Genomic DNA, 57,671 nt, shown 5'->3' with positions numbered 1-57,671 from the left:
GCGCTGACCGACGGCCAGCATGACGTCATGCTGTTCTCCGATTCCGGCAAGGCAGTGCGCTTCGACGAAAACGATGTGCGTCCGATGGGCCGCACCGCGCGCGGCGTGCGCGGCATGAACCTGGAAGAAGGGCAGCAAGTCATTGCACTGCTGGTCGCCGAAAACGAACAGCAATCGGTGTTGACCGCGACTGAAAACGGCTTCGGCAAACGTACCCCGATCACCGAGTACACGCGCCACGGCCGCGGCACCAAGGGCATGATCGCGATCCAGACCAGCGAACGCAACGGCAAGGTGGTGGCGGCAACGCTGGTGGAACCTAGCGATGAAATCATCCTGATCACCACCGGCGGCGTCCTGATACGCACCCGTGTCGCGGAAATCCGCGAAATGGGCCGCGCTACCCAGGGCGTGACGCTGATCGCGGTGGAAGACGGCACCAAGCTGAGCGGTTTGCAGCGCGTGGTGGAATCCGACGCCGAGGTCGATGCTGAAGCGGAAGCCGGCGCAGAGGCTGACGCCGGCAGCGCAGCGGCAGGCGATGCTTCCGAGGCAGCGCCGGAGTAATCAAGCAGGCAGCGCGGTCCAGCCAGCCTGGGCCGCGCATTGTTTCGGGCTTGACCGGCAACATCGCAACAACACAGCAACGCCATCTGTTAGGCCAAAGTTTTCTACGTAGTCTCTGCAATCCCGGTTCTTTATCTGACGACATTCATCATGCCTATCTATAATTTTTCTGCTGGTCCTGCCGTGTTGCCGAAAGAGGTGCTGCAGCAAGCTGCTGCTGAAATGCTGGACTGGCAGGGCAGCGGCATGTCGGTGATGGAGATGAGTCATCGCGGCAAGGAATTCATGTCTATCCTGGCCGCCGCGCAGCACGATTTCCGCGAACTGTTCGCGGTGCCGGACAATTACAAGCTGCTGTTCATGCAGGGCGGCGCGATTGCCGAGAACGCGATTGTTCCGCTCAACCTGCTGGGGCGCAAAGGCCAGCCGGCTACCAGCGATTACATCAATACCGGCTCCTGGTCGACCAAGTCGCTGAAAGAGGCGCGCCGCTACGGCAACGTCAACGTCGCCGCTTCTTCCGAGGATCGTCATTTCGCACAAATTCCTGAGCGCGATAGCTGGCAGCTGTCCAAAGATCCGGCCTACGTCCACATCTGCACCAATGAGACCATCGACGGCGTTGAATATCAATTCACGCCTGATATCGCGACGGAAACCAATAACGCGCCGCTGGTAGCCGACATGTCTTCGCACATCCTGTCGCGCGTGGTGGATGTTTCCAAGTACGGCGCGATCTACGGCGGCGCGCAAAAGAATATCGGCCCGGCCGGCCTGACCCTGGTGCTGGTGCGCGAGGATTTGCTCGGCCATGCCTTGCCCGCCTGTCCATCCGCCTTCAACTGGAAAATCGTCGCCGACAACGATTCGATGTACAACACGCCGCCAACCTATGCGATCTACATCGCCGGCCTGGTGTTCCAGTGGCTCAAGCGGCAGGGCGGCGTCGCCGCGATGGAGCAGCGCAATATCGCCAAGGCGGCACTGCTGTACGATTACCTGGATTCCACCGATTTCTACCGGACCAAGATCGCCAGCAGCTGCCGCTCGCGCATGAACGTGCCTTTCTTCCTGGCCGATGAAACGCTGAACGAATCCTTCCTGGGCGGCGCCAAAGAGCAGGGTTTGCTGCAGCTGAAGGGCCATAAATCGGTAGGCGGCATGCGTGCTTCGATCTATAACGCCATGCCTTTGGAAGGCGTGCAGGCGCTGGTGGCGTATCTGAAGGAATTTGAAAAGCGGCGCGGCTAGCGTGCCACATTGCGCGCGCTTTTTCGGCAAGCGGTTGCCGATGTGTGCCGGACCCGGTAGTAGAACCAGAGATAGAAACAAACATGAGCGAAGATAAACTCCTACCCTTGCGTCAGCAGATCGACGCGATTGACGCCGAAATCCTGGCCTTGCTGAACCGCCGCGCGAAAATCGCGCAAGAGGTCGGCCACGTCAAGGCTGAAACCAATGCCCCGGTGTTCCGTCCTGAACGCGAGGCGCAGGTCTTGCTCAAGGTCGCCGAACGCAATCCCGGACCGCTGCAAGGCGGCGACGTGCAGACCATTTTCCGCGAAGTGATGTCAGCTTGCCGCGCGCTGGAAAAGCGCGTGACGGTAGCTTATCTGGGACCGGCCGGCACCTTCAGCGAACAGGCGGTGTACCAGCAGTTCGGCCACGCGGTGGAAGGCCTGCCGTGCGTCTCGATTGACGAAGTGTTCCGCGCGACGGAAGCCGGTACCGCCGACTTCGGCGTGGCGCCGATCGAGAACTCCTCGGAAGGCGTGATCAACCGCACCCTCGACCTGCTGCTGCAAACCACGCTCAACATCAGCGGCGAAGTGTCGATTCCGGTGCATCACAGCCTGATGACCAAGGAAGGCACGATGGCCGGCATCGCCCGCATTTGCGCCCATTCGCAGGCGCTGGCGCAATGCAACGCCTGGCTCAACCAGCACTATCCGAATATCGAACGGCAGGCGGTGGCATCGAATGCCGAAGCGGCGCGCATGGCCAGCGAAAATGAAGCCGTGGCGGCGATCGCCGGCGAGATGGCTGCGCAAAAATACGACTTGCAGGTCGTCAGCGCGAATATCCAGGACGATCCGCACAACCGCACCCGTTTCGCCGTGGTGGGCCGCCTGCAGAACGGCGCCAGCGGCAAGGACCAGACTTCGCTGGTGCTGTCGGTGGCGAACAAGGCCGGCGCCGTCTACAAGCTGCTGGCGCCGCTCGCCAAGCATGGCGTTTCGATGACCCGTTTTGAGTCGCGGCCAGCGCGCATGGGCGCATGGGAATACTATTTCTATGTCGACGTCGAAGGCCACGCGGCAGACGAGAAGGTAGCCAAGGCACTGGACGAACTGCAGCAGAACGCGGCGTTCTACAAGCTGCTGGGATCGTATCCGCGCAGCTTTTAAGAGGCGTTTTGGCGCGCACTTGTTTAGCGCATTCATTCAATTATCTCGTTCATTATTTCGTCCTGAAAGCAGACAATGTCAATTCAATTTGGTCCAGAGTATGTACGCGCCATCGCCCCGTATCAGGGCGGCAAGCCGATTGCCGAAGTAGCGCGCGAATTCGGCCTGGACGAAGCCAAGATCATCAAGCTGGCCTCCAATGAAAACCCGCTGGGCATGCCGGAGTCGGCGCGCCTGGCCATGCAAAAGGCAGTAGCCGATATCGGCCGCTATCCGGATGCCAACGGCTTCGACCTGAAAGCCGCAATCACCGCCAAGTACGACGTGCCGGCAGAGTGGATCACGCTCGGCAACGGCAGCAACGACATCCTGGAGCTGGCGACCCATGCTTTCGTCCAGGCCGGACAAGCCGCCATGTACGCCGAATATTCTTTCGTCGTGTATGCACTGGCGACGCAGGCGGTCGGCGCCCGCGCCATCGTGGTCAAGGCCAAGGATTATGGCCATGACCTGGAGGCGATGGCCAATGCGATCACCGCCGACACCAAGCTGATCTTCATCGCCAATCCGAATAATCCGACCGGCAGCTTCATTCCGGCCGCCGAGCTGGAAGCATTCCTGGCGCGCGTGCCGCCGCAGATCGTGGTGGTGCTGGACGAAGCCTATAACGAATACCTGCCGCCGGAATTGCAATACGAGTCGATCGCCTGGGTGCGCAAATATCCGAACCTGCTGGTATCGCGCACCATGTCCAAGGCGTACGGCCTGGCCGGCCTGCGCATCGGCTTCGGCATCGCGCAACCGGTGATCACTGATTTGCTGAACCGCATCCGCCAGCCGTTCAATGTCAATTCGCTGGCCCAGGCTGCGGCCGTGGCGGCCTTGAACGATACCGAATTCTTGCAGCGTAGCGCGCAGTTGAACCGCGACGGCTACCGTCAGCTGACGCAAACCTTCGATGAGCTGGGCCTGGAATATGTGCCGTCGTTCGGCAACTTCGTGATGGTCAAGGTAGGCGCCGACGAAGGCGCCGGCGCGCGCGTCAACCTGGCGTTGCTGAAGCAGGGCATCATCGTGCGCCCGGTCGCCAACTACGGCTTGCCGCAATGGCTGCGCGTCACCATCGGCCTGCCGCAAGAGAACGCGGCATTCATAGCCGCATTGAAGAAACTGCTGGCCTGAACGGCAGGGTCCTGATCAATCTTTATTGAAGCAATGCTTGTGTTCAAGAAAATCGCAATTTTTGGCGTCGGACTGATCGGCGGATCGTTTGCCCTGGCTTTGAAAAAAGCCGGCGCGGCGGAGCGGATCGTCGGCGTCGGCCGCCATCTCACGACTTTGCAGCGTGCCAGGGAGCTGGGAATCATCGACCAGATCGCCAACGGCGTGGCTGATGCCGCCGCCGATGCGGACCTGATCCTGATCGCCGCGCCGGTGGCGCAGACTGGCGCCATCCTGGCCAGCATCGCGCCGCATCTGCAAGCCGGCACCGTCGTCACCGACGCCGGCAGCACCAAGTCTGACGTGGCGCTGGCGGCGCGTGCCGCGCTGGGCGGCAAGATCGGCCAGTTCGTGCCCGGCCATCCGATCGCAGGCCGCGAACAGAACGGCCCGGAAGCCGCGCTGGCGGAACTGTATGTGGGCAAGAAAGTGGTGCTGGCGCCGCTGCCGGAAAATTCGGCTGTGGACGTGGCCAGGGTGGCCGCTGCCTGGCAGCAGTGCGGCGCCTTGATCCATCAACTGTCGGCGCAGCAGCACGATGCCGTGTTTGCCGCGGTCAGCCATTTGCCGCATGTGCTGGCGTATGCGCTGGTGGACGACATTGCCAACAAGCCGCACGCGGCGTCGCTGTTTCAATACGCGGCCAGCGGTTTTCGCGATTTCACCCGCATCGCCGGCTCGTCGCCGGAAATGTGGCGCGATATTTCATTGGCCAACCAAAGCGCCTTGCTGGGCGAGCTGGATGCCTACATGATGCAGCTGGGCCGTATGCGCGCCTTGCTGGCAGCCGGCGACGGCCCGGCGCTGGAAGCGATCTACAGCAACGCGCAGCAGGCAAGGCACAACTGGATCAGCGCCATCGAGGCGGCCGAGCAACAGAACAAGGAAGGTGGCGATTAATGACTATGCAACGCAAACAAAGTTATCCCGAGTACCTGGATTTGCATCCTGTGGCAAAAGTCCAGGGTACGGTGCGGCTGCCGGGTTCCAAAAGCATTTCCAACCGCACTTTGCTGCTGGCGGCGTTGGCTAACGGTACTACCCAAATCCACGACTTGCTGGCTTCTGACGATACGCTGGTGATGCTGACCGCGCTCAAGAAACTGGGCGTCGCCTGGGAGCAGGCCGAGGGTACGCAAACCTATACCGTGCACGGCTGCGGCGGCGCCTTTCCGGTGCACCAGGCCGATCTGTTCATGGGCAATGCCGGCACCGCGATCCGTCCCCTGACGGCGGCGCTGGCAGCCATGGGCGGCGACTACACGGTGCACGGCGTGGCGCGCATGCATGAGCGGCCTATCGGCGACCTGGTCGATGCGTTGAACGCAGTCGGCACGCGGATTGCGTATACAGGCGTGGCCGGCTTCCCTCCCTTGCATATCCAGCGCGGCCAGCTGCATAGCCAGCGGATCCAGGTGCGCGGCAATGTGTCCAGCCAGTTCCTGACGGCACTGCTGATGGCGGCGCCGCTGATGGCGAAGCATGAGGCGGTGACGATAGAAGTGATCGGCGAACTGATTTCCAAGCCCTACATTGAAATCACCCTGAACCTGATGCAGCGTTTCGGCGTCACCGTGGCGCGCGACGGCTGGCAGGCGTTTACGGTGGCTGCCGGCGCACAGTATCAAAGCCCGAAAACCATCCACGTCGAAGGCGATGCCTCGACCGCTTCCTATTTCCTGGCGGCCGGTGCGATTGCAGGCGGCCCGTTGCGGGTCGAAGGCGTCGGCAAAGACAGCATCCAGGGCGACGTCCGTTTTGTCGAAGCGCTGGAGCAGATGGGCGCCAGCATCACGATGGGCGACAACTGGATCGAAGTCTCGTCCGGCGGCGCGCTGAAAGCCATCGATGCCGATTTCAACCATATCCCCGACGCCGCCATGACGATTGCGATCGCGGCGCTGTACGCAGAAGGCACCAGCACCTTGCGCAATATCGCCAGCTGGCGCGTCAAGGAAACCGACCGCCTGAGCGCCATGGCGACCGAGCTGCGCAAACTGGGCGCGACCATCGAAGAGGGCAGCGACTATTTGCGCGTGACGCCGCCGGCGCAGTTGCAGCCGGCCACGGTCGACACCTATGACGACCATCGCATGGCGATGTGTTTTTCGCTGGCTTCGCTGGACGGCGCGGCACGCCGCGGCACCACTGTGCGCATCAACGATCCGCAATGCGTCGCCAAGACTTTCCCGGATTATTTCACCGTGTTCGCGCAGATCGCCGAGCAGAAATTATTGTAAATGACAGGTCGCGCATGAATCTGACACTTGCCGATGTGCGCGACCTGTTTCGCCAGGTAACCTATGATCATGGCCAGGAATACGTGCGCCAGCGCCGCGTGCTTGCGCTGGAACAGGATGGCGACGTCCTCAACGCCACAGTCCAGGGCAGCGGCAGCAACGTCTATCAGCAGGAAATCACGCTGTCGATGTTCCGCGATGCGCCGGACATCGACAGCGTCTGTTCCTGTCCGGTTGGCTCCAACTGCAAGCACGTGGCGGCGGCCTTGATCGAATATCTGCAGCGTCCTTCCGCCGATCAGCTGGCGCTGGCGCCAGTACCGCCAGTACCGCCAGTACCGCCAGCGATGCCCGCCGTCGCCGCGCCCAAGCCGGCCGTCGCCAAAGCCAGTCCGCCGCCCGCTCTGGCGCGGACGATGGAAGCGTGGCTGACCCGGGTCCAGGGCGAAATCGCCGGCGCCGTTGCGGCGCCTCCGCAGCATGCCGGCTTGCGCCAGAAAGCCGCCACCCACCAGGTGGTTTTCGTGCTGTCCGCTGCCTACAACGGCAAGAAGGCGGTGCTGCACCTGTGCAAGGCGCAGCCGCGGCCCAACGGCCAGTTCCAGTCCGCGCAGCCGGTCACGGACGTGCCGCGCCTGCTGGCTGATCCGGCCGTGTTCCTGCGTCCCGAAGATCGCGATCTGATCGGCTTGTTCGTCGCCCAGAACGACGGCAATCATGCCCAGCATGCCGCCTGCGAGCTGAGCGGGAAACTCGGTGCGCAGCTGTTGCGCGCGCTGCTGCTGCAACAGCGTCTGCTGTGGGCCAATTCCCTGCCTGACCTGGCGAAGGGCACCGCCTATCCATTGCAGCTGGCCGCGCCGCGCCGCGCCAGCCTGACCTGGCATGAAGCGCCGGACGATGGCCGCGACGCTGCGCGCGATCTGTGGCAGCTGGGCTGGCAATTTGAAGCGGAAGCCGCGAACGGGGCAGCGTCTGTGCGCAAGAGCCTGGATTACATGTTACCTACCGAGCCGCCCTGGTATATCGACAATCTGTCCTGCGGCGAGCTGCTGCTGTCGCAGCGCAATACACGAATCTCCAGCAAGGCGCTCAACGATCTGGTGATCCAGGCGCCGATGCTCGACCCTGACGATAGCTTGGCGGTTGCCCAGCAATTGCTGACGCAGGGTTTGAACGATGTGATTCCCTTCCCGCCGCAGGTGATCCAAACCGTGCGCCGCGACATTGCACCGCAGCCCTTGCTGGTGCTGGGCAATCTCCCCAGCGTCAGTAATCCATCGATGCAGGATTTCGCCGAGCTGCATTTCCGCTACGACGGCGCAATCGTCTCGGCCCAGTTTGCCGCGGCCCTGAGCCGCAATACGCCGGCCGGGATCGAGCAGATCATGCGCGACCAGGCCGCCGAAAACGCCTTGCAGCAAACCTTGCTGGCGTTCGGCATGCGCGCGCTGGAAGGGACGCAACATCCGCTAGCCATGATGCCCGGCATGTTCATGCTGCCGGACCAGTCAGCCTGGCTGCGCTTTGCGAAAGAGGGATTGCAGCAGTTGATCGCGCAAGGTTGGCAGATCGAGAAGCGTGCCGAATATCGTTTCGATGTGGCCGAAGTGGAAGACTGGTATGCCGAGATCGCCGAAGCGGATGATACGGCGGGGGCGGGCAGCGCCGGCGCCTCCTTCGACCTGCAGATGGGCATCGTGGTCAACCGGCAGCGGGTATCGCTGCTGCCGCTGCTGGTGGATTTGATACGCCATGCACCGCAGGATTTCGATCCGCGCGCCATGGCGCTGCGCGACGACCAGGATGAACTGCTGGTGCGCCTGAGCGACGGCGTGCATGTCGCCATGCCCTGGGGCCGCATCAAGCCCATCCTCAATACCCTGGGCGAACTGTATTTCACTGAAAAATCGGAAGGTCCGGTGCGCTTGTCCGCACTCGATGCGGCGCGCCTGGCTGAGCTGGATGCCGGCAACCAGCTGCGCTGGGTGGGCGGCGAGCGGCTGCGCAGCATGGGGCAGAAGCTGCTGACTTTCGGCGGCATCAAGCAGGTGTCGGCGCCGCCCGGCCTGCAAGCCACCTTGCGCGATTACCAGCTGCAAGGATTGGCGTGGATGCAGTTCCTGCGCGAATACGACCTGGCCGGCATCCTGGCCGACGACATGGGCCTGGGCAAGACCGTCCAGACCCTGGCGCATATCCTGACCGAAAAGCAAAGCGGTCGCCTGACCGCGCCGGCGCTGGTGATTGCGCCGACCAGCCTGATGGACAACTGGCTGCAGGAGGCGGCGCGCTTTGCGCCCGATCTGCGCGTGCTGGTGTTGCAGGGCAAGCAGCGCCTGGAACAGTTCGAGCAGATCGCCGGATTCGACCTGGTGCTGACCACCTATGCCTTGCTGCCGCGCGATGAAGAGCGCTGGCGCGAGCATGCCTTCCATCTGCTGATCCTGGATGAAGCCCACTACATCAAGAACCCGCGTTCCAAGGTGGCGCAAAGCGCGGCTTTGCTGAATGCACGGCATCGGCTGTGCCTCAGCGGCACGCCGGTGGAAAACCATCTGGGCGAACTGTGGGCGCAGTTTCATTTCCTGCTGCCGGGTTTGCTGGGCGATGAAAAGACCTTCAACCGCGACTTCCGCCAGCCTATCGAAAAGCAGGGCGATGCTACGCGCAGGGCCTTGCTGAGCCGACGCATCAAGCCCTTCCTGTTGCGCCGGACCAAGGACAAGGTGGCCAAGGAGCTGCCGCCGAAAACCGAGATGCTGCGCAGCGTGACCTTGAGCGGAGCGCAACGCGATCTCTACGAAAATGTGCGCCTGGTGATGGACAAGAAGGTGCGCGAGGAAATCGCCAAGAAGGGCGTCGCCCGCAGCCATATCGTGATCCTGGAAGCGCTGCTGAAGTTGCGCCAGGCTTGCTGCGATCCGCGTTTGCTCAAGACCGACCAGCCCGAGGCCGAGGCAGCGCAGGCTGAAATGCCGTCCGCCAAGCTGCTAGAGCTGTTGGAAATGGTGGAGGAGCTGCGCCAGGAAGACCGGCGGATTCTGGTCTTTTCGCAATTTACCAGCATGCTGACGCTGATCGCCGCCGAATTGCGCCAGCGCGATATCGGCTATGCGCTGCTGACCGGCGCCACCCAGGACCGGGTCGAACCGGTGCGGCAGTTCCAGGAAGGAGAGGTGCCGGTGTTCCTGATCAGCCTGAAGGCCGGCGGCGTCGGCCTCAACCTGACTGCGGCCGACACCGTGATCCATTACGATCCGTGGTGGAATCCGGCTGCCGAAAGCCAGGCCACCGACCGCGCCTGGCGCATCGGCCAGGACAAGCCGGTATTCGTCTACAAGCTGATCGCCAAGGGCACGGTGGAAGAGAGCATCCAGTTGCTGCAGCAAAAGAAGGCCGACCTGGCGCAAGCCATGTTGTCGCCGCAAGGGGATGAAACACAGAATGTCGGCCTGACCCAGGACGATCTGCAGGCAATTTTTGCGCCGCTGGCTGAGTGAGATGTTTTCGAACCGGTCAGCAAATAACTAACTGTATCAATTCAACAATAACAACTGAGTGCTCCTATGCCTAATTCCCCTATCCCTGTCATCACCATCGATGGCCCCACGGCATCCGGCAAAGGCACGGTCGCGCAAAAGGTTGCGCAGCATCTGGGTTTCCACTATCTCGATTCCGGCGCGCTGTATCGCCTGACGGCCTTGTCGGTCTTGCGGCGCAATACTCCGCTGGATGACGAACATGCGCTGGCCAAGGCGGCCGAGCATCTGCATTGTCATTTCAACGGCGCCCACATTTTCCTGGCGAACGAGGATGTCACCAACGATATTCGGGCCGAGGCTGTGGGAAATATGGCCTCGAAAATTGCTGCGATACCAACGGTGCGCCAGGCTTTGTACGGTCTACAATTGAGTTTTCGGCAACATCCCGGGCTGGTGGCCGACGGCCGCGACATGGGCACCGTGATATTCCCCCATGCCGCCCTCAAGGTGTTTTTGACCGCGAGTGTTGAAGCGAGGGCCCAGCGACGCTATAAGCAATTGATTGGCAAGGGTTTTTCTGCTAATATGGAAGACCTCTCAAAGGATTTGACGGAGCGCGATGCGCGCGATAGCAACCGCAGCTCTGCACCGTTAAAGGCCGCGCCAGGGGCGTATCTGCTGGATACTTCTGCAATGACTGCCGATCAGGCGGTCGAACAGATACTCAGCTGGCATGCCGCTGCCAAGCCGATCTGAACGAGAAATGAGTTGTAACCCAGCGTTTCCAGCAGCAAGCAGTAACAAAATTTGTTGTTTTTTTGCAGTACCTTGGTGTCCGGTCTGACGCAAAGTCTGGCCGGACGTTGAAAAACCTAACCCAATATTGACCGCGTCTTAGCAAGTGCTGTCGTAACCGCCGCTGTAACCGGTTACCCAAGTATTTTGCAGAGATAGGGCGGCAATACTGTCAACTAGTCAAAACTATGTCCATCACTGTTCTGTCCCCCGCATCTGCCGGTGCCGATGAATTTGCCGCGCTGTTTGAAGAATCGCTGTCACGTCAAGACATGCGTTCTGGTGAAGTGATTTCTGCTGAAGTCGTGCGCCTTGACCATAACTTCGTTATCGTCAACGCTGGCCTCAAGTCAGAAGCCTTCATTCCAATTGAAGAATTTAAAAATGACAACGGCGAACTCGAAGTAGCTGTCGGCGATTTCATCTCCGTCGCCATCGAATCGCTGGAAAACGGTTTCGGCGACACCATCCTGTCGCGCGACAAGGCCAAGCGTCTGGCATCGTGGCTCTCGCTGGAAAAAGCGATGGAGTCCGGCGAGATCGTTACCGGTACTGTCAATGGCAAGGTCAAGGGCGGCCTGACTGTCCTGACCAACGGCATCCGTGCCTTCCTGCCGGGTTCGCTGGTCGACACCCGTCCGGTCAAGGACACTACGCCGTTCGAAGGCAAGACCATGGAGTTCAAGGTCATCAAGCTCGATCGCAAGCGCAACAACGTTGTGTTGTCGCGTCGTGCCGTTATCGAAGCGTCGATGGGCGAAGAGCGCCAGAAGCTGATGGAAACCCTGAAAGAAGGCACCATCGTTACCGGCGTCGTCAAGAACATCACCGACTATGGCGCATTCGTGGACCTGGGCGGCATCGACGGCCTGCTGCACATCACCGACCTGGCATGGCGTCGTGTGCGTCATCCTTCGGAAGTGCTGACAGTCGGTCAAGAGATCACTGCCAAGGTTCTGAAGTACGATCAAGAAAAGAATCGCGTTTCCCTGGGCGTCAAGCAACTGGGCGACGATCCTTGGACCGGTCTGTCCCGTCGTTACCCGCAAAGCACCCGTCTGTTCGGTAAAGTCACCAACCTCACCGACTACGGCGCATTCGTCGAAGTCGAGCAAGGTATCGAAGGCCTGGTCCACGTTTCCGAAATGGATTGGACCAACAAGAACGTGGCGCCAAACAAAGTCGTTCAATTGGGCGACGAAGTTGAAGTCATGGTTCTGGAAATCGACGAAGACCGCCGCCGTATCAGCCTGGGCATGAAGCAGTGCAAGGCTAATCCTTGGGATGACTTCGCTGTTACCCACAAGAAGGGCGACAAGGTCAAGGGCGCGATCAAATCGATCACCGACTTCGGCGTGTTCATCGGCCTGGCCGGCAACATCGACGGTCTGGTGCATCTGTCGGATCTGTCGTGGACTGAAACCGGCGAAGAAGCCGTTCGTCGCTTCAAGAAGGGCGACGAGCTGGAAGCCATCGTTCTGGCAATCGACGTTGAGCGTGAGCGCGTTTCCCTGGGCGTCAAGCAGCTGGAAGGCGATCCGTTCAACAACTTCGCTGCAATGAACGACAAGGGCGCGCTGGTTTCGGGCACCGTCAAGTCGGTCGAGCCTAAGGGCGCAGTGATCCAGTTGTCGGACGAAGTCGAAGGCTACCTGCGCGCTTCCGAAATCTCCCGCGATCGCGTGGAAGATGCCGGTACGCACCTGAAGGTCGGCGATACAGTCGAAACCATGGTCATCAACATCGACCGCAAGGCTCGCAGCATCCAGCTGTCGATCAAGGCGAAAGACAATGTTGAAACGCAAGAAGCAATGCAAAAGCTGTCCTCGGCTTCGGACTCCAATGCAGCTTCCGGCACGACCAGCCTGGGCGCTCTGTTGAAGGCCAAGCTCGATAACAGCAAGAACTAAGCAATAACTAAAGTAAGCGAGTCAAGCTAATGACAAAGTCGGAGCTGATTGCCCGCTTGGCCGAACGTTATCCGCAACTGGTAGCCAAGGATGCGGATTACGCGGTGAAAACCATACTCGATGCAATGGCGGATGCCTTGGCAACCGGTCAGCGCATCGAGATCCGCGGATTCGGCAGTTTTGCGCTGAATCGGCGGCCACCGCGGATCGGGCGCAATCCCAAGTCCGGCGACAAAGTGATGGTGCCCGAAAAACGGGTGCCGCATTTCAAGCCTGGCAAGGAGCTGCGCGAACGAGTCGATGCGATGGTCGGGCAACCGATCCGGGAAGACTGAGTTATAAGCTTTGTACAAGCAGCTTGTACGAGCAAAATCGAAACGGCATCTTCGGATGCCGTTTTTTTTCACATAGGGCCTGTCCCATCTGATTTGGGAGTGCGAACGCGCGGCAGGCGACGCCTGCAGCCGTTCCCGGAGGGTTCAAGCCAAAATGCGCGCTGGCCGCGTTGCATGGCTTGCAGGGGCGACCTGCCCCTGCTACGCCACGCGCCTTGCCACCACGCATTTTGGCTTGAACGCATCTCCCAAATCAGATGGGACAGGCCCTATAATTTCGCATCATTTAAAGTTATATTGTTTGTGTATTAGGTGAGAATTTGCAAAAATGACAATGGTAAAACCGGTCAGCTGCAAATCGGACTAACTCATCAGCCACCATTACCCAATCACACGGAAAGGCATCATGAAAATCATTTCCAGAATTCTTTCGATCCTGCTCTTTGTCGTATTTTTCGGATTCGCGCTGCAGAACAAAGATAGCGTCAATCTCCAGTTCTTCCCCGGCACCACCATGCAAGGACCGCTGGTGCTGTTCCTGCTGGGTTTCTTTGTGTTCGGCGCGATCCTGGGCGTACTGGCGATGGCGCCATCGGTATTTCGTCACCGCCGCAATGCCACAAAAAGCAAGAAAGCCCTGACCACCATGCAGAAAGAACAAGAAGCACAACGGCTGGCAGAGTCACAAGCACCACAACCGGACAGCATCAAGAATATATAATGCCGCTCAGGGTTCGTTAAGACATAAGTTGGGTATTTGAGCGGACGTAACTGGATGTGATGCAAGCGGCGGCAACGCAGCAGCGCGCCAGCTACCGCCAGCACAAATGTTCAACTTATGTCTTAACGAGGCCTTAGTATCAAATCGAATGAGCCGCTGCCGTCGTAGCGGCTCACTCAATTTGCCGGCATCTTCACACCTGGGTCCGCACAGAATCCAGGTCACGCATAAAGCACACCCGTATGGAATTTGAAATTTGGTGGTTACTCGGCATCCCGGTCTTTTTTGGACTAGGCTGGATTGCCGCACGGGTCGATATCAATCAGCTGATATCCGAATCGCGCAGTTTGCCCCGCGGTTATTTCAAGGGTTTGAATTTCCTGCTCAACGAGCAGCCTGACAAGGCCATCGACGCCTTCATCGAAATCGTCAAGCTCGATCCGGAAACCGCAGAGCTGCATTTTGCGCTTGGCAATCTGTTCCGCCGCCGCGGCGAAACCGAACGCGCGATCCGGGTCCACCAGAATCTGCTGGCGCGTCCCGACCTGGCGCAGGAGCATCGCTTGCACGCCCAGTATGAACTGGGACAGGATTACCTGAAAGCCGGCCTGCTGGACCGCGCTGAAGAAAGCTTCCATTTGCTGGCCGGCAGCCAATACGGCGCGCAAGCCGGCCGTGCGCTGCTGGAAATCTACCAGCGCGAAAAGGAATGGCTGCGCGCCATCGAGGCGGCCCAGACCTTGCAGCAGTCCGGCGCAGGCGGCCGGCAAAAGGAAATCGCGCAGTTTTATTGCGAGTTGGCGCAGGACGAACTGGTCGACGGCCATCCCGAGCAAGCCAAGTCCTTGCTGGACCAGGCCCTCAGCAACGACCGCAACAGCGTGCGCGCCACCATGCTGCTGGGCGATGTGCACCTGGCGCAAGACGACGTCGAGGGCGCCTTGCATGTCTGGCGCCGGGTTGAGCAGCAAAGCGTGCTGCATGTGGCGCTGGTAGCGCAGCGCCTGATGGATGGCTATCGCGCTGTCGGCCGGCCGCACGAAGGCGTCAGCCTGCTGCGTTCCTACCTGGCGGAGGCTTCCTCCATCGATTTGCTGGAAGTGGTGTTCAAGGCCGTGCTGGAACTGGATGGGGTGGACGCCACCAATCAGCTGGTGAGCGATGAACTGCGGCGTACACCGACCTTGCTGGGATTGGATAAGCTGCTGGAAGCGCGCTTGATGAAAATAACGCCGGAAATGCATACCGAGCTGTCGGTAGTCAAGAATCTGGTGCACGGTTATACCCAGAAGCTGGCGCGTTACCAATGCAGCCACTGCGGCTTCAAGGCGCGCCAGTTCTACTGGCAATGCCCGGGCTGCAGCCGCTGGGAAACCTACCCGCCGCGTCGTACGGAAGAATTGAACGTAATGAATTAATCCCGCTGGCCCGCCCTGGTTCCGGCGGACAGCGCATTCACGGAATAACATGAAAATTACTATTATCGGTACCGGTTATGTCGGCTTGGTCACAGGCGCTTGCCTGGCTGAGCTGGGCAACGATGTTTTCTGCCTCGACCTCGATCAGGCCAAGATCGCCATGCTGAATGGCGGCGGCATTCCTATCCACGAGCCTGGCCTGGCTGAAATCGTCAGCCGCAACCGCGCCGCCGGCCGCTTGCATTTCTCCACCGACGTCGCTGCCAGCGTGGCGCATGGCCAGGTGCAGTTCATCGCCGTCGGCACGCCGCCGGATGAAGACGGTTCGGCCGACTTGCAATATGTGCTGGCTGCGGCCCGCAACATCGGCAAGCACATGACCGGCTTCAAGGTGATCGTCGACAAATCGACCGTGCCGGTGGGCACTGCCGACCGCGTCAGCGCGGCGATCCAGGAAGAGCTGGACGCGCGCAAGCCAGCCGGCGATGGGGTCCAGTTTTCAGTGGTATCTAATCCGGAATTCCTGAAAGAAGGCGCCGCGGTGGAAGACTTCATGCGGCCTGACCGCATCGTCATCGGCTGCGACGAGAGCGCCGCCGGCCAGCAGGCGCAAGCGCTGATGAAGCAGCTGTACCTGCCGTTTAACCGCAACCACGAACGTACTTTCTGGATGGATGTGCGCTCCGCGGAATTCACCAAATACGCCGCCAACGCGATGCTGGCAACCCGCATCTCGTTCATGAACGAACTGGCCAACCTGGCCGACAAGGTGGGCGCCGATATCGAAGCGGTACGCCACGGTATCGGCTCCGACCCGCGCATCGGCTACAGCTTCCTGTACGCCGGCTGCGGCTACGGCGGCTCCTGCTTCCCCAAGGACGTGCAGGCGCTGGAGCGTACCGCCCGCACCTATGGCCAGGAATTGCATATCCTGCGCGCGGTGGAGCAGGTCAACAACAACCAGAAGCACGTGCTCGGACAAAAGATCGGCGAGCGCTTCGGCGCGGACTTGAGCGGCAAGCATTTCGCGCTGTGGGGCCTAGCGTTCAAGCCGAATACGGACGACATGCGCGAAGCCTCGTCGCGCGTGTTGCTGGGCGAACTCGTCGCGCGCGGCGCCACGGTGGCCGTGCACGATCCGGTGGCGATGACCGAGGCCAAGCGGGTATTGGCGCTGGATCTGGCGGCGACGCCGGGCGCCTTTGAGCGCATCCGTTTCTGCGGCAACCAGACCGATGCCTTGCAGGACGCCGACGCGCTGGTCATCGTGACGGAGTGGAAGACTTTCCGCAGCCCGGACTTCGATCAAGTAAAAACGCTGCTGAAGACCCCGATCGTGTTCGACGGCCGCAATCTGTACGAGCCCGAAGTGATGGGCGAGCAAGGCTTCGAATATTACGGCATCGGCCGTTCGGTATTGGCGCGCGGATAAGACCATGACTAAGCAAAGCTATAAGCTGCCGGCTTCTTTCGACCATGTGCAGATCCTGGTAGTCGGCGATGTCATGCTGGACCGTTACTGGTTCGGCGAGGTCAGCCGCATTTCGCCCGAGGCGCCAGTGCCCATCGTGCGGGTTGAAAAGCGCGAAGAGCGCCTGGGAGGCGCCGCCAACGTGGCCCGCAATATCGTTACGCTGGGCGGCAGCTCCGGCCTGCTGGGCGTGGTAGGGCAGGACGAAGCCGGCGACACCGTCGACAGCATGCTGCAGGAAATGGGCGTCGACAGTTTCCTGACCCGCGATCCGACCATCTCCACCATCATCAAGCTGCGCGTGATCGGCCGACAGCAGCAGCTGCTGCGCATCGATTTCGAAGAAGCGCCGACCGACGCCGTCTTGCGCGACAAGCTGACCCGCTTCAATACCTTGCTGCCGCAATATCCGGTGGTGGTGCTGTCCGACTACGCCAAAGGCAGCCTGGTCAACGTCGCTGAAATGATCGCTGCCGCCAAGCAGGCCGGCAAGTGCATCCTGGTCGATCCCAAGGGCGACGATTTTTCGCGCTATGTCGGCGCGACCGTGCTGACGCCGAACAAGTCGGAGATGAAGCACATCGTCGGCAACTGGAAAAACGAAGAAGAGTTGACCATGAAGGCGCAGAACCTGCGCGAGTCGCTGCAGCTCGAAGCCTTGCTGCTGACACGTTCGGAAGAAGGCATGAGTTTGTACTCGGCCCAGGAAATCCGCCATTTCCCGGCCATGGCGCGCGAGGTGTACGACGTCTCCGGCGCCGGCGATACCGTGATTGCGACGCTGGCGCTGATGCTGGGGGCAGGACTGCCGATCGCCGACGCCGTGGCGCTGGCAAATCGCGCGGGCGGCATCGTGGTCGGCAAGCTTGGCACCGCCACGGTCAGCCGTGAAGAGCTGTTAGGCTAACGCTCCATTAGGCAGTAAGCAATTCCTTGTTTGTGGTGTAAACGTCAATCTGTCGTTTGTGCGTGACTATAATTCATTGGACGTTTTCGCGTCTGTTGATTTTTCAGTCACCACCACAACCACGGGAGATAGACGAAATGCTGAAGAAATTATTGCTGATAGCTTGCATGCTGCTGACGGCGTCTGCCAGCTTTGCCCAGGTCGACGTCAATAAAGGCGACCTGGCCGCGCTGGACAGCATCAAAGGCATAGGCGCAAGCACTGCCAAGCGCATTGTCGACGAGCGCGCCAAGGGCGGCAATTTCAAGAGCTGGAGCGACTTTGAAAGCCGGGTGCAGGGAATAGGCGAGAAGAAGGCAGTCAAGCTGTCGGAGGCCGGCTTGCAGGTGAGCGGGAAGGCCAGGGGCGAAGCAGCGGCTCCGGCGAAAGCAGCTGCAAAGGCTACGGCCAAGCCCAAATAGGCTGGTTTGCCGAAAAAACAAAGGCCGGGTTTGGTTCGCCAGCCTGGCCTTGATTTTTGCCTGGGCAGCATGCCGTTTCCGGCTGGCGCTTTATCAGGCTTTCATACGCGTAGCAAAGTCTCATATTAAAATGGGTTCTTTGCACACCACGCCTGATCGCACACTATGCCTTATCTGACTATCGAAGACACCATCGGCAACACCCCCCTGGTCCAACTCAAACGTATTCCCGGCAGCGACGCCGAGCAGCGCAACAACGTGATCCTGGGCAAGTTGGAAGGCAATAATCCCGCCGGTTCCGTGAAAGACCGGCCGGCATTATCGATGATCAAACATGCCGAGGCGCGCGGCCAGATCAAGCCTGGCGACACCCTGATCGAAGCTACCAGCGGCAATACCGGCATCGCGCTGGCGATGGTGGCCGCCATGCGCGGCTACAAGATGGTATTGCTGATGCCGGAAAACCTGAGCGAAGAGCGGCGCCAAAGCATGGCGGCATACGGCGCCAAGATCATCTTGACGCCCAAGACCGGCGGCATGGAATATGCACGTGACCTGGCTGAAAAAATGCAGAAGGATGGCGAAGGACTGATCCTGGACCAGTTTGCCAATCCGGACAATCCGCTGGCGCATTACGAAACCACCGGTCCTGAAATCTGGCGTGATACCGAAGGACGGATCACCCATTTTGTCAGCGCGATGGGCACCACCGGCACCATCATGGGCGTCTCTACCTATTTGAAAGAACAGAATCCGGCTATCCGCATCATCGGCGCGCAGCCGGAAGAAGGTTCGCAAATTCCCGGCATCAGAAAATGGCCCGAAGCTTATCTGCCGAAAATATTCGACCATTCCCGGGTCGACCAGACGGAGTCGGTCAGTCAGGCGGCATCCGAGCATATGGCACGCAGGCTGGCGAGTGAAGAGGGGATTTTCTGCGGGATTTCGACAGGAGGGGCTTGCGAGGTGGCGTTACGGATTGCGCAGCAAGTAGAAAACGCGACGATTGTGTTCGTCGTCTGCGATCGCGGCGACCGCTATCTTTCCACAGGCGTTTTCCCCGCCTAAAGCTACTGCAATCAGCAGTCCGCTTTAGACAGGGACGGAGCCGACATGCCGATTACTTCAGCTTTTCGGCTTCGATCTTGCTCTTTGGCTTGAACTGCTTGTCGCTGATACGGAATTTTTCACGGCGGTCACCCATCAAGGCGCGCAATTCACGGATCGTCAGGTCGCTGACTTCGTGCATGCGAATCAGCAGCGAAGCGCCAACCGGCAAGCGGCGATGGCGGATTTTGCTGATGACCGGTGGCGCTACTTCGAGTGAGCGCGAAAGAGCCGCATCGTTCTTCAAATGCAACTTGTCGATGAGCGAATCCAGCAAGTGATTTGGATCGTACGTCACTTGTTCATCAAGCTTGTTGCTGATTGGTGCGTCTGGGGTAGTGTTAATAGTCATAATCAATTGATTCCGTTATCCTAGTTGATATATGGGAAGTGGTTGTGCAATAAGTACAAAACTATTACCAAGTGCACCTCCCAGTTTTATTGGCAAACTTATAAGCCGCCGTATTTTATACTGATTTTGAGCACATTTTTATCATAAAGAAACTCCCTATTTATTTCTTCATGGGACTACAGATACAGCTAAGTACATTGCACAGCATCTTGTACATTCGGTTGGTGACAAACAAGGTACGTCTGTTTAGTGACCAAATATACAAATAAGTTGCACAAGCTCAATTTAAAATTTTCTTGTTACGATGTCTATTACTATTTAGTAACTTTCCGTAAAAAATTCAAGGAAATACCATTTTTGCAACAATGATCAACCACCAAGGCATCGATTCAGGCGCGTTTTTGTCCCTCCCCTAATATTTTCCGCCAGCCTTCCAGTCCCAGCTGCTGCAGGGTTTGCACGTTCTTGTCGAATATTTCCGAAGCCTCCGGGAAGGCATCGACCGCACGCTCCACGCTGATTTCACGCAATAGATGCAAAGTCGGGTAGGGCGAGCGATTGGTATAGTTGCTGATGTCGTCGACGTCAGTGTCGGCAAACTGATATTCCGGATGAAAGCTGGCCACCTGGATTTCGCCGTCCAGGTCGAGCTCTTCGACCGCAGCGTCGGCAACATCGAGAAAATCGTTATAGTCCAGGAAGTTGCGCAGTACGTCGGGGTGAATCAGCAACGTGGTGTCGATCTTTGCCGGATCGGCCTCTTGCAGGAATGCGAGTTCTCTGATCAGGTCGGCCACCAGTTCTTCCGGCGTTTGCGCGCTGCTGACCACATAGCGGATCTGATCCTTGATATGCACAGCCTTGGCAAACGGGCAGAGATTGAGTCCGATCACAGCGCGCTCCAGCCACGTCTTGGTGTGAGCGATTACTTCGGTAGAGAATGCCGTCGTTTCTGTAGGAGGAGCAGTTTTCATTAAATATATAATAACATTTGCAAACAATTTATATCAAATAGGGATGGATGCCGCGGCATCAAGCCCCGCCACTGCCGCCGTGCCGGCGGTCATTTATATTTTCCGTGCCGCCAAATCGGGTTATTCTTCCGATCCCGTGAGTGCGACACGCCGGGTTTGATTCATCTTTATATAACAATAGGCGTTATGGCCCTTAAAGCAACTATTTTTAAAGCCGATCTGCAAATTGCCGATATGGATAGACATTACTACCAGGAACACGCCCTGACCTTGGCCCGTCACCCGTCGGAAACCGACGAGCGCATGATGGTGCGTCTGCTGGCGTTCGCCCGCCACGCATCGCCTGCCCTGACATTCGGTAAAGGCCTGTCGGATGCGGAAGAGCCGGATTTATGGGCCAAGGACCTGACCGGCGCCATCGATCTCTGGATCGAAGTCGGACAGCCGGACGAAAAGCGCATCCTCAAGGCCTGCGGACGTGCCGCGCAAGTGGTGGTGTACAGCTATAGCAGCACCAGCCATATCTGGTGGAACCAGATCGCCGCCAAGGTGGCGCGTGCGCGCAATCTGACCGTCATCAACATCGCCGCCGCCAGCAGCGAAGCCTTGACCGGTTTCGCCCAGCGCAATATGCAGCTGCAGTGCACCATCCAGGATGCGCAGATCTGGCTGAGCGCCAACGGCCAGACGGTCGAAGTCGAACTGACGGTCAGCAATCCCTGACGGCTTGCTGCCGTTTCTGTTATTGAGGAATGCGCGCCACCCTGACTGCGCGCCCCAGATCAACCACTGACATGGCGTAGAAGAAGCTGCGGTTGTACTGCGTAATGGCGTAGAAATTTTCGGTGCCGATCCAATATTCGGCCGGATTCTGGCCATTCTGCAGGTCGATCAGGCCGAAGCGCATATCGCCTGGCAGCACCACGCCCGGCACCACGCCGGCTGCCGTCAGCTCATCCAGCGAGTACTTGGCTTCCAGGCCTTGTCCGATAAATGCCTGCCAGCGGTTTTCAGCGCTGGTGTCGGTCGACAAGGTCACCGGGAAGACAATCGGCATGCCGGTTTTCCAGCCGTGCTCGGCCAGGTAATGGGCGACGCTGCCAATTGCATCGACCGGAGAGTTGCGCAGGTCGATCTTGCCCTTGCCATCGAAATCCACGCCGTACTGACGTATGCTGCTCGGCATGAACTGCGGCCAGCCGATGGCGCCGGCGTACGAACCCAGCAAGGTGAACGGATCGATGCCGGATTCCCTGGCGTACAGCAGAGTGTTTTCCAGCTCGCCGCGGAAGAAGCTCATGCGTGCTTCGCGCGTCGGCGTGTTGGGATAGTCGAACGCCAGCGTGGTGATGGCGTCCATTACCCGGAAGCTGCCGACATTGCGGCCATATACGGTTTCAACGCCGATGATGCCAACGATGATTTCCGCCGGTACGCCGTATTGCACCTCGGCCCGGTTCAGGGCGTCAGCATAGGTATTCCAGAAGTCAACGCCGGCCTGGATGCGCACCGGCTCCACAAAACGTGCGCGGTAGGCTGCCCAGTTTTTCGGCTTGCTGGCGGGCGCCGGCTTCATCAGCTGGATGGCGCTGTCGATGTAGCGCACCTTGTTGAACATGGTCACCAGTTCGGAGCGGTTGAAACCGTGCTTCTCGACCATCTGGTCGATGAATGCGGAAACCTCTTTCCAGTCGGCGAAATTGGCGAACTCGCCATCGTCGGCGTTATTCATGGTTTTACGCACGCTGACTTTGGCCGCGCTGGCTTTGCCGCCGCTGCTTTGCTGCGCCAGCAGATTCGGGCTGATGCTGATCGCCAGGACGAGAGCGCACAGCTGAGCGATGGGACGGAGACGGGCAGTTGATTTCATCGACATTGGGAGAGCAGTAATTTGAGTTGTGCCATTAAATGCGCCGGCGGTTTGTTGTGCGGTCCGCTGCCGGACTCGGCGCCATACTGCAGCGCTTCGTACAAAGCGATAAAGCGCTGTACCGCGATCTTGACCGGCGGCGCCAGTGGTGAATTGCTGGCGCACAGGCGCCGGCTGTATGTGCTCGGACCTTCATGCGCTTGCCGATCCAGACCGCGCCGCGCCATCTGCGCGCACAGCGAGGAGTATACCGCATCGAGCGGCTTCCTCTTGTTTCGAGCCAGCAGCAACGGCAGCGTGACGCTAGCGACTGCCACCGTACCGATGGTCAGCATCAGGATGCTGAGGGTGGGCCAGTCCAGCTCATCGAAACCGAGCCAGTGCATGAAGCCCATTTGCCGGGCCGGCGTGTAATTTAGCACCCATTGATTCCAGCCGTTGCCGAGCGCTTCCCAATTGGCGCGCAGCAGCGCGACGCTGCTGTTCAGCGCCGGCCACCAGTTTTCACGGCCGGGAGCGGCGCCCAGCAGATTGCCGAAGAACGAGCGCGGCATCAGATTGCCGAGCTGGGTTTCGATCCGGCTTGGCGCCACCGCGGCGGTCGGGTCGACCCGGACCCAGCCGCGCGGCGGCAGCCAGACTTCGGCCCAGGCGTGAGCGTCGGATTGGCGTACGGTCATCATGCCGTCGACCGGATTGATCTCGCCGCCCTGGTAACCGGTGACCACGCGCGCCGGAATACCGGCGGCGCGCATCAGCACTACGAAGGAACTGGCATAGTGTTCGCAAAAGCCGGCGCGGCTGGAAAACAGGAAATCGTCGACGCTGTCCTTGCCCAGCAGTGGCGGTTCCAGCGTGTAGCTGAAATTCTCGCGCCGGAAAAAGGCCAGTACGGCATTCACCAGCGCCGTGTCGTCGCTCCATTGCCGGCGCAGGTTGGTTGCGAATTCCCGGGTGCGGGGATTGAAGCCGGGCGGCAGCGCGCGTTCCAGCTGCAGGGCTCTGGCATCAGCCTGGTATGCCGGCAGCTGACTGAGATTCGAGACCACGTCGTAGCGCACGCGCTCACCGATGGCGCGCGCGGCGCGCAGCTGGTGATCCGCCGTTAGCAAGACCCCAATGCCTTCCAGCGACGGCACCCGCTGAGGCGTTTCCAGCGCAAACAGCCAGCGCTGGCCGTTTGGCTCCATCGTGATTTGCTGATGGACCTCTGCGTCTGGATTGCGTGGCGCGTTGAGCGAAATCTGCTGCCATTGTCCTGATGTTTCGATGCTGGCGCGACCGATTTGCCCCTGGGTCCAGGTGCGGCCGTCGAAGTCGTGCAAGACGGCGCCGCGCCAGTAGCGCTTGGCTGGGGCGGGTGGAGCATCCGTGAATTTGACGCGGAAGGCGATGTCGTCGGACATGGCCAGCTGGGAGATGTTTCCCGGCGCCATGCTGTCGGACAAGCCTGTGCGGCCGCCATGGGCGTCGCCAGGCAAGCCCCACAACGGTCCCTGGATCCGCGGAAACAGCAGGAACAGGATCAGCGTCAGCGGCAGCGCCATGGCGAGCATCAGGCCGCCCAGGCGCAGCCTTTGCCTCAGCGGCGGCACGCTGCCGGAGTATTGGAACGATAGCTGGGCGGTCAGCAGCAGCGTCAGCGTGGCCATCATCCACAGCAAGCACAATATCGACTGCGAATAGAAAAAATTAGTGAGCAATAAAAAGAAACTCAGCAGCAGCACCACGAACAAATCGCGCCGTGCGCGCATCTCCAGCAGCTTGAAGGTCAGCAGCAGCGCCAGCATGGCGACCCCGGCGTCGCGCCCGAACCATGTGCGGTAATCGAGATAGACCGCGCCCATGGTCAGCGCCGCCAGCGGCATCAGCAGCCAGAGCGGCGGCAGCCGTTGGCCGCGCAAGGTGATCCAGGCTCGCCACAACATGAGGCCGCCGCAGATCAGCGAAGTCCACCAGGGCAGATGCAGGAAGTGCGGCAGCAGCACCATGGCGCAGGCCCCCAATAGCAACAGGGTGTCGCTCTTGTCGCGCGGCAGTGTCTTGACGTAGGTGCTGGAAATGCGGAACAGCGGCTTGTTTTCAAGGTCGGTCCGGAGTTGCTGCAGCGTGGCGGTTTTGGGCGCAAACGTCATATCTGCCCCTCATACAAGGCCAGCGCCCGCAGGCAGGCACGCTGGTGCGCCGGACCCAGCGCGGCCGCGTAGACGCTGTCGCCGAGGCGGAAAGCATAGGGCAGCTGGCGCGCTTCCGCTTCCAGTATCCAGCGCGTCATGCGCGAGAGCTTGGTTTCCACCGGCATGCCATATGGCAGCGCTTCATAGTCGATTGACAGGTCGCTGACGGCGCCGCCTTCGAATTGCTTGGTGATGAGCTTGGCGTCGATGTCTGTATCCAGCCTGGCGATCTGGCGCCACGCCAGGTGCTTGGGCGAATCGCCGCTCTGGTAGCTGCGGATTCCCGCAAAATCCTGGTGGCCGGCGGCGCCGTTGCCGTCGCTTTTTTCGATGGGCGCAAGCGGCAGCGGCGGCATAGAGATCGATTCTTCCGGCTGCGGGTAGACCAGCGCCTTGCTGTCCGGTTGCCAGTAGCTCCAGGCGCGCAGCAAGCCAAGCGGGAAGCGTGTCTGCAAACGTATCCTGGGCGCCGGCTGCCAGCCGCGCCGGCTGGTCGTCACAGCCAGCGTCAGATGGCTGGCGCCATGCGCCGGCACATCCGCGGCCCTTTCGATGGCCGGCAAGCCGCGGCCGATGAAGCCGAGCCAGATAGCGTAGCGCGCATGCTTGCGGCGATTGACCAGGTGCAGTTCAAACAGGGCATCTTCGCCGGCAAATACCGCGGCTGCCTTGCCCGCGTTCAGATGCAGGTAGGCCAGGTTGCGGAAGGTCAGATGCATGTCGATGACCGCGCATGCGGCCAGCAGGAAGGTCAGGCCGAAGCCGAGGCTCAGGTTGTAATTGATGGAGCACAAAAACAGCAGCACCAGCATGAAGGCGAACGCCAGCCCGGGCCGGCTCGGGACAATGAACACGCGGCGCTGGGTGAGCAGCACTTCGCCCGGCTCGGCATCGCGCAGCTGAAATAGGGAGTGATCCAGCCAGTGGCGGATTTGCTTGCGCAGGGAGATCAGCATGGGAGAAGAAACGCCTAAACTGCGACCGACTTCATCAATTGCAACACCAGGTCGCGCGCGCCCAGCGCGCTGCCGGTGTGCGCTTTGAGCGGACGCAGGCGATGGGCGGCTACCGGCGCCAGGACTGCCTGCACGTCTTCCGGGATCACGTGGTTGCGGCCTTCAAGGGCGGCCCAGGCGCGCGCTGCCTGCAACAACGCGATGGCGGCGCGCGGGCTCATGCCCTCGGCAAACAAGCCGTTCTGGCGCGAGGCGTGCGCTAGAGCCTGGACATAATCGACCAGCGCGCTGGAAGTATGGATCAGCTTCAACGCTTGCCGGGCTTCGATCAGTTCTGCCGCCTGCATCACCGGCTTCAGCGATTTCAGCAAGGTGCGGCGGTCTTCGCCCATCAGCAGCGCGCGTTCCGCGGTGGCGTCCGGGTAGCCCAGCGACAGGCACATCAGGAAACGATCCAGCTGGGATTCGGGCAGCGCGAAGGTGCCGACCTGGTGCGCCGGGTTCTGGGTGGCGATGACGAAGAACGGTTCAGGCAGGTCGCGCGTCACGCCTTCCGCGGTGACCTGACGCTCTTCCATCGCCTCCAGCAGCGCCGATTGCGTCTTGGGTGTGGCGCGGTTGATCTCATCGGCCAGCAGGACCTGGGTGAACACCGGCCCGGGATGAAATACAAAGCCGCTTTTTTCACGGTCGAAAACGGAAATCCCGACTACGTCCGCCGGCAGCAGGTCGCTGGTGAACTGCAGGCGGTTGAAACGCAAGCCCAGCGAAATCGCCAGCGCATGCGCCAGGGTGGTCTTGCCGACCCCGGGTACATCCTCGATCAATAAATGGCCTCCTGCCAACAGGCATACCAGGGCCTGGCGGATCTGATGGTCCTTGCCGACCACTATCTGGCTGACTTGCTGTGCTACTGCGTGAATTTTTGCGAACATGGCATCGTATGTGAGGGCGCGATTGCGGAGAGAGAATCATACAAACTTCCTCAGAGTTAACCTAGTTTCTTTGAGAAAATATCAATCTGCTTAATCCGCTTGCGGCGCCGGGCACGGTGCAGTTTGTCCGAATCCGGGCGAGAATGGCGCCACGTGTACACTATCAGCATTTCCAGCAAGACTTTTGGCGAGCTCAATTGACTACTGCTTTTTATACTCATCCCGATTGCAAGCTGCACGACATGGGCGCCGGTCATCCGGAATCGCCAGCGAGATTGCAGGCGATCGAAGACCAGCTGATTGCCAGCCGCATCGACCAGTTGCTGGATTACCGCGGCGCGCCGCTGGCGCTGGAGAGCGACTTGGCGCGGGTGCACAGCGCCGCCATGATCGCCCTGGTGCGCGAGCGCAGCCTGGCCCTGGCCGGCACGGGCGGCACTTATCAGCTGGACCCCGACACCGCAGTCAATGTGCATAGCTGGCAAGCGGCATTGCGCGCGGCCGGCGCCGCGCTGGCGGCGACCGATGCCGTCATCGCCGGGGAGATCGACAACGCATTTTGCTCGGTGCGCCCGCCTGGCCATCACGCCACGTCCACTACACCGATGGGATTTTGCCTTTTCAATAACGTTGCGCTGGCCGCGCGTCATGCGCTGGAGGTGCACGGACTGGAACGGGTGGCGATCGTCGATTTCGACGTCCATCACGGCAATGGCACCGAAGAGATCTTTGCGCACGATCCGCGGGTGCTGATGGTGAGTTTCTTTCAGCATCCGTTCTATCCCTTCAGCGGCGCCGAGGCGAGCGGCGGCAAGGCAGTCAATATTCCGCTGCCGGCCTACAGCGACGGCAAAGCGGTGCGGCAGCTGGCGACCGAACAGTGGTTGCCGGCCTTGCAGGAGCACCGGCCGCAAATGATTTTTGTCTCCGCCGGTTTTGATGCGCACAGGGAAGACGACATGGCGCAGATGGGTTTGGTCGAGGCCGACTACACCTGGCTCACCCGGCAGATCATGCAAGTGGCGGCAGAGCACGCGCGAGGCCGGATTGTCAGCTGCCTGGAGGGCGGCTACGACCTCTCGGCGCTGGCGCGCAGCGTGGTCGCGCATATGAAAGTGCTGGCCGAACTGGAATAGTTTGCTTGTCTTGGGGTAATAAAATGGAGCGCCGGTCCCTCATCGAGGGCGATCTGGCGCGCTTCGCCATGCAAGGCTTGCGGCCGGGATTGCGGTAGAAGCGGAATAAGTCCGTACAATAGCGGTTTATTTTAGTCAGACAAGACAACGCATGTCCATACAATGGTTCCCAGGTCATATGAACGCCGCCCGCAAGAAGGCGGCGGAAGCTATGGAGAAGGTCGATCTCGTGATCGAAGTGCTCGACGGCCGTTTGCCGCAAGCTAGCTGCAATCCCATGATTGAGCAGCTGCGCGTGCACCGCCAGCGTCCCTGCCTGAAAATCCTCAACAAGAGCGACCTGGCCGATCCGGCCGCCACCCAGGCATGGCTCAGCTTTTACAACGCGCAAAAAAATGTGCACGCAGTGGCCTTGAGCTGCAAGAAGCCGTCCGATGTCGCCAAGATCCCGGGTTTGTGCCTGACGCTGGCGCCGCATCGCGGCACGCCGCTGAAGCCTTTGCGCATGATGATCATGGGGATTCCCAACGTCGGCAAGTCGACCTTGATGAATGCCTTGCTCAAGCGCCGGGTGGCAGCCGTCGGCGATGAACCGGCAGTGACCAAGGTGCAGCAGCGCCTGTACCTGGGTAACAATATGGTGCTGATCGACACCCCCGGCATGCTGTGGCCGAAGATCGCCCATCCTAGCGATGGCCTGATGCTGGCCGCCAGCCACGCTATCGGCAGCAATGCGCTGATCGAAGAAGAGGTCGCAACGTTCCTGGCCGACGAGCTGCTGCTGCGCTATGCGCCGCTGCTGACGGCCCGTTACGGCATCAAGACCGATGGCATCGATGGCGTCAGCGTCATCGAAGGCGTGGCGCTGCGCCGCGGCTTCCGTCTCAAAGGCGGCGACCTTGACCTGGAGAAGGCGGCGCACACTCTGCTGCAGGACTATCGTACCGGCGCGCTTGGCCGGATCAGCCTGGAGACGCCGCAAACACGTGCAGTCCTGCTGGCTCTGCATGCGGAAGAAGTGGCAAGGCGCCAGGCCGAAGCGGACGCTGAAAAAGCTGAACAGGATGAGCAGGACAATAACAATAGCCGCTAAAACTGCTTATCCCCGAGCCCGCAATGACGATGTGATTGCGGGCTTTTTGTTGCCCGGACCGGCTGTTGCTTTAGGCTATTGACGGGTTGGCGGTCAATTTTACATTTCCACCTGCGTGCCCGCACCTTGCCCGCACCTGTCCAAGGTCTTGTTTTTCAAGCATGTATCCTATTGTGAGAACGTACAGATCTGTACGCTGATGTGCTTCCTGGCCTTTGCTGGCGGCGCGTTGGCTGCGCCTGCTTCTGCATTTTTCACAGAGAATTGCTATTGATGCTAGACAGAATGGCATTTTTCCACAATGAATTTCCCATCCCGCACTTTGCAAATGATGTCTACGTATGGACATTTTATTTCATATTAAACAGTTAATATTGAAAAGCACATTTATCATTTCCATGCGGAAATAAATTGCCGAAATTGTTTCCATTGGGGATTTTTATATGCGAAAACATCTGGCTATTTTTCCCTAAATTTGTTGTTTATGGGTAACTGTGCAATTAAGATATTTAAAATTCGTATATCTTGAAAATATCAATGTTTATAAGTACTTATGAATAAATTTTGCAGTTTTTTTCTCGAAAACAGAGAGGAGGAGGCAGTTTTTGAAATTATTTCAAGCGTCATATATGAATAAATTCGTTGTTTATTGGCGACTTTTGGGAACTTATTTAGATGACATAAATAATAATTGAAATTAACATTTGGCACTTTGTGTTATTCGTGATTTTGGACATTTATTGATGTTTGAAATGCAATGATAAATATTCCACTTTGCGTTGCCGTGGAAGTCGATGTTGAGCAAAGAGCAACATGCTGATTTTATGCGCAATACTTAGATGGATTTAATGCGATGTTGAGCCGAGCTTGACGGTAGTTGTGTAATTGATTGGCCGAGAAGAAGAATTAAAAATGTCAATAAGCGTTGTTTGAAATTTAATATTGTTAATTGTGAATTGAGGACGGGAGCGGCAACAAATTTCCTTGTCTCTTGGGTTGATTGAATTCCTGGTTTTTCAGTCGGGATCTGAGGAAAGTGGCCACGTCACTTGAACCCCTGGTCTTTGATGCGACGAAGCTGAGTTCTTTTGAGTTATAAAAACGCCGAATTTCCAAGGTGAAAAGATGAAGACGTTGCATCAAATGCTCTCATTCATGGCGCTCATCGACAGCGCCGCATTCCCTCTTGGCGCGTTCGGCAGACTTTTCAAATTAACTGCGTTCCTTATCGCGGGCATGCCGCTTTCGGCCGACGCGAAGACGCAGCACACATCCGCTGATGTTGTCATGAGCATGGCGTAGCTGCCCATAGTTGGCCTCCACTTTTACGTGATCTCGCTTGAACGATCAGTCCGATCTCATGCTGCAAGTCTCACTATATTTTGATTAGAGCAATTCATGAATAAAATTTATCGCACCGTATATAGTGAAGTACTTGGCGCCTGGGTCGCCGTGTCCGAAAATACGGCGGCTCGAGGGAAGCGTAGCAGCTCAAAAGTGGCCGCCGCAATAGCAACTGCCGGGGCCATTGCGCCGCTGCTCTTGTTTGCGCCTAATGATGTGTTTGCACAAACGTTGCCAGAGGCAGCGTGTACTTCGGGCAATGGCGGCACCATGTACACTGCCGATCCAACTTGCGTTAACTACGTTAACAACACCAGGATTTACCTTAACAGTCTGTCGACCTCCACTTCGACTGGTATCAGCACGTCACGCGTGGCGGAATCCTCCTTGTCCACTGGGCTGAGCACGACTAACAGCAATGTGACATCTCTATCCACGTCGACCTCGACCGGAATCAGCACGTCGCGAGTGGCGGAAGCCTCCTTGTCCACCGGGTTGAGCACGACTAACAGCAATGTATCGTCCTTGTCGACCTCGACCTCGACAGGTTTGAGCAGCACGAACAGCAACGTCACATCGCTGTCCAGCGGCCTGAGCACGACCAACAGCAATGTGTCTTCGTTGTCGACTTCGACATCGACTGGCCTGAGCAGCATGAACAGCAACGTGACTTCATTGTCCAGCGGACTGAGCACGACAAACAGCAATGTGTCATCGCTGTCGACATCAACTTCGACTGGTTTGAGCAGCGCCAACAGTAATGTGACTTCGCTGTCCAGCGGTCTGAGCACGACAAATAGCAGCGTGTCGTCGCTGTCGACTTCGACATCGACGGGTCTGAGCAGCACGAACAGCAACGTGACTTCATTGTCCAGCGGACTGAGCACGACAAACAGCAATGTGTCATCGCTGTCGACATCGACATCGACTGGCCTGAGCACTACCAACAGCAGCGTATCGTCGTTGTCAACGTCGACGTCGACCGGCTTGTCGAGCCACACTAGCAGCATTAATTCTCTGTCGACCGGCTTGAGCAGCACCAACAGCAATGTCACTTCACTGTCCAGCGGCCTCAGCACAACAAACAGCAACGTATCGTCGCTGTCGACATCGACATCGACCGGCTTGAGCAGCACGAACAGCAATGTCACTTCGCTGTCCAGCGGACTGAGCACGACTAACAGCAGCGTTTCATCGTTGTCAACGTCGACGTCGACCGGCTTGAGCAGCACGAATAGCAATGTGACATCGTTGTCCAGTGGTCTGAGCAGCACTAACAGCAGCGTGTCCTCGCTGTCGACCTCGACATCGACGGGTTTGAGCAGCACGAACAGTAACGTCACTTCGCTGTCCAGTGGCCTCAGTACTATCAACAGCAGTGTTTCGTCGTTGTCGACTTCTGCATCGACAGGCCTGAGCACTGCCAACAGTAGCGTATCGTCGTTGTCAACATCGACCTCGACCGGGCTGAGTACGGCGAGCAGCAACGTCACTTCGTTGTCCAGCGGTCTGAGCACCATCAACAGCAACGTATCGTCGCTGTCGACCTCGACCTCGACTGGCCTGAGCAGTACCAATAGCAGCGTGACTTCGTTATCCAGTGGCCTGAGCACAGCAAACAGCAACATATCGTCACTGTCGACGTCGACTTCGACGGGCCTGAGCAGCACGAATAGCAACGTGACTTCGTTGTCTAGCGGCCTGAGCACGACCACCAGCAATGTGGTGTCGCTATCGACCTCGACATCGACAGGCCTGAGCAGTACGAATAGCAACGTCACATCGTTGTCCAGTGGCCTGAGCACGACCAACAGCAACGTCATATCGTTGTCCAGTGGACTGAGCACGACCAACAGCAACGTGACTTCGTTATCCAACGGCCTGAGCACCACCAACAGCAACGTCACTTCGCTGTCCAGCGGACTGAGCACGACAAACAGCAGCGTATCGTCATTGTCGACGTCGACATCGACCGGCTTGAGCAGTACCAACAGCAATGTCACTTCGCTGTCCAGCGGCCTCAGCACGACAAACAGCAACGTGTCGTCGCTGTCGACCTCGACCTCGACCGGCTTGAGCAGCACCAACAGCAACGTCACTTCGTTGTCCAGCGGTCTCAGCACCACCAATAGCAGCGTGTCGTCACTGTCGACCTCGACCTCGACCGGCTTGAGCAGCACTAACAGTAACGTGACTTCGTTGTCCAGCGGCCTGAGCACCACCAACAGCAGTGTGTCGTCGCTATCGACATCGACTTCGACCGGACTAAGTTCGACAAACAGCAATATATCGTCGCTGTCGACGTCAACCTCGACTGGTTTGAGCAGCACGAATAGCAACGTCACATCGCTGTCCAGTGGTCTCAGCACGACCAATAGCAGCGTATCGTCGTTGTCAACATCGACATCGACCGGCTTGTCGAGCCACACTAGCAGCATTAATTCTCTGTCGACCGGTTTGAGTACGACCAACAGCAACGTATCGTCCTTGTCGACCTCGACCTCGACTGGCTTGAGCAGCACCAACAGCAATGTGACTTCGTTATCCAGTGGCTTGAGCACGACTAGCAGCAACGTGTCGTCGCTGTCCAGTGGCCTCAGCACCACCAACAGCAATGTGTCGTCGCTGTCAACGTCAACCTCAACAGGCTTGAGTACGACGAACAGCAACGTATCGTCGCTGTCGACTTCGACATCGACCGGCCTGAGCAGCACTAACAGTAACGTGACTTCGTTGTCCAGCGGCCTGAGCACCACCAACAGCAGTGTGTCGTCGCTATCAACATCGACTTCGACCGGACTAAGTTCGACCAACAGCAGCGTATCGTCACTGTCGACGTCAACCTCGACTGGCTTGAGCAGCACGAATAGCAACGTCACATCGCTGTCCAGTGGTCTCAGCACGACCAATAGCAGCGTATCGTCGTTGTCAACCTCGACATCGACGGGCCTGAGCAGTACCAATAGCAGCGTGACTTCGTTGTCCAGCGGTCTCAGCACCACCAATAGCAGCGTGTCGTCGCTGTCGACCTCGACCTCGACCGGCTTGAGCAGCACGAATAGCAATGTGACATCGTTGTCCAGTGGCCTGAGCACCACCAACAGCAGCGTGTCGTCACTGTCGACGTCAACCTCGACTGGCCTGAGCAGCACGAACAGCAACGTCACATCGCTGTCCAGCGGTCTCAGCACGACAAACAGCAACGTATCGTCGCTGTCGACCTCGACATCGACTGGCTTGAGCAGTGCCAATAGCAACGTGATTTCGTTGTCCAGTGGCCTGAGCACGACAAACAGCAATGTGTCGTCGCTGTCGACGTCGACCTCGACTGGCATGAGCAGCAGCAACAGCAACGTCACATCGCTGTCCAGTGGACTCAGCACCACCAACAGCAACGTGTCGTCGCTGTCGACCTCAACCTCGACTGGCTTGAGCAGCACGAACAGTAACGTCACTTCACTGTCCAGCGGACTGAGCACGACTAACAGCAACGTGTCGTCGCTGTCGACCTCGACCTCGACTGGCTTGAGCAGCACCAACAGCAATGTGACTTCGTTATCCAGTGGCCTGAGCACGACTAGCAGCAACGTGTCGTCGCTGTCCAGTGGCCTCAGCACCACCAACAGCAATGTGTCGTCGCTATCAACGTCAACCTCAACAGGCTTGAGTACGACGAACAGCAACGTATCGTCGCTGTCGACTTCGACATCGACCGGCTTGAGCAGCACCAACAGCAATGTGACTTCGCTGTCCAGCGGCCTGAGCACCACCAATAGCAGTGTGTCGTCGCTATCGACATCGACTTCGAGCGGACTAAGTTCGACAAACAGCAATATATCGTCGCTGTCGACGTCAACCTCGACTGGTTTGAGTAGCACGAATAGCAACGTCACATCGCTGTCCAGTGGTCTCAGCACCACCAATAGCAGCGTATCGTCGTTGTCAACATCGACCTCGACCGGCTTGAGCAGCACCAGCAGCAACGTCACTTCGTTGTCCAGCGGCCTCAGCACTACCAATAGCAGCGTGTCGTCCTTGTCGACCTCGACCTCGACCGGCTTGAGCAGCACGAGCAGCAATGTCACTTCGCTGTCCAGCGGCCTCAGCACGACAAACAGTAACGTGTCGTCGCTGTCGACTTCGACGTCGACCGGTTTGAGCAGCACCAACAGCAACGTCACTTCGTTGTCCAGCGGCCTGAGCACGACAAACAGCAACGTATCGTCGCTGTCGACGTCAACCTCGACTGGTTTGAGCAGCACGAATAGCAACGTCACTTCGTTGTCCAGCGGCCTGAGCACCACCAACAGCAACGTGTCGTCACTGTCGACGTCAACCTCGACTGGTTTGAGCAGCACGAATAGCAACGTCACTTCGTTGTCCAGCGGCCTGAGCACCACCAACAGCAACGTGTCGTCACTGTCGACGTCGACATCGACCGGTCTGAGCAGTACCAACAGCAATGTCACTTCGCTGTCCAGCGGCCTGAGCACGACCAACAGCAATGTGTCTTCGTTGTCGACCTCAACCTCGACTGGCTTGAGCAGCACGAACAGCAACGTCACTTCACTGTCCAGCGGCCTGAGCACGACCAACAGCAATGTGTCTTCGTTGTCGACGTCAACCTCGACTGGCCTGAGCAGCACCAACAGCAACGTGTCGTCGCTGTCGACGTCGACATCGACCGGCTTGAGCAGCACGAACAGCAACGTCACATCGCTGTCCAGCGGTCTCAGCACAACCAACAGCAACGTATCGTCACTGTCGACATCGACTTCGACCGGCCTGAGCAGCACCAACAGCAACGTGACTTCGTTGTCCAGCGGTCTCAGCACCACCAACAGCAACGTATCGTCGCTGTCGACGTCAACCTCGACTGGCTTGAGCAGCACGAATAGCAACGTCACTTCGCTGTCCAGCGGCCTGAGCACGACCAACAGCAATGTGTCGTCGCTGTCGACCTCGACGTCGACCGGCTTGAGCAGCACCAACAGTAATGTCACTTCGCTGTCCAGCGGCCTCAGCACAACCAATAGCAACGTATCGTCACTGTCGACTTCGACATCGACCGGTCTGAGCAGTACCAACAGCAACGTCACTTCGCTGTCCAGCGGACTGAGCACGACAAACAGCAGCGTGTCGTCGTTGTCGACGTCAACCTCGACTGGCCTGAGCAGCACCAACAGCAACGTCACATCGCTGTCCAGCGGCCTGAGCACGACAAACAGCAATGTATCGTCACTGTCGACGTCAACCTCGACTGGTTTGAGCAGCACGAATAGCAACGTCACATCGCTGTCCAGCGGACTGAGCACGACTAACAGCAACGTGTCGTCGCTGTCGACCTCGACCTCGACTGGCTTGAGCAGCACCAACAGCAACGTCACATCGCTGTCCAGTGGCCTGAGTACGACCAACAGCAACGTGACTTCGTTGTCCAGTGGCCTGAGTACCACCAATAGCAACGTGTCGTCGTTGTCGACGTCGACATCGACTGGTCTGAGCAGCACCAACAGTAACGTGACCTCGTTGTCCAGCGGCCTGAGCACGACCAACAGCAATGTGTCTTCGTTGTCGACGTCAACCTCGACTGGCCTGAGCAGCACCAATAGCAACGTGACTTCGCTGTCCAGCGGACTCAGCACCACCAACAGCAACGTGTCGTCGCTGTCGACGTCGACATCGACTGGTCTGAGCAGCACCAACAGTAACGTGACCTCGCTGTCCAGTGGTCTCAGCACGACCAACAGCAGCGTATCGTCACTGTCGACGTCGACTTCGACTGGCCTGAGCAGCACCAACAGCAACGTCACATCGCTGTCCAGCGGCCTCAGCACAACCAACAGCAACGTATCATCGCTGTCTAGCGGACTCAGCACCACCAACAGCAACGTATCGTCGCTGTCGACCTCGACGTCGACCGGCTTGAGCAGCACGAATAGCAACGTGACTTCACTGTCTAGCGGCCTGAGCACGACCAACAGCAACGTATCGTCGTTGTCGACGTCGACCTCGACTGGCCTGAGCAGCACGAACAGTAACGTCACTTCACTGTCCAGCGGACTGAGCACGACAAACAGCAATGTGTCGTCGCTGTCGACGTCCACCTCGACGGGCCTGAGCACCACCAACAGCAACGTCACATCGCTGTCCAGTGGCCTGAGCACCACCAACAGCAATGTGTCGTCATTGTCGACCTCGACATCGACCGGCCTGAGCAGCACGAACAGTAACGTCACTTCACTGTCCAGCGGCCTCAGCACCACCAACAGCAATGTGTCATCGCTGTCGACCTCGACGTCGACGGGGCTGAGCAGCACGAACAGCAACGTGACTTCGTTGTCCAGCGGACTGAGCACGACCAACAGCAATGTGTCGTCATTGTCGACTTCGACCTCGACCGGGCTGAGTACGGCGAGCAGCAACGTCACTTCGCTGTCCAGTGGTCTGAGCACGACAAACAGTAACGTATCGTCGCTATCGACCTCGACATCGACTGGTCTGAGCAGCACGAATAGCAACGTCACTTCGTTGTCCAGCGGCCTGAGCACCACCAACAGCAACGTGACTTCGCTGTCTAGCGGACTGAGCACGACAAACAGCAGCGTGTCGTCGCTGTCGACGTCGACCTCGACTGGCCTGAGCACAACCAACAGCAACGTATCGTCGCTGTCGACGTCAACCTCGACTGGTTTGAGCAGCACGAATAGCAACGTCACATCGCTGTCCAGCGGTCTGAGCACGACAAACAGCAATGTATCGTCACTGTCGACGTCAACCTCGACTGGTTTGAGCAGCACGAATAGCAACGTCACATCGCTGTCCAGCGGCCTGAGCACGACAAACAGCAACGTATCTTCGCTGTCGACGTCAACCTCGACTGGTTTGAGCAGTGCCAATAGCAACGTGACTTCGTTGTCCAGTGGCCTGAGCACGACAAACAGCAGCGTATCGTCACTGTCGACGTCGACATCGACTGGCTTGAGCAGCGCCAACAGCAACGTCACATCGCTGTCCAGCGGACTCAGCACCACCAACAGCAACGTCACCTCACTGTCCAGCGGCCTGAGCACCACCAATAGCAACGTATCGTCACTGTCGACCTCGACATCGACCGGCCTGAGCAGCACGAACAGCAACGTGACTTCGTTGTCCAGCGGTCTGAGCACGACCAACAGCAATGTGTCTTCGTTGTCGACGTCAACCTCGACTGGCCTGAGCAGCACCAACAGCAACGTGTCGTCGCTGTCGACGTCGACATCGACCGGCTTGAGCAGCACGAACAGTAACGTGACTTCGTTGTCCAGCGGTCTGAGCACGACCGACAGCAACGTATCGTCGCTGTCGACTTCGACATCGACTGGCTTGAGCAGCACCAACAGCAACGTCACTTCACTTTCCAGCGGTCTCAGCACAACCAACAGCAATGTATCGTCGCTATCGACCTCGACCTCGACCGGCTTGAGCAGTGCTAGCAGCAACGTGACTTCGTTATCCAGTGGATTGAGCAGTACGAACAGCAACGTCACTTCGTTGTCCAGCGGTCTCAGCACCACCAATAGCAGCGTGTCCTCGCTGTCGACCTCGACATCGACCGGTCTGAGCAGTACAAACAGCAGCGTATCGTCACTGTCGACGTCGACATCGACTGGCTTGAGCAGCACCAACAGCAACGTCACATCGCTGTCCAGTGGTCTGAGCACGACCAACAGCAATGTGTCGTCGCTGTCGACATCGACTTCGACTGGTCTGAGCAGCACGAACAGCAATGTCACATCGCTGTCCAGTGGTCTCAGCACGACAGACAGTAATGTATCGTCGCTCTCGACTTCGACGTCGACCGGCCTGAGCAGCACGAACAGCAATGTCACATCGCTGTCCAGTGGTCTCAGCACGACCAACAGCAGCGTATCGTCACTGTCGACGTCGACTTCGACTGGCCTGAGCAGCACCAACAGCAACGTCACATCGCTGTCTAGCGGACTCAGCACCACCAACAGCAACGTATCGTCGCTGTCGACCTCGACGTCGGCCGGCTTGAGCAGCACGAATAGCAACGTGACTTCACTGTCTAGCGGCCTGAGCACGACCAACAGCAACGTATCGTCGTTGTCGACGTCGACCTCGACTGGCCTGAGCAGCACGAACAGTAACGTCACTTCACTGTCCAGCGGACTGAGCACGACAAACAGCAATGTGTCGTCGCTGTCGACGTCCACCTCGACGGGCCTGAGCACCACCAACAGCAACGTTACTTCGCTGTCCAGCGGCCTCAGCACGACAGACAGTAATGTATCGTCGCTCTCGACTTCGACATCGACTGGTCTGAGCAGCACCAACAGCAACGTGACTTCGTTGTCCAGTGGTCTCAGCACGACCAACAGCAGCGTATCGTCCTTGTCGACCTCGACCTCGACCGGTTTGAGCAGCACGAACAGCAACGTCACATCGCTGTCCAGCGGCCTCAGCACGACCAACAGCAACGTATCGTCGCTGTCGACTTCGACTTCGACCGGCCTGAGCAGCACGAACAGCAACGTCACATCGCTGTCCAGCGGACTGAGCACGACAAACAGCAATGTGTCGTCGCTGTCGACGTCCACCTCGACGGGCCTGAGCACCACCAACAGCAACGTTACTTCGCTGTCCAGCGGACTGAGCACAACAAACAGCAGCGTGTCGTCGTTGTCGACGTCGACATCGACTGGTCTGAGCAGCACCAACAGCAACGTGACTTCGTTGTTCAGTGGTCTCAGCACGACCAACAGCAGCGTATCGTCGCTGTCGACTTCGACATCGACCGGTTTGAGCAGCACGAACAGCAACGTCACATCGCTGTCCAGCGGCCTCAGCACAACCAACAGCAACGTATCATCGCTGTCGACTTCGACTTCGACCGGCCTGAGCAGCACGAACAGCAATGTCACATCGCTGTCCAGTGGTCTCAGCACGACAGACAGTAATGTATCGTCGCTCTCGACTTCGACGTCGACCGGCCTGAGCAGCACGAATAGCAACGTCACTTCACTGTCCAGCGGGCTGAGCACCACCAACAGCAACGTATCGTCGCTCTCGACCTCGACATCGACTGGCTTGAGCAGTGCCAATAGCAACGTGACTTCGTTGTCCAGTGGCCTGAGCACGACCAACAGCAATGTGTCGTCATTGTCGACCTCGATCTCGACCGGCTTGAGCAGTACGAACAGCAGCGTCACGTCGCTGTCCAGCGGTCTCAGCACCACCAACAGCAACGTCACCTCACTGTCCAGCGGCCTGAGCACCACCAATAGCAACGTATCGTCACTGTCGACTTCGACATCGACCGGTCTGAGCAGTACCAACAGCAACGTCACTTCGCTGTCCAGCGGACTGAGCACGACAAACAGCAACGTGTCGTCGCTGTCGACGTCGACATCGACCGGTCTGAGCAGCACCAACAGCAACGTGATTTCACTGTCCAGCGGACTGAGCACAACCAACAGCAATGTGTCTTCGTTGTCGACCTCAACCTCGACCGGTCTGAGCAGCACCAACAGCAACCTGACTTCGTTGTCCAGCGGTCTGAGCACGACCAACAGCAATGTGTCGTCGTTGTCGACATCGACCTCGACCGGCCTGAGCAGCACGAACAGTAACGTCACTTCACTGTCCAGCGGCCTCAGTACCACCAACAGCAGCGTGTCGTCGCTGTCGACGTCGACATCGACTGGCTTGAGCAGCACCAACAGCAACGTCACATCGCTGTCCAGCGGACTCAGCACCACCAACAGCAACGTATCGTCGCTGTCAACCTCGACCTCGACCGGCCTGAGCACAACGAACAGCAACCTGACATCGTTATCAAGCGGGGTTGCGAATGCAGTTAAGTATGACAATCCAAGTCATACAAGCATCACTTTGGGTGGGGTTGGTGCAACCACGCCGGTTATCCTCACTAACGTTGCTGCTGGCGTGAAACCAACTGATGCAGTGAATTTCAGCCAGCTATCATCGTTGTCAACCTCAACTTCGACAGGTATAGGTTCACTGTCGACGGGGTTGAGTTCGACTAACAGCAGCGTCAGCTCGTTGTCGACGTCGACCTCGGCCGGTTTGTCGAGCAACACCAGCAGCATCAATTCCCTGTCGACGGGATTGTCGGGCAGCACGTCGAATGTCAACTCGCTGTCGACCGGGTTGTCGACCACCAACGGCAATGTCAGTTCCTTGTCGTCGTCGACTTCGAGCGGGATATCTTCTCTCTCGACCGGCATCTCGTCGCTGTCGACCGGCTTGAGCCAGATTACTTCGATCTCGAGCGGCCTGAGCAACATCGCCAACGGCACTACCTCTTTGTCGACAACGCTGACATCGTTGGTGGACGCGTCGAAGAATGCGACTGCAAATGGCGGCACGCTGGGCGGCACTACGATCGGCGGCGCCAACAGCAATGGCACGGTGCAAACGCGCGGTACCAGCGGCAATGCAATCAGCAATGTGATGGCGTCGACGTGCAGCAGCGTCAACGGCGTGGATGCCACCGGTTCCGGTTTGTGCGCGCAGGCGACCAAGGACGGGGCAACGGCGATCGGCTCGAACGCTCAGGCTACCGACACCAATGCCACGGCGGTGGGGTTCCGTGCCTTGGCTTCGCAGGCAGGGTCGGTGGCGATTGGCTATAACGCTCGGGCGACAGGCGATCCTACCGTTGCAATCGGTAATAGCGCCTTGGCTTCGGGCAACGATGCCGTGGCGACTGGAGCCGGTGCGCAAGCCACGGCGAACAACTCGGTTGCGCTGGGCGCCTATTCGGTAGCAGACCAGGCGAATACGGTATCGGTCGGTTCTTCCGGCAATGAACGCCGTATCACCAATGTCGCGGCCGGCGTCAATCCGACCGACGCCGTCAATATGTCGCAGCTGAATAACGTGCAAAACCAGATCGGCGACGTCAAGCGCATTGCCTACTCCGGCGTAGCCATGAGCATGGCGATGTCGGGCGCGGTGACTAGCGCGCTGGAACGCGGTGAAGGCCGGGTCGGGGTAGGCATCGGCTCCTACCAGGGCTATGGCGCGCTGGCTTTGCAGTTCCGGGCGAAGAGCAGTAGCGGCAATAACACCTGGGGCGTTGGCGTCAGCACCACCGGCAGCGCTTGGGGTGTCTCGGCCGGCGTCGATTTCAAATTATGGTAATCCTGCCGGCGGATAGCCTGCCAGGGACCGCCTGATATAAGCAGTAAGACGCTCTGGATAAAAAACCGCAATGACTCGGTCATTGCGGTTTTTTTTATCGTCTGGACTTTAATAATTGCTTTCGGAGAACGTTAAGCCGGGTTTTTTTACTTACCGGCAATCAATTTCAGTGGCCTGCATCAGACAAATAGTTGTTCTGTGGAAAATAAAATGTGAACAACTGTTACTCATTGTCAAAGATTGTTAAGTTGCGAAAAATAGAACAGGTTGCAGTGATAAATTGCTGCTGTCGCAAGATTTATCTGAGATCTGAGCTCTTGATGTTTGAAGCGGCAGCAGGGATATGACAGATCAAAAAAACAAATCAGGTCAGTTCATCCCGTCGCCCTTGATGTGATTAAAGAGTTCTTTGCAGTTGGGACAACGCTAAGTTTCCCAAGGGAAATATGAGCAAATTGCATCAAGTGGTCAAAGTCCAGCCGTTGCTGGAACCAAACATGACTCCTGAATTTGCATGACAAAACGGCGAGGCCTTTGCTGGCCTGGTTTTGTTGTTCCCCTTGGCCATGGTGTTTCCGTGAGCACTGCAGAGCGCTTGCTGTCAGCCGTCTGCTACCTGTATTCCATCTAGTTTTTCCGAATTATCTGTTTCTGCGCGATCGATTCGATCCCTTAACGCTAGTTGTACTCACTTTTGCATAGAGCCAACCATGAATAAAATTTACCGCACCGTATATAGCCAAATCCTGGGCACCTGGGTTGCCGTTTCGGAACTGGTTGCCGCCAAGGGGAAGCGATCGGGAGCTGTACGCTCCGCAGGCGCGCCGGCCATGGCGGAGCGTTCGGTGTGGGGGGCATTCCTGAGAGGCGAGTTTCCTCTAAGAAGTGCTGTACTGGCTTTGGCAATGGTGCTGCCGTTTTCAGCCTATGCCAGCACCATTGCCAATACTGGCGGTTCAGGTTGCGGCACTAGTTTTACGGGCGCGGACGGCACCGTTATTACCTCGACGCAAACCGACGGCAGCGGCTACTTTTCGACGGTTGCCGGTTGCGGCGCTAACGGCGGCGGCTTGCTGGCAGTAACCTTGTTCGGCGCCGGCAGCCAGGTTACTGGCGCGTACGGCACGGCTTTGGGTTTCATGAGCCAGGCCGGCAACCTGGCGACGGCTGTCGGCGTTCAAGCCAATGCCTCCGGCCAGAGCAGTGTGGCGGTTGGCCTGTTGAGCCAGGCCAGCGCTGCGAATACGGTTTCCATCGGCTCGGGCGGCAGCGCATCATCGCCGACCAAGGCCAGTGCCACGCAGGCGGCTGCAGCCGGCGCCGTGGCGATCGGCGGCAATGCCACCAGCGGCGCGCAGGCGCTGTCTGCTGATGGCCTGGCCATCGGCGGCCAGTCGTCGGTCGCTTCCAGCGCGACGGCCGGCGTTGCGCTGGGACGCGGCGCCACGGCCTCATACGCAAACAGTGTTGCGCTGGGCGCCGGTTCGGTTACCGGTGCGGCAGCGCCTACCGGTACAGGCTTCCTGACGGGAACGGCGGCGCCGTTATCGGAAGTATCGGTCGGTTCTGCCGCGGCTTTGCGCCGCATCACCAATGTTGCGGATGGTTCAGCGCAGCAGGACGCGGTCACCGTGGCGCAATTGAGCACGGGCATGAGCACCACCAGCAGCAGCATCGCCTCGTTGTCGAGTTCAACCTCGACCGGCCTCAGCACCACCGCCAGCAGAGTGACTTCCTTGTCGACCTCGACTTCGACCGGTCTGAGCACCACCAACAGCAGCATCACTTCACTGTCGACCTCAACCTCGACCGGCCTAAGCACCACCAACAGCAGCATCACCTCGCTGTCGACTTCCACTTCTACCGGCCTGAGCACGACCAATAGCAGCGTGACATCGCTGTCGACGTCGACCTCGACCGGCCTGAGCACCGCCAACAGCAGCGTGACATCGCTGTCGAGCGGCCTGAGCACCACCAACAGCAGCGTAACTTCGCTGTCGACCTCAACCTCCACCGGATTGAGCACGACCAACAGCAATGTGAGCTCGCTGTCTACCTCAACCTCCACGGGCTTGAGTACGGCCAACAGCAATGTAACCTCACTGTCGAGCGGCCTGAGCACCACCAATAGCAGCGTAACGTCCTTGTCAACCTCGGCCTCGACCGGCCTGAGCACCGCCAACAGCAGCGTGACGTCGCTGTCGACCTCAACCTCTACTGGATTGAGCACGACCACCAGCAACGTGAGTTCGCTGTCGACCTCGGCCTCGACCGGCCTGAGCACCGCCAACAGCAGCATCACTTCGCTGTCGACCTCGACTTCGACCGGCTTGAGCACGACCAACAGTAGCGTGAGCTCGCTGTCGACTTCCACCTCGACCGGCCTGAGCACGACCAACAGCAGCGTGAACTCGCTGTCGACTTCCACCTCGACCGGCCTGAGCACGACCAACAGCAACGTGAGCTCGCTGTCGACCGGCCTCAGCACCAGCGCCAGCAGCGTGGCTTCGCTGTCGACCTCGACTTCGACCGGCTTGAGCACGACCAACAGCAGCGTGAGCTCGCTGTCGACTTCCACCTCGACCGGCCTGAGCACGACCAACAGCAGCGTGAACTCGCTGTCGACTTCCACCTCGACCGGCCTGAGCACGACCAACAGCAGCGTGAGCTCGCTGTCGACTTCCACCTCGACCGGCCTGAGCAGCGCCGGCAGCAACGTGACGTCGCTGTCCAGCAGTCTCAGCAGCACCAACAGCAACGTATCCTCGCTGTCGACGTCGGCCTCCACTGGCTTGAGCACCGCCAACAGCAGCGTTGCCTCGTTGTCGACCTCGACCTCGACCGGATTGAGCAGCGCCAACAGCGGTGTTGCCTCGTTGTCGACCTCGACCTCCACTGGCCTGAGCACCACCAACAGCAGCGTTACTTCGCTGTCGACCTCGACTTCGACCGGCCTGAGCACCGCCAACAGCAGCGTTGCCTCGTTGTCGACATCGACTTCGACCGGTCTGAGCACCGCTAACAGCAGCATTACCTCGCTGTCGACTTCGACGTCGACCGGCCTGAGCACCACCAACAGCAGCGTCACGTCCCTGTCGACCGGTCTGAGCGCGACTAACAGCAATGTATCCTCGCTGTCGACTTCGGTCTCCACCGGTTTGAGCACCAGCAACAGCAGCGTCAGTTCGCTCTCGACCTCGACTTCGACCGGCCTGAGCACCGCCAACAGCGGCGTCAGCTCGCTCTCGACCTCGACTTCAACCGGCCTGAGCACCGCCAACAGCAGCGTCAGTTCGCTCTCGACCTCGACTTCGACCGGCCTGAGCACCACCAACAGCAGCGTCAGTTCGTTGTCGACCTCGACCTCCACAGGCCTGAGCACGGCCAACAGCAATGTGACGTCCTTGTCGAGCGGCCTGAGCACGACCAACAGCAGCATCACCTCGCTGTCGACGTCGACCTCGACAGCCCTGAGCACGGTAAGCGGAGGAGTCGCATCGTTGTCGACTGCTTCCTCGAGCCTGCGCGCAGCTGGCGTTTACAACTACTTTAAAGCCGACGGCAAGCTTGATGGCAGCGACGATGCCCGCATCACCGCTGGCAAGAATTCGGTGGCGATTGGCGCGAATTCGTTTGATGATGCGCGTCAGAATGTGGTCTCCGTAGGGGATGTCGGCAAGGAACGGCAAATCATCAATGTCGCCGCCGGCACGCAACTGACCGACGCCGTCAACGTCAGCCAGCTGACCTCGCTGTCGACCTCGACGTCGACCGGCCTGAGCACCGCCAACAGCAGCGTGAATTCGTTGTCGACCGGGCTGAGCACGACCAACAGCAGCCTGACGTCCTTGTCCACTTCGACATCGACCGGGCTGAGCACCGCCAACAGCAGCATCACGTCCTTGTCGACCTCAACCTCGACCGGCCTGAGCACAGTCAGCAGCAGTGTCGATTCGCTGTCGACCTCGACTTCGACTGGCCTGAGCACCACCAACAGCAGCATTACGTCGCTGTCGACCTCGACTTCGACCGGCCTGAGCACCACCAACAGCAGCATCACTTCGCTGTCGACCTCGACTTCGACCGGCCTGAGCACCACCAACAGCAGCATCACTTCGCTGTCGACCTCGACGTCGACCGGCCTGAGCACCACCAACAGCAGCATCACTTCGCTGTCGACCTCGACGTCGACCGGCCTGAGCACAGTCGGCAGCAGTGTCGATTCGCTGTCGACCTCGACTTCGACCGGCCTGAGCACCACCAACAGCGGCATCACTTCCTTGTCGACCTCGACCTCGACCGGCCTGAGCACCACCAACAGCAGCATCACTTCGCTGTCGACCTCAACCTCGAGCGGCCTGAGCACGACCAACAGCAGCATCACTTCGCTGTCGACCTCAACCTCGACCGGCCTGAGCACTACTAACAGCAGCATCACTTCGCTGTCGACCTCGACTTCGACTGGCCTGAGCACTGTCAGCAGCAATGTCGATTCGCTCTCGACTTCAACCTCGACCGGTCTGAGCACCACCAACAGCAGTATCACATCGCTGTCGACATCGACCTCCACCGGCTTGAGCACCACCAACAGCAGCATCACGTCGTTGTCGACCTCGACTTCGACCGGCCTGAGCACCACCAACAGCAGCATCACTTCGCTGTCGACCTCGACTTCCACCGGCCTGAGCACTGTCAGCAGCAATGTCGATTCACTGTCGACCTCGACGTCGACCGGCCTGAGCACAACCAATAGCAGCATTACGTCGCTGTCGACGTCGACGTCGACCGGCCTGAGCACAACCAATAGCAGCATTACGTCGCTGTCGACGTCGACCTCGACCGGCCTGAGCACGACCAACAGCAGCATCACTTCGCTGTCGACCTCAACCTCGACCGGCCTGAGCACAGTCAGCAGCAGTGTCGATTCGCTGTCGACCTCGACCTCGACCGGCCTGAGCACCACCAACAGCAGCATCACTTCGCTGTCGACCTCAACCTCGACCGGTCTGAGCACCACCAACAGCAGCATCACTTCGCTGTCGACGTCGACCTCGACCGGCCTGAGCACCACCAACAGCAGCATCACTTCGCTGTCGACGTCGACCTCGACCGGCCTGAGCACGACCAATAGCAGCATCACTTCGCTGTCGACCTCAACCTCGACCGGCCTGAGTACGACTAACAGCAGCATCACGTCGCTGTCGACCTCAACCTCGACCGGCCTGAGCACCACCAACAGCAGCATCACTTCGCTGTCGACCTCGACTTCGACTGGCCTGAGCACTGTCAGCAGCAATGTCGATTCGCTCTCGACTTCAACCTCGACCGGTCTGAGCACGACCAATAGCAGCATCACCTCGCTGTCGACCTCAACCTCGACCGGTCTGAGCACCACCAACAGCAGCGTAAGCTCGCTGTCGACCTCGACTTCGACCGGTCTGAGCACCACCAACAGCAGTATCACTTCGCTGTCGACCTCAACCTCGACCGGCCTGAGCACAGTCAGCAGCAGTGTCGATTCGCTGTCGACCTCGACTTCGACTGGCCTGAGCACTGTCAGCAGCAATGTCGATTCGCTCTCGACTTCAACCTCGACCGGTCTGAGCACCACCAACAGCAGTATCACATCGCTGTCGACCTCGACCTCCACCGGCTTGAGCACCACCAACAGCAGCATCACGTCGTTGTCGACCTCGACTTCGACCGGCCTGAGCACCACCAACAGCAGTATCACATCGCTGTCGACCTCGACCTCGACCGGCCTGAGCACAGTCAGCAGCAGTGTCGATTCGCTGTCGACCTCGACTTCGACCGGCCTGAGCACAACCAATAGCAGCATTACGTCGCTGTCGACCTCGACCTCAACCGGCCTGAGCACGACCAACAGCAGCATCACTTCGCTGTCGACCTCAACCTCGACCGGCCTGAGCACGACTAACAGCAGCATCACTTCGCTGTCGACCTCAACTTCGACCGGCCTGAGCACGACCAATAGCAGCATCACCTCGCTGTCGACCTCGACGTCGACCGGTCTGAGCACCACCAACAGCAGCATCACCTCGCTGTCGACCTCGACCTCGACCGGTCTGAGCACGACCAATAGCAGCATCACTTCGCTGTCGACTTCGACTTCCACCGGTCTGAGCACCGTGAGCAGCAGCGTAGACTCGCTGTCTACTTCGACCTCGACCGGTCTGAGTACCACCAACAGCAGCGTGAGCTCGCTGTCGACCTCGACTTCCACCGGTCTGAGCACCACCAACAGCAACGTGAGCTCGCTGTCGACCTCGACTTCCACCGGTCTGAGCACCACCAACAGCAACGTGAGCTCGCTGTCGACTTCGACTTCCACCGGCTTGAGCAGCGCCAACAGCAGCGTCACCTCGCTATCGAGTTCGACCTCGACCGGCCTGAGCACGGTCACCAGCAATGTCAGTTCGCTGTCGACTTCGGTTTCCGGACTGCAGAAATCCGGCGTCAGCAACTACTTCAAGGCCGACGGCAAACTGGACGGCTCGGATGACGCGTCTGTCAGCGCCGGCTCCAACTCGGTGGCGATCGGAGCGAATTCGACCAACGGCGTCCGCAACAACGTGGTGTCGGTGGGTTCCGTCGGCAAGGAACGTCAGATCATCAATGTCGCCGCCGGCACGCAGAATACCGATGCGGTCAACGTCAGCCAGCTCAATTCCTTGTCGACCTCGACCTCGACCGGCCTGGGCTCGCTGTCGACCGGCCTGAGCTCGACCAACAGCAGCGTCAATTCGCTGTCGACCTCGACTTCGACCGGGCTTTCAACCAACACCAGCAGCATCAATTCGCTGTCGACCGGCCTGTCGACCAATGCCTCGAACGTCAATTCGCTCTCGACCGGTCTGTCAACGACTAGCAGCAGCGTCACTTCCTTGTCGACTTCAAGCTCGACCGGGATCGCCTCCTTGTCGACCGGGATCTCTTCCTTGTCGACCGGTTTGAGCCAGGTATCGTCGCTTTCAACCGGTTTGAGCAATATCACCAACGGCGCCAATTCGCTGTCGACCACCCTGACTTCGCTGGTGGATGCTTCGAAGAACGCGACTGCCAACGGCGCCACGTTGGGCGGCACTACCATCGGCGGTTCTAACGGCGACGGCACGGTGCAGACCCGCGGCACCAGCGGCACGGCCATCAATAACGTGGTGGCGGCGACCTGCACCAGCGTCAATGGCGTCGACGCCACCGGCTCTGGCCTGTGCGCACAAGCGACCAAGGACGGCGCCACCGCGATCGGCTCCAACGCGCAGGCGACCGATACCAATACCACGGCAGTCGGCTTCCGCGCCCTGGCTTCGCAGGCCGGCTCGGTGGCGATCGGCAACAACGCCCGGGCGACCGGCGATCCGACTGTGGCGATCGGCCAGAATGCACTGGCATCGGGCAATAATTCGGTCGCCATGGGAGCCAATTCCCAGGCTACTGCGGCCAATTCGGTGGCTTTGGGAGCAGGTTCTCTGGCAGACCAGGCGAACACGGTTTCGGTGGGGTCCGTCGGCAATGAGCGGCGCCTGACCAATGTGGCGCCGGGCATCAATCCGACCGACGGTGTGAATGTCTCGCAACTCAACAACGTACAAAACCAGTTGGGCGACGTGAAGCGCATCGCCTACTCGGGCGTGGCCATGAGCATGGCCATGTCAGGCGCGGTGATGCCGAACCTGGAAGCGGGCGACAAGGGCGTCGGCGTTGGCCTTGGCACCTATCAGGGATATGGCGCGCTGGCCTTGCAGTTCAAGGAGATCAGCAAGACCGGTAAGAGTGCCTGGGGAGCAGGTGCAAGTACTACCGGGAATGCGACGGGCTTCAGTGTTGGCTACGGCTTCAAGTGGAAATAAGCCGTTCCGATCTGATTCATCTCGCAAACCGTAGTTATTTTGTATCGAGCCAACTATGAATAATATTTACCGCACCGTATATAGCCAAGTCCTGGGCACCTGGGTCGCGGTCTCGGAGCTGGTTGCCGCCAAAGGCAAACGCTCCGGATCGAGCCGCTCCGCGGCGGCGCCGCTGACATCAGAGAGAGCAGCCTGGGTAGCATTCCTGGGACAGAAATTTCCGCTCAGGACGTCGGTGATTGCATTGACGCTGGTATTGCCTTTGTCCGGCTACGCTTCCACGATCGTCCCGACAGGTTGCAACAGCAACGTCGGGCTGACGTTTACTGGCGCGGACGGTACGGCGACCACCGGCACGTTTACTGATGGTAACGGCTTTTTTTCGACAGTTTCCGGCTGCGGCGCCAACGGCGGCAATTTTCTGGCAGTGACCTTGTTCGGCTCCGGCAGCCAGGTCACCGGCGACTACGGTAGCACTTTCGGTTTCATGAGCCAAGCCGGCAACCTGGCGACGGCTGTCGGCGTGCAGGCAAATGCCTCCGGCCAGAGCAGTGTGGCGGTTGGCCTGTTGAGCCAGGCCAGCGCTGCGAATACGGTTTCCATCGGCTCGGGCGGCAGCGCATCATCGCCGACCAAGGCCAGCGCCACGCAGGCGGCTGCAGCCGGCGCCGTGGCGATCGGCGGCAATGCCACCAGCGGCGCGCAGGCGCTTGCCGCTGACGGCCTGGCCATCGGTGGCCAGTCGTCGGTCGCTTCCGGCGCGACGGCCGGCGTTGCGCTGGGACGCGGCGCCACGGCCTCATACGCCAACAGTGTCGCGCTGGGTGCCGGTTCGGTTACCGGCGCGGCAGCGCCTACCGGTGCAGGCTTCCTGACGGGAACGGCGGCGCCGCTATCGGAAGTATCGGTCGGTTCTGCCTCTGCACTGCGCCGCATCACCAATGTCGCCGACGGCGCGGCGCAGCAGGATGCGGTCACCGTGGCGCAACTGAGCACCGGCGTGAGCACTGCCAACAGCAGCATCACCTCGCTCTCGACTTCTTCGTCGACCGGCTTGAGCACCAGCAACAGCAGCGTCGTTTCGCTGTCGACTTCTTCGTCGACCGGCCTGAGCACGGCCAACAGCAGTGTGGCCTCCTTATCGACTTCGACCTCGACCGGCTTGAGCACAACTAACAGCAACGTGACATCGCTGTCGACTTCCACTTCGACCGGCCTGAGCACGACCAACAGTAGTGTGACATCGTTGTCGACTTCCACTTCGACCGGCCTGAGCACGACCAATAGCAGCGTGACATCGCTGTCAAGCAGCCTGAGCACCACGAATAGCAGCGTGTCTTCGCTGTCGACTTCATCTTCCACTGGCCTGAGCACCGCTAACAGCAGTGTAGCGTCGCTCTCGACTTCGGCTTCGACCGGCTTGAGCACCGCCGGCAGCAATCTGACCTCTTTGTCGAGCAGCCTGAGCACCACCAACAGCAGCGTGACGTCGCTGTCGACCTCGACTTCCACCGGCCTGAGCACCGCCAACAGCAGCGTGACGTCGTTGTCGACGTCGACCTCGACCGGCCTGAGCACCGCCAACAGCAACGTGACGTCGCTGTCGACCTCGGCCTCGACCGGCCTGAGCACCGCCAACAGCAGCGTGACATCGCTGTCGACGTCGACCTCGACCGGCCTGAGCACCGCCAACAGCAGCGTGACATCGCTGTCGACGTCGACCTCGACCGGCCTGAGCACTGCCAACAGCAGCGTGACATCGCTGTCGACCTCGACCTCGACCGGCCTGAGCACCACCAACAGCAACGTAAGCTCTCTGTCGACCGGCCTCAGCACCAGTGCCAGCAGCGTCGCTTCGTTGTCAACTTCTGCCTCCACCGGCTTGAGCACCAGCAACAGCAGCGTCGCTTCGCTGTCAACTTCTGCCTCAACCGGCCTGAGCAGCGCCAACAGCAATGTGAGTTCCTTGTCGACTTCGGCCTCGACCGGCCTGAGCAGCGCCAACAGCAGCGTGAGTTCCTTGTCGACTTCGACCTCAACCGGCCTGAGCACCGTCGGCAGCAGCGTGACTTCGCTGTCGACCGGCCTCAGCACCAGCAACAGCAATGTTTCTTCGCTGTCGACCTCGATTTCCACCGGCCTGAGCAGCACCGGCAGCGGCGTGACTTCGCTGTCGACTTCGGCCTCGACTGGCCTGAGCACCATCAACAGCAATGCTTCCTCCTTGTCGACGTCGACTTCGACTGGTCTGAGTACGGCCAACAGCAGCGTGACTTCGTTGTCGACTTCGACCTCGACTGGCTTGAGCACGGCCAACAGCAGCGTGACATCGTTGTCGACCTCGGCCTCGACCGGACTGAGCACCAGCAACAGCAGCCTGGCTTCGCTGTCGACCTCCACCTCCACCGGCCTGAGCACGGCAAACAGCAATGTCGTCTCGCTGTCGACCGGCCTGAGCACCAGCAACAGCAGCGTGAGCTCGCTGTCGACCTCGGCTTCGACCGGCCTGAGCACGGTCAACAGCAGCGTGAGCTCGCTGTCGACCTCGGCCTCGACCGGCCTGAGCACGGTCAACAGCAGCGTGAGCTCGCTGTCGACCTCGGCCTCGACCGGTCTGAGCACGGTCAACAGCAGCGTGAGCTCGCTGTCGACCTCGGCTTCGACCGGCCTGAGCACGGTCAACAGCAGCGTGAGCTCGCTGTCGACTTCGGCTTCGACCGGCCTGAGCAGCGTGAACAGTAACGTCGTCTCCTTGTCGACAGGGTTAAGCAGCAGCAACAGCAACGTGAGCTCATTGTCGACCTCCGCCTCTAGCGGCCTGAGCACAGTCAGCGTCGGCGTCGCCTCTTTGTCGACCGGCGCGTCAAGCCTGAAGGCGGCCGGCGTCGACAACTACTTTAAAGCCGACGGCAAGCTTGATGGCAGCGACGATGCCCGTATCACCGCCGGCAAGAATTCGGTGGCGATTGGCGCGAATTCGTTTGATGATGCGCGTCAGGATGTGGTCTCAGTAGGCGATGTCGGCAAGGAAAGGCAAATCATCAATGTCGCCGCCGGCACGCAACTGACCGACGCCGTCAACGTCAGCCAGCTGACCTCGCTGTCGACCTCGACGTCGACCGGCCTGAGCACGGTCAACAGCGGCGTCAATTCGCTGTCAACCGGCATCAGCAGCGCCAACAGCAACGTCAGCTCGCTGTCGACCTCGACATCCACCGGATTGAGCACGACCAGCAGCAGCATTGCTTCCCTGTCGACTTCAGCTTCGACCGGTCTGAGCACTGCCAGCAGCAGCGTCTCGTCCTTGTCGACATCGGCTTCCACCGGTTTGAGCACCGCCAACAGCAGCGTGACATCGCTGTCGACATCAACGTCGACCGGTCTGAGCACGGCGAGCAGCAGTGTGAGCTCGCTGTCGACTTCGGCTTCGACTGGTTTGAGCACGGCGAACAGCAGCGTGACATCGCTGTCGACCTCGACTTCAACCGGCCTGAGCACAGCTAACAGCAGCGTAGACTCCCTGTCTACTTCGACCTCGACCGGCTTGAGCACGGCCAACAGCAGCGTGACATCGCTGTCGACATCGACCTCGACCGGCCTGAGCACCGCCAACAGCAGCGTGACTTCCTTGTCGACTTCGGCCTCGACCGGCTTGAGCACGGTCAACAGTAGCGTGACTTCCTTGTCGACTTCGACCTCGACCGGCTTGAGTACGGCCAACAGCAGCGTGACGTCGCTGTCGACTTCCACCTCGACTGGCTTGAGTACCGCTAACAGCAGCGTGACTTCGCTGTCGACTTCGACTTCCACCGGTCTGAGCACGGCCAATAGCAGCGTGACGTCGCTGTCGACCTCGACGTCGACAGGCCTGAGCACCGCCAACAGCAGCGTGACATCGCTGTCGACCTCGACTTCAACCGGCTTGAGCACGGCCAACAGCAGCGTGAGCTCGCTGTCGACCTCGACGTCGACCGGTCTGAGCACGGCCAACAGCAGCGTGAGCTCGCTGTCGACCTCGACTTCGACAGGCCTGAGCACCGCCAACAGCAGCGTGACGTCGCTGTCGACCTCGACTTCGACAGGCCTGAGCACAGCCAACAGCAGCGTGACATCGCTGTCGACCTCGACTTCCACCGGCCTGAGCACGGCCAACAGCAGCGTGACATCGCTGTCGACTTCGACTTCCACCGGCCTGAGCACGGCCAACAGCAGCGTGACATCGCTGTCGACCTCGACTTCGACAGGCCTGAGCACGGCTAACAGCAGCGTGACATCGCTGTCGACCTCGACGTCGACAGGCCTGAGCACGGCCAACAGCAGCGTGACGTCGCTGTCGACCTCGACTTCGACAGGCCTGAGCACCGCCAACAGCAGCGTGACATCGCTGTCGACTTCGACTTCCACCGGCCTGAGCACAGCCAACAGCAGCGTGACATCGCTGTCGACCTCGACTTCGACAGGCCTGAGCACCGCCAACAGCAGCGTGACATCGCTGTCGACTTCGACTTCCACCGGCCTGAGCACAGCCAACAGCAGCGTGACATCGCTGTCGACTTCGACTTCCACCGGCCTGAGCACAGCCAACAGCAGCGTGACGTCGCTGTCGACCTCGACTTCGACAGGCCTGAGCACCGCCAACAGCAGCGTGACATCGCTGTCGACTTCGACTTCCACTGGTCTGAGCACGGCCAACAGCAGCGTGACATCGCTGTCGACCTCGACTTCCACCGGCCTGAGCACGGCTAACAGCAGCGTAGACTCCCTGTCTACTTCGACCTCGACAGGCCTGAGCACGGCCAACAGCAGCGTGACATCGCTGTCGACCTCGACGTCGACCGGCCTGAGCACGGCTAACAGCAGCGTGACATCGCTGTCGACTTCGACTTCCACCGGTCTGAGCACGGCTAACAGCAGCGTGTCCTCGCTATCGACCTCGACCTCAACCGGTTTGAGCACGGCCAACAGTAGCGTAGACTCTCTGTCTACTTCGACATCGACAGGCCTGAGCACGGCTAACAGCAGCGTGACATCGCTGTCGACCTCGACGTCGACCGGCCTGAGCACGGCCAACAGCAGCGTGACTTCCTTGTCGACCTCGACTTCCACCGGTCTGAGCACGGCTAACAGCAGCGTGTCCTCGCTGTCGACTTCGACTTCAACCGGTTTGAGCACGGCCAACAGCAGCATAGACTCCTTGTCTACGTCGACCTCCACCGGCTTGAGCACGGCCAACAGCAGCGTGACGTCGCTGTCGACCTCGACGTCGACAGGCCTGAGCACCGCCAACAGTAGCGTGACGTCGCTGTCGACCTCGACGTCGACCGGCCTGAGCACGGCCAACAGCAGCATCACTTCGCTGTCGACGTCGACTTCCACCGGTCTGAGCACGGCCAACAGCAGCGTAACGTCGCTGTCGACCTCGACGTCGACAGGTCTGAGCACGGCCAACAGCAGCGTGACATCGCTGTCGACCTCGACTTCAACCGGTCTGAGCACTGTCAGCAGCAGCGTAGACTCCTTGTCTACTTCGACCTCGACGGGCCTGAGCACGGCCAACAGCAGCGTGAGCTCGCTGTCGACCTCGACGTCAACCGGTCTGAGCACGGCCAACAGCAGCGTGACGTCGCTGTCGACCTCGACTTCCACCGGCTTAAGCACCGCCAACAGCAGCGTGACGTCGCTGTCGACCTCGACGTCGACCGGCCTGAGCACCGCCAACAGCAGCGTGACGTCGCTGTCTACTTCGACCTCGACCGGCTTGAGCACCACCAACAGCAGCGTGACGTCGCTGTCGACCTCGACTTCAACCGGTTTGAGCACGGTCAGCAGCAACGTCACCTCGCTGTCGACTTCAACCTCGACCGGCCTGAGCACAGTCACCAGCAATGTCAGTTCGCTGTCGACCGCTGTCTCGGGCCTGCAGAAATCCGGCGTCAACAATTACTTCAAGGCCGACGGCAAACTGGACGGCTCGGATGATGCGTCTGTCAGCGCCGGTTCGAATTCGGTGGCGATCGGCGCGAATTCGACCAACGGCGCCCGCAACAACGTGGTATCGGTGGGTTCCGTCGGCAAGGAACGTCAGATCACCAATGTCGCTGCCGGCACGCAGAATACCGATGCGGTCAACGTCAGCCAGCTGAATTCCTTGTCGACCTCGACCTCGACAGGCCTGGGCTCGCTGTCGACCGGCCTGAGCTCGACCAACAGCAGCGTCAATTCGCTGTCGACCTCGACTTCGACCGGGCTTTCAACCAACACCAGCAGCATCAATTCGCTGTCGACCAGCCTGTCGACCAATGCATCGAGCGTCAGTTCGCTGTCGACGGGATTGTCGACCACCGGCAGCAATGTGATCTCCCTGTCAGTGTCGACTTCCACCGGAATCGCCTCTTTGTCGACCGGGATCTCTTCCTTGTCGACCGGCCTGAGCCAGGTATCGTCGCTCTCAACCGGTTTGAGCAACGTCACCAACGGCGCCAATTCGCTGTCGACCACCCTGACTTCGCTGGTGGATGCAGAGAAGAATGCGATTGCCAACGGCGCCACGCTGGGCGGCACTACCATCGGCGGTTCTAACGGCGACGGCACAGTGCAGACCCGCGGCGCCAGCGGCACGGCCATCAACAATGTGACGGCGGCCACTTGCACCAGCGTCCACGGCGTTGACGCCACCGGTTCCGGCCTGTGCGCGCAAGCGACCAAGGACGGCGCCACCGCGATCGGTTCCAACGCCCAGGCGACCGATACCAATACCACGGCAGTCGGTTTCCGCGCCCTGGCTTCGCAGGCCGGCTCGGTGGCGATCGGCTATAACGCCCGCGCCATCGGCGATCCGACCGTGGCGATTGGCAATAACGCATTGGCCTCAGGGAATGACGCAGTGGCGCTGGGAGCGGAAGCGCAGGCGCTGGCCAACAACTCGGTCGCCCTGGGCGCTTATTCGGTTGCCAACCAGGCGAACACGGTTTCCGTGGGCTCCGCCGGCAGCGAGCGCCGCTTGACCAATGTCGCGCCGGGCATCAACCTGACCGATGGCGTGAATGTCTCGCAGCTCACCAATTTGCAGAACCAGATCGGCGACGTCAAGCGCATCGCCTACTCGGGTATCGCAATGAGCATGGCGGCCACCGGCGCGGTGATGCCGACGCTGTACGGGGGAGAGAAGGGCGTTGGCATTGGCGTCGGCGCCTTCCAGGGATACGGCGCGCTGGCCTTGCAATTCAAGGCGGTCAGCAAAACCGGCAACAGTACCTGGGGCGTGGGCTTTACTTCTACCGGTAGGGATAGCGGCATCAATGTCGGTTTCGGCTACCGCTGGCAATAAGCGGCCTGTCGCGGCATCGCTGGTCATTCCCAGGCGATAGCGGCAGACGAAAAAAAGCCCGCGCTGCAACCACAGCGCGGGCTTTTGTCATTCCACGGCTGATTACCAGGCAGGGATTACCGAACTCTTGAATTGTGTCACGACGTACTGTTTGACTTCAGGGCTATGGTAGGCCTTCACCAGCTTGGCTACCCAAGGCTTGTCCTTGTCGGCAAGGCGCACGGCGATCACGTTGGCGTAAGGACCTTTGGCCGCTTCGATGGCGATGCCGTCCCGCGTCGGATCCAGTCCGGCCGATTCGGCGTAATTGCCGTTGATTGCCGCCGCATCCAGGTCATCCAGCGAGCGCGGCAGCTGGGCTGCATCGATTTCGACGATCTTCAGCTTCTTCGGATTGTCCGCGATATCCAGCGGCGTCGCCTTCAGGCCGGCATCGGCCTTCAGCTTCAGCAAGCCTTGCGCTTGCAGCAGCAACAGGGCGCGGCCGCCATTGGTTGGATCGTTAGGAATGCCGATGCGGGCGCCGTTCTTCAGGTCCTTGAGGGATTTGACTTTCTTCGAGTACACGCCCATCGGGAAAGTGATGGTGTAGCCGACGTTCACCAGCTTGTAGCCGCGGTCCTTGATCTGCGCTTCCAGGTAGGGCAGGTGCTGGTAGCTGTTGGCATCGAGGTCGCCGGCCGCCAGCGCCGCGTTGGGCTGCACGTAATCGCTGAATTCCACGATCTGGATAGCCAGGCCATCCTTGGCCGCTACTTTCTTGACGACTTCGAGAATCTGCGCGTGCGGGCCGCCGGTGGCGCCGATCTTGATCGGCTTTTCCTGTGCGGATGCGATGACGGGAGCGCTCAGGCTGGCGGCCAGGCCCAGGCCGGCGAAGAATTGCACTAATTGACGACGGTTCATTTTCTTCCTTTCAAAAATCATGTTCAATCCGCAGCCTTAACACGGCAGCGGATCCGGGAGCGTTAGCGGTGGCTGAGGCGGCGCACCAGAATATCGCCCAATGTTTGCACCAGTTGCACGAAGACGATCAGGATCACCACCACCAGCAGCATCACTTCCGGCAGGAAGCGCTGGTAGCCATAGCGTATCCCCAGGTCGCCCAGGCCGCCGCCGCCGATGGCGCCCGCCATGGCCGAATAGCCGACCAGGCTGACGAAGGTGATCGTCAGGCCGGCGACGATGCCGGCGAAGGCTTCCGGCACCAGCACCTTGTAGACGATTTGCCAGGTGGTGGCGCCCATGGCCTGCGCCGCTTCGATCAGGCCGCGGTCGACTTCGCGCAAGGCGGTTTCGACCAGGCGCGCGATGAACGGCGCCGAGGCAATTGTCAACGGCACAATGGCAGCCGCGGTGCCGATGGAAGTGCCGACGAAAAAGCGGGTAAACGGAATCACCGCCACCAGCAGAATGAT

30 protein-coding genes and 4 pseudogenes (2 of these 34 only partly in view) are annotated in these 57,671 nt (G+C 59.4%); 26 read left to right on the top strand and 8 right to left on the bottom strand.

Annotation, left to right across the window (positions count from 1 at the left end):
* The 16 genes from gyrA to cysM form a co-directional block, all read left to right on the top strand.
* Positions 1-567: the final stretch of a DNA gyrase subunit A gene (gene gyrA, locus KHU30_RS15750; protein WP_211443561.1), read on the top strand. It extends 2,100 nt beyond the left edge of the window; only the last 567 of its 2,667 coding nucleotides appear in the window; the start codon falls outside the window, past its left edge; it ends in the stop codon at positions 565-567.
* Positions 568-717: 150 nt separating this feature from the next.
* A complete protein-coding gene (gene serC, locus KHU30_RS15745; RefSeq protein WP_211443560.1) occupies positions 718-1,818 on the top strand; it encodes a 3-phosphoserine/phosphohydroxythreonine transaminase in 1,101 nt (366 codons plus the stop codon).
* An 83-nt stretch (positions 1,819-1,901) separates the two neighbouring features.
* Positions 1,902-2,975 carry a prephenate dehydratase gene (gene pheA, locus KHU30_RS15740; RefSeq protein WP_211443559.1) on the top strand — a complete coding sequence of 358 codons (1,074 nt, stop codon included), beginning with the start codon at positions 1,902-1,904 and terminating at the stop codon, positions 2,973-2,975.
* 75 nt (positions 2,976-3,050) lie between these two features.
* Positions 3,051-4,157 (top strand): histidinol-phosphate transaminase, encoded by a 1,107-nt coding sequence (gene hisC / locus KHU30_RS15735; protein ID WP_211443558.1) that lies wholly within the window; start codon positions 3,051-3,053, stop codon positions 4,155-4,157.
* 33 nt (positions 4,158-4,190) lie between these two features.
* Complete coding sequence (locus KHU30_RS15730; RefSeq protein ID WP_211443557.1) at positions 4,191-5,096, top strand: prephenate dehydrogenase; 906 nt, start codon at positions 4,191-4,193, stop codon at positions 5,094-5,096.
* Positions 5,096-6,436 carry a 3-phosphoshikimate 1-carboxyvinyltransferase gene (gene aroA, locus KHU30_RS15725; RefSeq protein WP_407928090.1) on the top strand — a complete coding sequence of 447 codons (1,341 nt, stop codon included), beginning with the start codon at positions 5,096-5,098 and terminating at the stop codon, positions 6,434-6,436. Before KHU30_RS15730 ends, aroA begins: the two co-directional genes overlap by 1 nt.
* Positions 6,437-6,450: 14 nt before the next feature.
* Positions 6,451-9,939 (top strand): DEAD/DEAH box helicase, encoded by a 3,489-nt coding sequence (locus KHU30_RS15720; RefSeq protein WP_211443556.1) that lies wholly within the window; start codon positions 6,451-6,453, stop codon positions 9,937-9,939.
* Positions 9,940-10,005: 66 nt separating this feature from the next.
* Entirely contained in the window at positions 10,006-10,677 is a 672-nt protein-coding gene (gene cmk, locus KHU30_RS15715) for a (d)CMP kinase (RefSeq protein ID WP_211443555.1), read from the top strand.
* A gap of 227 nt (positions 10,678-10,904) precedes the next feature.
* Positions 10,905-12,626 (top strand): 30S ribosomal protein S1, encoded by a 1,722-nt coding sequence (rpsA, locus tag KHU30_RS15710; protein WP_061943781.1) that lies wholly within the window; start codon positions 10,905-10,907, stop codon positions 12,624-12,626.
* A 29-nt stretch (positions 12,627-12,655) separates the two neighbouring features.
* Positions 12,656-12,961: an integration host factor subunit beta gene (locus tag KHU30_RS15705; protein ID WP_098494048.1), complete on the top strand. Its 306-nt coding sequence runs from the start codon at positions 12,656-12,658 to the stop codon at positions 12,959-12,961.
* Between the two features lie 406 nt (positions 12,962-13,367).
* Positions 13,368-13,682, top strand: coding sequence for a LapA family protein (locus KHU30_RS15700; protein WP_211443554.1), 315 nt, complete (start codon positions 13,368-13,370; stop codon positions 13,680-13,682).
* A 242-nt stretch (positions 13,683-13,924) separates the two neighbouring features.
* The gene (gene lapB, locus KHU30_RS15695; RefSeq protein WP_211443553.1) at positions 13,925-15,100 is read left to right on the top strand and encodes a lipopolysaccharide assembly protein LapB; all 1,176 of its coding nucleotides are present in this window, start codon (positions 13,925-13,927) and stop codon (positions 15,098-15,100) included.
* Between the two features lie 49 nt (positions 15,101-15,149).
* Positions 15,150-16,532 (top strand): UDP-glucose dehydrogenase family protein, encoded by a 1,383-nt coding sequence (locus tag KHU30_RS15690; protein WP_211443552.1) that lies wholly within the window; start codon positions 15,150-15,152, stop codon positions 16,530-16,532.
* Positions 16,533-16,536: 4 nt separating this feature from the next.
* Positions 16,537-17,478 carry a D-glycero-beta-D-manno-heptose-7-phosphate kinase gene (gene rfaE1 / locus KHU30_RS15685; RefSeq protein WP_211443551.1) on the top strand — a complete coding sequence of 314 codons (942 nt, stop codon included), beginning with the start codon at positions 16,537-16,539 and terminating at the stop codon, positions 17,476-17,478.
* Positions 17,479-17,615: 137 nt separating this feature from the next.
* Positions 17,616-17,939: a ComEA family DNA-binding protein gene (locus tag KHU30_RS15680; protein WP_211443550.1), complete on the top strand. Its 324-nt coding sequence runs from the start codon at positions 17,616-17,618 to the stop codon at positions 17,937-17,939.
* 165 nt (positions 17,940-18,104) lie between these two features.
* Entirely contained in the window at positions 18,105-19,007 is a 903-nt protein-coding gene (gene cysM, locus KHU30_RS15675) for a cysteine synthase CysM (RefSeq protein WP_211443549.1), read from the top strand.
* A 52-nt stretch (positions 19,008-19,059) separates the two neighbouring features.
* On the opposite strand, the gene KHU30_RS15670 is transcribed toward cysM, so the two are convergent.
* Positions 19,060-19,398: a hypothetical protein gene (locus KHU30_RS15670; RefSeq protein WP_061943759.1), complete on the bottom strand. Its 339-nt coding sequence runs from the start codon at positions 19,396-19,398 to the stop codon at positions 19,060-19,062.
* Positions 19,399-19,787: 389 nt separating this feature from the next.
* Positions 19,788-20,372 (bottom strand): DUF1415 domain-containing protein, encoded by a 585-nt coding sequence (locus KHU30_RS15665; protein WP_211443548.1) that lies wholly within the window; start codon positions 20,370-20,372, stop codon positions 19,788-19,790.
* A gap of 186 nt (positions 20,373-20,558) precedes the next feature.
* Between KHU30_RS15665 and KHU30_RS15660 the strand changes: the two genes are divergently transcribed.
* Positions 20,559-21,095 carry a YaeQ family protein gene (locus KHU30_RS15660; RefSeq protein ID WP_211443547.1) on the top strand — a complete coding sequence of 179 codons (537 nt, stop codon included), beginning with the start codon at positions 20,559-20,561 and terminating at the stop codon, positions 21,093-21,095.
* Between the two features lie 19 nt (positions 21,096-21,114).
* On the opposite strand, the gene mltB is transcribed toward KHU30_RS15660, so the two are convergent.
* The 4 genes from mltB to KHU30_RS15640 are packed head-to-tail and all read right to left on the bottom strand — an operon-like array spanning position 21,115 to position 26,310.
* Positions 21,115-22,248 (bottom strand): lytic murein transglycosylase B, encoded by a 1,134-nt coding sequence (mltB, locus tag KHU30_RS15655; RefSeq protein WP_211443546.1) that lies wholly within the window; start codon positions 22,246-22,248, stop codon positions 21,115-21,117.
* On the bottom strand, positions 22,239-24,377 hold the full coding sequence (locus tag KHU30_RS15650) for a transglutaminase TgpA family protein (protein ID WP_211443545.1): 2,139 nt from the start codon (positions 24,375-24,377) through the stop codon (positions 22,239-22,241). The genes mltB and KHU30_RS15650 overlap by 10 nt, the downstream gene beginning before the upstream one ends.
* Complete coding sequence (locus KHU30_RS15645) at positions 24,374-25,375, bottom strand: DUF58 domain-containing protein (protein WP_211443544.1); 1,002 nt, start codon at positions 25,373-25,375, stop codon at positions 24,374-24,376. The genes KHU30_RS15650 and KHU30_RS15645 overlap by 4 nt, the downstream gene beginning before the upstream one ends.
* A gap of 14 nt (positions 25,376-25,389) precedes the next feature.
* A complete protein-coding gene (locus KHU30_RS15640) occupies positions 25,390-26,310 on the bottom strand; it encodes an AAA family ATPase (RefSeq protein WP_211443543.1) in 921 nt (306 codons plus the stop codon).
* Positions 26,311-26,507: 197 nt separating this feature from the next.
* On the opposite strand from KHU30_RS15640, the gene KHU30_RS15635 reads away from it, so the two are divergent.
* From KHU30_RS15635 to KHU30_RS15610, 9 genes and pseudogenes are all read left to right on the top strand, one after another.
* On the top strand, positions 26,508-27,446 hold the full coding sequence (locus KHU30_RS15635; RefSeq protein WP_211443542.1) for a histone deacetylase family protein: 939 nt from the start codon (positions 26,508-26,510) through the stop codon (positions 27,444-27,446).
* Between the two features lie 151 nt (positions 27,447-27,597).
* Positions 27,598-28,539 (top strand): ribosome biogenesis GTPase YlqF, encoded by a 942-nt coding sequence (ylqF, locus tag KHU30_RS15630; protein WP_211443541.1) that lies wholly within the window; start codon positions 27,598-27,600, stop codon positions 28,537-28,539.
* 1,125 nt (positions 28,540-29,664) lie between these two features.
* Complete coding sequence (locus tag KHU30_RS15625) at positions 29,665-29,841, top strand: hypothetical protein (protein ID WP_211443540.1); 177 nt, start codon at positions 29,665-29,667, stop codon at positions 29,839-29,841.
* A gap of 96 nt (positions 29,842-29,937) precedes the next feature.
* Positions 29,938-30,069, top strand: a pseudogene (locus KHU30_RS25760) (ESPR domain-containing protein); the annotation flags it as partial.
* A 2,922-nt stretch (positions 30,070-32,991) separates the two neighbouring features.
* Positions 32,992-41,055, top strand: coding sequence for an ESPR-type extended signal peptide-containing protein (locus tag KHU30_RS15620; protein ID WP_456236968.1), 8,064 nt, complete (start codon positions 32,992-32,994; stop codon positions 41,053-41,055).
* Positions 41,056-41,765: 710 nt separating this feature from the next.
* Positions 41,766-41,873, top strand: a pseudogene (locus KHU30_RS25755) (ESPR domain-containing protein); the annotation flags it as partial.
* A 66-nt stretch (positions 41,874-41,939) separates the two neighbouring features.
* A pseudogene (locus KHU30_RS15615) lies at positions 41,940-48,926 on the top strand (YadA-like family protein); the annotation flags it as partial.
* 55 nt (positions 48,927-48,981) lie between these two features.
* Positions 48,982-49,098 (top strand): annotated as a pseudogene (locus KHU30_RS25750) (ESPR domain-containing protein); the annotation flags it as partial.
* Between the two features lie 315 nt (positions 49,099-49,413).
* Positions 49,414-56,253 carry a YadA-like family protein gene (locus tag KHU30_RS15610; protein ID WP_407928091.1) on the top strand — a complete coding sequence of 2,280 codons (6,840 nt, stop codon included), beginning with the start codon at positions 49,414-49,416 and terminating at the stop codon, positions 56,251-56,253.
* Between the two features lie 102 nt (positions 56,254-56,355).
* Here the strand turns inward: KHU30_RS15610 and KHU30_RS15605 are convergent, their stop codons facing one another.
* Both KHU30_RS15605 and KHU30_RS15600 read right to left on the bottom strand, forming a co-directional pair.
* Complete coding sequence (locus KHU30_RS15605) at positions 56,356-57,159, bottom strand: MetQ/NlpA family ABC transporter substrate-binding protein (RefSeq protein WP_211443539.1); 804 nt, start codon at positions 57,157-57,159, stop codon at positions 56,356-56,358.
* Between the two features lie 62 nt (positions 57,160-57,221).
* Positions 57,222-57,671: the 3' portion of a methionine ABC transporter permease gene (locus KHU30_RS15600; protein WP_211443538.1), read on the bottom strand. Its footprint extends 204 nt past the window's final position; the window shows 450 of its 654 coding nt (coding positions 205-654); its start codon lies off the right edge, out of view — the gene reads right to left on this strand; its stop codon occupies positions 57,222-57,224.

This window comes from Collimonas humicola (assembly GCF_018304945.1).
GTDB classification, from domain to species: Bacteria; Pseudomonadota; Gammaproteobacteria; order Burkholderiales; family Burkholderiaceae_D; genus Collimonas; species Collimonas humicola.
This window is presented reverse-complemented; position numbering and strand designations above follow the sequence as displayed.

Bases quoted from the DNA above. Each gene is read 5' to 3' on its own strand.
- serC (WP_211443560.1), top strand. From the start codon at position 718: ATGCCTATCTATAATTTTTCTGCTGGTCCTGCCGTGTTGCCGAAAGAG.
- pheA (WP_211443559.1), top strand. From the start codon at position 1,902: ATGAGCGAAGATAAACTCCTACCCTTGCGTCAGCAGATCGACGCGATT.
- hisC (WP_211443558.1), top strand. From the start codon at position 3,051: ATGTCAATTCAATTTGGTCCAGAGTATGTACGCGCCATCGCCCCGTAT.
- KHU30_RS15730 (WP_211443557.1), top strand. From the start codon at position 4,191: ATGCTTGTGTTCAAGAAAATCGCAATTTTTGGCGTCGGACTGATCGGC.
- aroA (WP_407928090.1), top strand. From the start codon at position 5,096: ATGACTATGCAACGCAAACAAAGTTATCCCGAGTACCTGGATTTGCAT.
- KHU30_RS15720 (WP_211443556.1), top strand. From the start codon at position 6,451: ATGAATCTGACACTTGCCGATGTGCGCGACCTGTTTCGCCAGGTAACC.
- cmk (WP_211443555.1), top strand. From the start codon at position 10,006: ATGCCTAATTCCCCTATCCCTGTCATCACCATCGATGGCCCCACGGCA.
- rpsA (WP_061943781.1), top strand. From the start codon at position 10,905: ATGTCCATCACTGTTCTGTCCCCCGCATCTGCCGGTGCCGATGAATTT.
- KHU30_RS15705 (WP_098494048.1), top strand. From the start codon at position 12,656: ATGACAAAGTCGGAGCTGATTGCCCGCTTGGCCGAACGTTATCCGCAA.
- KHU30_RS15700 (WP_211443554.1), top strand. From the start codon at position 13,368: ATGAAAATCATTTCCAGAATTCTTTCGATCCTGCTCTTTGTCGTATTT.
- lapB (WP_211443553.1), top strand. From the start codon at position 13,925: ATGGAATTTGAAATTTGGTGGTTACTCGGCATCCCGGTCTTTTTTGGA.
- KHU30_RS15690 (WP_211443552.1), top strand. From the start codon at position 15,150: ATGAAAATTACTATTATCGGTACCGGTTATGTCGGCTTGGTCACAGGC.
- rfaE1 (WP_211443551.1), top strand. From the start codon at position 16,537: ATGACTAAGCAAAGCTATAAGCTGCCGGCTTCTTTCGACCATGTGCAG.
- KHU30_RS15680 (WP_211443550.1), top strand. From the start codon at position 17,616: ATGCTGAAGAAATTATTGCTGATAGCTTGCATGCTGCTGACGGCGTCT.
- cysM (WP_211443549.1), top strand. From the start codon at position 18,105: ATGCCTTATCTGACTATCGAAGACACCATCGGCAACACCCCCCTGGTC.
- KHU30_RS15670 (WP_061943759.1), bottom strand. From the start codon at position 19,398: ATGACTATTAACACTACCCCAGACGCACCAATCAGCAACAAGCTTGAT.
- KHU30_RS15665 (WP_211443548.1), bottom strand. From the start codon at position 20,372: ATGAAAACTGCTCCTCCTACAGAAACGACGGCATTCTCTACCGAAGTA.
- KHU30_RS15660 (WP_211443547.1), top strand. From the start codon at position 20,559: ATGGCCCTTAAAGCAACTATTTTTAAAGCCGATCTGCAAATTGCCGAT.
- mltB (WP_211443546.1), bottom strand. From the start codon at position 22,248: ATGTCGATGAAATCAACTGCCCGTCTCCGTCCCATCGCTCAGCTGTGC.
- KHU30_RS15650 (WP_211443545.1), bottom strand. From the start codon at position 24,377: ATGACGTTTGCGCCCAAAACCGCCACGCTGCAGCAACTCCGGACCGAC.
- KHU30_RS15645 (WP_211443544.1), bottom strand. From the start codon at position 25,375: ATGCTGATCTCCCTGCGCAAGCAAATCCGCCACTGGCTGGATCACTCC.
- KHU30_RS15640 (WP_211443543.1), bottom strand. From the start codon at position 26,310: ATGTTCGCAAAAATTCACGCAGTAGCACAGCAAGTCAGCCAGATAGTG.
- ylqF (WP_211443541.1), top strand. From the start codon at position 27,598: ATGTCCATACAATGGTTCCCAGGTCATATGAACGCCGCCCGCAAGAAG.
- KHU30_RS15625 (WP_211443540.1), top strand. From the start codon at position 29,665: ATGAAGACGTTGCATCAAATGCTCTCATTCATGGCGCTCATCGACAGC.
- KHU30_RS15610 (WP_407928091.1), top strand. From the start codon at position 49,414: ATGAGCCAAGCCGGCAACCTGGCGACGGCTGTCGGCGTGCAGGCAAAT.
- KHU30_RS15605 (WP_211443539.1), bottom strand. From the start codon at position 57,159: ATGAACCGTCGTCAATTAGTGCAATTCTTCGCCGGCCTGGGCCTGGCC.